Origin of the sequence: Clostridium sp. YIM B02555, assembly GCF_022320955.1 — a bacterium.
GTDB classification, from domain to species: Bacteria; Bacillota; Clostridia; order Clostridiales; family Clostridiaceae; genus Clostridium; species Clostridium saccharoperbutylacetonicum.
Genome location: NZ_JAKJJY010000008.1, coordinates 138,811 through 194,152, shown reverse-complemented (window position 1 = coordinate 194,152; position 55,342 = coordinate 138,811). Strand labels below are relative to the sequence as shown.

Annotated in this window: 69 protein-coding genes, 2 pseudogenes and 1 other annotated feature (1 of these 72 cut by a window edge); of the genes and pseudogenes, 54 read left to right on the top strand and 17 right to left on the bottom strand. The window is 30.0% G+C overall.

The genetic code is table 11. The features are described 5' to 3' along the window. The first annotated feature begins 232 nt into the window (after nucleotides 1–232). The 3 genes from L3B98_RS13705 to L3B98_RS13695 all read left to right on the top strand — a co-directional run bounded on the left by L3B98_RS13705 (nucleotide 233) and on the right by L3B98_RS13695 (nucleotide 2,112). On the top strand, nucleotides 233–601 hold the full coding sequence (locus L3B98_RS13705) for a helix-turn-helix domain-containing protein (RefSeq protein WP_238917116.1): 369 nt from the start codon (nucleotides 233–235) through the stop codon (nucleotides 599–601). Nucleotides 602–793: 192 nt separating this feature from the next. Further along, on the top strand, nucleotides 794–1,660 hold the full coding sequence (locus L3B98_RS13700; protein WP_238917115.1) for an NmrA family NAD(P)-binding protein: 867 nt from the start codon (nucleotides 794–796) through the stop codon (nucleotides 1,658–1,660). A gap of 86 nt (nucleotides 1,661–1,746) precedes the next feature. Continuing rightward, nucleotides 1,747–2,112, top strand: coding sequence for a VOC family protein (locus tag L3B98_RS13695; protein ID WP_238917114.1), 366 nt, complete (start codon nucleotides 1,747–1,749; stop codon nucleotides 2,110–2,112). A gap of 212 nt (nucleotides 2,113–2,324) precedes the next feature. On the opposite strand, the gene L3B98_RS13690 is transcribed toward L3B98_RS13695, so the two are convergent. Next, on the bottom strand, nucleotides 2,325–2,720 hold the full coding sequence (locus L3B98_RS13690) for a helix-turn-helix transcriptional regulator (protein ID WP_077361741.1): 396 nt from the start codon (nucleotides 2,718–2,720) through the stop codon (nucleotides 2,325–2,327). Between the two features lie 891 nt (nucleotides 2,721–3,611). Between L3B98_RS13690 and L3B98_RS13685 the strand changes: the two genes are divergently transcribed. The 6 genes from L3B98_RS13685 to L3B98_RS13660 all read left to right on the top strand — a co-directional run bounded on the left by L3B98_RS13685 (nucleotide 3,612) and on the right by L3B98_RS13660 (nucleotide 7,090). Continuing rightward, nucleotides 3,612–3,785, top strand: coding sequence for a hypothetical protein (locus L3B98_RS13685; RefSeq protein ID WP_173696277.1), 174 nt, complete (start codon nucleotides 3,612–3,614; stop codon nucleotides 3,783–3,785). A gap of 3 nt (nucleotides 3,786–3,788) precedes the next feature. Next, entirely contained in the window at nucleotides 3,789–4,040 is a 252-nt protein-coding gene (locus tag L3B98_RS13680) for an excisionase (protein WP_077361743.1), read from the top strand. A gap of 113 nt (nucleotides 4,041–4,153) precedes the next feature. Then, nucleotides 4,154–5,383, top strand: a complete 1,230-nt coding sequence (locus tag L3B98_RS13675; RefSeq protein ID WP_238917113.1) for a phage replisome organizer N-terminal domain-containing protein — start codon at nucleotides 4,154–4,156, stop codon at nucleotides 5,381–5,383. 82 nt (nucleotides 5,384–5,465) lie between these two features. Beyond that, complete coding sequence (locus tag L3B98_RS13670) at nucleotides 5,466–6,059, top strand: ATP-binding protein (RefSeq protein WP_343073687.1); 594 nt, start codon at nucleotides 5,466–5,468, stop codon at nucleotides 6,057–6,059. 167 nt (nucleotides 6,060–6,226) lie between these two features. Then, nucleotides 6,227–6,469 carry an AbrB/MazE/SpoVT family DNA-binding domain-containing protein gene (locus L3B98_RS13665; RefSeq protein WP_238917112.1) on the top strand — a complete coding sequence of 81 codons (243 nt, stop codon included), beginning with the start codon at nucleotides 6,227–6,229 and terminating at the stop codon, nucleotides 6,467–6,469. 69 nt (nucleotides 6,470–6,538) lie between these two features. Beyond that, entirely contained in the window at nucleotides 6,539–7,090 is a 552-nt protein-coding gene (locus L3B98_RS13660) for a GNAT family N-acetyltransferase (RefSeq protein ID WP_238917111.1), read from the top strand. A gap of 178 nt (nucleotides 7,091–7,268) precedes the next feature. Here L3B98_RS13660 and L3B98_RS13655 read toward each other — a convergent pair whose 3' ends face one another. Both L3B98_RS13655 and L3B98_RS13650 read right to left on the bottom strand, forming a co-directional pair. Next, nucleotides 7,269–8,042 carry an EFR1 family ferrodoxin gene (locus tag L3B98_RS13655; protein ID WP_238917110.1) on the bottom strand — a complete coding sequence of 258 codons (774 nt, stop codon included), beginning with the start codon at nucleotides 8,040–8,042 and terminating at the stop codon, nucleotides 7,269–7,271. A 348-nt stretch (nucleotides 8,043–8,390) separates the two neighbouring features. Beyond that, nucleotides 8,391–8,822 (bottom strand): Rrf2 family transcriptional regulator, encoded by a 432-nt coding sequence (locus tag L3B98_RS13650; RefSeq protein ID WP_077361755.1) that lies wholly within the window; start codon nucleotides 8,820–8,822, stop codon nucleotides 8,391–8,393. 380 nt (nucleotides 8,823–9,202) lie between these two features. Here L3B98_RS13650 and L3B98_RS13645 point away from each other — a divergent pair, with 380 nt between their 5' ends. Then, nucleotides 9,203–9,835 (top strand): DsbA family oxidoreductase, encoded by a 633-nt coding sequence (locus L3B98_RS13645; protein ID WP_238917109.1) that lies wholly within the window; start codon nucleotides 9,203–9,205, stop codon nucleotides 9,833–9,835. Nucleotides 9,836–9,901: 66 nt separating this feature from the next. Here L3B98_RS13645 and L3B98_RS13640 read toward each other — a convergent pair whose 3' ends face one another. From L3B98_RS13640 to L3B98_RS13630, 3 genes are all read right to left on the bottom strand, one after another. Next, nucleotides 9,902–10,120 carry a DUF2922 domain-containing protein gene (locus L3B98_RS13640; protein ID WP_015391902.1) on the bottom strand — a complete coding sequence of 73 codons (219 nt, stop codon included), beginning with the start codon at nucleotides 10,118–10,120 and terminating at the stop codon, nucleotides 9,902–9,904. A gap of 140 nt (nucleotides 10,121–10,260) precedes the next feature. Next, a complete protein-coding gene (locus L3B98_RS13635; protein WP_015391903.1) occupies nucleotides 10,261–10,485 on the bottom strand; it encodes a DUF1659 domain-containing protein in 225 nt (74 codons plus the stop codon). 81 nt (nucleotides 10,486–10,566) lie between these two features. Then, nucleotides 10,567–11,160, bottom strand: a complete 594-nt coding sequence (locus L3B98_RS13630; protein WP_238917108.1) for a TetR/AcrR family transcriptional regulator — start codon at nucleotides 11,158–11,160, stop codon at nucleotides 10,567–10,569. Nucleotides 11,161–11,356: 196 nt separating this feature from the next. Here L3B98_RS13630 and L3B98_RS13625 point away from each other — a divergent pair, with 196 nt between their 5' ends. The 5 genes from L3B98_RS13625 (at nucleotide 11,357) to L3B98_RS13605 (ending at nucleotide 14,897) form a co-directional block, all read left to right on the top strand. Beyond that, the gene (locus L3B98_RS13625) at nucleotides 11,357–11,836 is read left to right on the top strand and encodes an HXXEE domain-containing protein (protein ID WP_238917107.1); all 480 of its coding nucleotides are present in this window, start codon (nucleotides 11,357–11,359) and stop codon (nucleotides 11,834–11,836) included. Between the two features lie 176 nt (nucleotides 11,837–12,012). Next, entirely contained in the window at nucleotides 12,013–12,540 is a 528-nt protein-coding gene (locus tag L3B98_RS13620) for a PadR family transcriptional regulator (RefSeq protein WP_238917106.1), read from the top strand. Between the two features lie 125 nt (nucleotides 12,541–12,665). Continuing rightward, on the top strand, nucleotides 12,666–13,880 hold the full coding sequence (locus L3B98_RS13615) for a nucleotide disphospho-sugar-binding domain-containing protein (protein ID WP_238917105.1): 1,215 nt from the start codon (nucleotides 12,666–12,668) through the stop codon (nucleotides 13,878–13,880). A 144-nt stretch (nucleotides 13,881–14,024) separates the two neighbouring features. Then, nucleotides 14,025–14,426, top strand: a complete 402-nt coding sequence (locus L3B98_RS13610; protein ID WP_238917104.1) for a VOC family protein — start codon at nucleotides 14,025–14,027, stop codon at nucleotides 14,424–14,426. Nucleotides 14,427–14,477: 51 nt separating this feature from the next. Beyond that, entirely contained in the window at nucleotides 14,478–14,897 is a 420-nt protein-coding gene (locus L3B98_RS13605) for a GNAT family N-acetyltransferase (protein ID WP_238917103.1), read from the top strand. Between the two features lie 313 nt (nucleotides 14,898–15,210). On the opposite strand, the pseudogene L3B98_RS13600 reads toward L3B98_RS13605, so the two are convergent. Beyond that, nucleotides 15,211–15,386 (bottom strand): annotated as a pseudogene (locus tag L3B98_RS13600) (YvrJ family protein). A gap of 53 nt (nucleotides 15,387–15,439) precedes the next feature. On the opposite strand from L3B98_RS13600, the gene L3B98_RS13595 reads away from it, so the two are divergent. Continuing rightward, nucleotides 15,440–16,543 (top strand): diguanylate cyclase, encoded by a 1,104-nt coding sequence (locus tag L3B98_RS13595; RefSeq protein ID WP_077361765.1) that lies wholly within the window; start codon nucleotides 15,440–15,442, stop codon nucleotides 16,541–16,543. 56 nt (nucleotides 16,544–16,599) lie between these two features. Here the strand turns inward: L3B98_RS13595 and L3B98_RS13590 are convergent, their stop codons facing one another. Next, the gene (locus L3B98_RS13590; protein ID WP_015391911.1) at nucleotides 16,600–16,788 is read right to left on the bottom strand and encodes a YvrJ family protein; all 189 of its coding nucleotides are present in this window, start codon (nucleotides 16,786–16,788) and stop codon (nucleotides 16,600–16,602) included. A gap of 171 nt (nucleotides 16,789–16,959) precedes the next feature. On the opposite strand from L3B98_RS13590, the gene L3B98_RS13585 reads away from it, so the two are divergent. From L3B98_RS13585 to L3B98_RS13570, 4 genes are all read left to right on the top strand, one after another. Next, a complete protein-coding gene (locus L3B98_RS13585) occupies nucleotides 16,960–17,490 on the top strand; it encodes a CDP-alcohol phosphatidyltransferase family protein (protein WP_077361767.1) in 531 nt (176 codons plus the stop codon). Between the two features lie 551 nt (nucleotides 17,491–18,041). After that, nucleotides 18,042–18,362, top strand: a complete 321-nt coding sequence (locus tag L3B98_RS13580) for a hypothetical protein (RefSeq protein ID WP_238917102.1) — start codon at nucleotides 18,042–18,044, stop codon at nucleotides 18,360–18,362. Between the two features lie 233 nt (nucleotides 18,363–18,595). After that, entirely contained in the window at nucleotides 18,596–19,267 is a 672-nt protein-coding gene (locus L3B98_RS13575; protein WP_238917101.1) for a class I SAM-dependent methyltransferase, read from the top strand. 375 nt (nucleotides 19,268–19,642) lie between these two features. Then, nucleotides 19,643–20,611, top strand: coding sequence for a beta-ketoacyl-ACP synthase III (locus L3B98_RS13570; protein WP_238917100.1), 969 nt, complete (start codon nucleotides 19,643–19,645; stop codon nucleotides 20,609–20,611). A gap of 203 nt (nucleotides 20,612–20,814) precedes the next feature. Here L3B98_RS13570 and L3B98_RS13565 read toward each other — a convergent pair whose 3' ends face one another. Continuing rightward, nucleotides 20,815–21,369, bottom strand: a complete 555-nt coding sequence (locus L3B98_RS13565) for a TetR/AcrR family transcriptional regulator (RefSeq protein ID WP_238917098.1) — start codon at nucleotides 21,367–21,369, stop codon at nucleotides 20,815–20,817. A 182-nt stretch (nucleotides 21,370–21,551) separates the two neighbouring features. Between L3B98_RS13565 and L3B98_RS13560 the strand changes: the two genes are divergently transcribed. The 9 genes from L3B98_RS13560 to L3B98_RS13520 all read left to right on the top strand — a co-directional run bounded on the left by L3B98_RS13560 (nucleotide 21,552) and on the right by L3B98_RS13520 (nucleotide 30,140). Further along, nucleotides 21,552–22,316, top strand: a complete 765-nt coding sequence (locus L3B98_RS13560) for an EFR1 family ferrodoxin (protein ID WP_238917097.1) — start codon at nucleotides 21,552–21,554, stop codon at nucleotides 22,314–22,316. Between the two features lie 617 nt (nucleotides 22,317–22,933). Continuing rightward, entirely contained in the window at nucleotides 22,934–23,857 is a 924-nt protein-coding gene (locus L3B98_RS13555; RefSeq protein ID WP_077361775.1) for an ABC transporter ATP-binding protein, read from the top strand. Further along, nucleotides 23,854–24,552 carry an ABC transporter permease gene (locus tag L3B98_RS13550; RefSeq protein WP_077361777.1) on the top strand — a complete coding sequence of 233 codons (699 nt, stop codon included), beginning with the start codon at nucleotides 23,854–23,856 and terminating at the stop codon, nucleotides 24,550–24,552. Before L3B98_RS13555 ends, L3B98_RS13550 begins: the two co-directional genes overlap by 4 nt. 11 nt (nucleotides 24,553–24,563) lie before the next feature. After that, the gene (locus tag L3B98_RS13545) at nucleotides 24,564–25,157 is read left to right on the top strand and encodes a TetR/AcrR family transcriptional regulator (RefSeq protein WP_077361779.1); all 594 of its coding nucleotides are present in this window, start codon (nucleotides 24,564–24,566) and stop codon (nucleotides 25,155–25,157) included. 581 nt (nucleotides 25,158–25,738) lie between these two features. Further along, nucleotides 25,739–26,725, top strand: coding sequence for an efflux RND transporter periplasmic adaptor subunit (locus L3B98_RS13540; RefSeq protein WP_238917095.1), 987 nt, complete (start codon nucleotides 25,739–25,741; stop codon nucleotides 26,723–26,725). A gap of 15 nt (nucleotides 26,726–26,740) precedes the next feature. Continuing rightward, a complete protein-coding gene (locus L3B98_RS13535) occupies nucleotides 26,741–27,394 on the top strand; it encodes an HlyD family efflux transporter periplasmic adaptor subunit (RefSeq protein WP_238917148.1) in 654 nt (217 codons plus the stop codon). A gap of 8 nt (nucleotides 27,395–27,402) precedes the next feature. After that, complete coding sequence (locus tag L3B98_RS13530; protein ID WP_238917094.1) at nucleotides 27,403–28,950, top strand: DHA2 family efflux MFS transporter permease subunit; 1,548 nt, start codon at nucleotides 27,403–27,405, stop codon at nucleotides 28,948–28,950. Nucleotides 28,951–29,165: 215 nt separating this feature from the next. Next, nucleotides 29,166–29,318, top strand: coding sequence for a hypothetical protein (locus L3B98_RS13525; RefSeq protein WP_238917093.1), 153 nt, complete (start codon nucleotides 29,166–29,168; stop codon nucleotides 29,316–29,318). Nucleotides 29,319–29,600: 282 nt separating this feature from the next. Next, nucleotides 29,601–30,140, top strand: coding sequence for a flavin reductase family protein (locus L3B98_RS13520; RefSeq protein ID WP_015391926.1), 540 nt, complete (start codon nucleotides 29,601–29,603; stop codon nucleotides 30,138–30,140). A gap of 332 nt (nucleotides 30,141–30,472) precedes the next feature. Here L3B98_RS13520 and L3B98_RS13515 read toward each other — a convergent pair whose 3' ends face one another. Next, the gene (locus L3B98_RS13515; RefSeq protein ID WP_238917091.1) at nucleotides 30,473–31,462 is read right to left on the bottom strand and encodes a glycoside hydrolase family 18 protein; all 990 of its coding nucleotides are present in this window, start codon (nucleotides 31,460–31,462) and stop codon (nucleotides 30,473–30,475) included. Between the two features lie 490 nt (nucleotides 31,463–31,952). Here L3B98_RS13515 and L3B98_RS13510 point away from each other — a divergent pair, with 490 nt between their 5' ends. From L3B98_RS13510 to L3B98_RS13495, 4 genes are all read left to right on the top strand, one after another. Next, a complete protein-coding gene (locus L3B98_RS13510) occupies nucleotides 31,953–32,300 on the top strand; it encodes a hypothetical protein (RefSeq protein WP_238917090.1) in 348 nt (115 codons plus the stop codon). 5 nt (nucleotides 32,301–32,305) lie between these two features. Further along, entirely contained in the window at nucleotides 32,306–32,581 is a 276-nt protein-coding gene (locus L3B98_RS13505) for a hypothetical protein (RefSeq protein ID WP_238917088.1), read from the top strand. 144 nt (nucleotides 32,582–32,725) lie between these two features. Continuing rightward, the gene (locus tag L3B98_RS13500; protein WP_238917087.1) at nucleotides 32,726–33,031 is read left to right on the top strand and encodes a DUF960 family protein; all 306 of its coding nucleotides are present in this window, start codon (nucleotides 32,726–32,728) and stop codon (nucleotides 33,029–33,031) included. Nucleotides 33,032–33,098: 67 nt separating this feature from the next. Continuing rightward, nucleotides 33,099–33,353 (top strand): hypothetical protein, encoded by a 255-nt coding sequence (locus L3B98_RS13495; RefSeq protein WP_238917085.1) that lies wholly within the window; start codon nucleotides 33,099–33,101, stop codon nucleotides 33,351–33,353. Between the two features lie 36 nt (nucleotides 33,354–33,389). On the opposite strand, the gene L3B98_RS13490 is transcribed toward L3B98_RS13495, so the two are convergent. Then, entirely contained in the window at nucleotides 33,390–33,899 is a 510-nt protein-coding gene (locus tag L3B98_RS13490; RefSeq protein WP_238917084.1) for an HXXEE domain-containing protein, read from the bottom strand. Nucleotides 33,900–34,055: 156 nt separating this feature from the next. On the opposite strand from L3B98_RS13490, the gene L3B98_RS13485 reads away from it, so the two are divergent. Continuing rightward, entirely contained in the window at nucleotides 34,056–34,625 is a 570-nt protein-coding gene (locus L3B98_RS13485; RefSeq protein ID WP_238917083.1) for a TetR family transcriptional regulator, read from the top strand. A gap of 133 nt (nucleotides 34,626–34,758) precedes the next feature. Further along, nucleotides 34,759–35,021, top strand: a binding site (T-box leader). A 65-nt stretch (nucleotides 35,022–35,086) separates the two neighbouring features. Continuing rightward, entirely contained in the window at nucleotides 35,087–36,718 is a 1,632-nt protein-coding gene (metG, locus tag L3B98_RS13480) for a methionine--tRNA ligase (RefSeq protein WP_238917081.1), read from the top strand. A 131-nt stretch (nucleotides 36,719–36,849) separates the two neighbouring features. On the opposite strand, the gene L3B98_RS13475 is transcribed toward metG, so the two are convergent. Continuing rightward, nucleotides 36,850–37,701 carry a patatin-like phospholipase family protein gene (locus L3B98_RS13475; RefSeq protein WP_238917080.1) on the bottom strand — a complete coding sequence of 284 codons (852 nt, stop codon included), beginning with the start codon at nucleotides 37,699–37,701 and terminating at the stop codon, nucleotides 36,850–36,852. Nucleotides 37,702–37,805: 104 nt separating this feature from the next. Here L3B98_RS13475 and L3B98_RS13470 point away from each other — a divergent pair, with 104 nt between their 5' ends. Continuing rightward, entirely contained in the window at nucleotides 37,806–38,198 is a 393-nt protein-coding gene (locus tag L3B98_RS13470) for a MerR family transcriptional regulator (RefSeq protein ID WP_238917078.1), read from the top strand. Between the two features lie 464 nt (nucleotides 38,199–38,662). Here L3B98_RS13470 and L3B98_RS13465 read toward each other — a convergent pair whose 3' ends face one another. Further along, nucleotides 38,663–39,607, bottom strand: coding sequence for an NAD(P)-dependent oxidoreductase (locus tag L3B98_RS13465; protein ID WP_238917077.1), 945 nt, complete (start codon nucleotides 39,605–39,607; stop codon nucleotides 38,663–38,665). 211 nt (nucleotides 39,608–39,818) lie between these two features. Between L3B98_RS13465 and L3B98_RS13460 the strand changes: the two genes are divergently transcribed. From L3B98_RS13460 to L3B98_RS13440, 5 genes are all read left to right on the top strand, one after another. Next, nucleotides 39,819–39,989 carry a hypothetical protein gene (locus L3B98_RS13460; RefSeq protein WP_238917075.1) on the top strand — a complete coding sequence of 57 codons (171 nt, stop codon included), beginning with the start codon at nucleotides 39,819–39,821 and terminating at the stop codon, nucleotides 39,987–39,989. A gap of 201 nt (nucleotides 39,990–40,190) precedes the next feature. Beyond that, nucleotides 40,191–40,784, top strand: coding sequence for a TetR/AcrR family transcriptional regulator (locus L3B98_RS13455; RefSeq protein ID WP_077361805.1), 594 nt, complete (start codon nucleotides 40,191–40,193; stop codon nucleotides 40,782–40,784). Between the two features lie 170 nt (nucleotides 40,785–40,954). Next, nucleotides 40,955–41,902 (top strand): alpha-hydroxy-acid oxidizing protein, encoded by a 948-nt coding sequence (locus L3B98_RS13450; protein WP_238917074.1) that lies wholly within the window; start codon nucleotides 40,955–40,957, stop codon nucleotides 41,900–41,902. A gap of 124 nt (nucleotides 41,903–42,026) precedes the next feature. Then, the gene (locus tag L3B98_RS13445) at nucleotides 42,027–42,137 is read left to right on the top strand and encodes a thioredoxin domain-containing protein (RefSeq protein ID WP_238917072.1); all 111 of its coding nucleotides are present in this window, start codon (nucleotides 42,027–42,029) and stop codon (nucleotides 42,135–42,137) included. Nucleotides 42,138–42,224: 87 nt separating this feature from the next. After that, on the top strand, nucleotides 42,225–42,860 hold the full coding sequence (locus L3B98_RS13440; protein WP_238917070.1) for an MBL fold metallo-hydrolase: 636 nt from the start codon (nucleotides 42,225–42,227) through the stop codon (nucleotides 42,858–42,860). A gap of 185 nt (nucleotides 42,861–43,045) precedes the next feature. On the opposite strand, the gene L3B98_RS13435 is transcribed toward L3B98_RS13440, so the two are convergent. Next, nucleotides 43,046–43,381 (bottom strand): helix-turn-helix domain-containing protein, encoded by a 336-nt coding sequence (locus L3B98_RS13435; protein ID WP_238917068.1) that lies wholly within the window; start codon nucleotides 43,379–43,381, stop codon nucleotides 43,046–43,048. A 206-nt stretch (nucleotides 43,382–43,587) separates the two neighbouring features. On the opposite strand from L3B98_RS13435, the gene L3B98_RS13430 reads away from it, so the two are divergent. The 4 genes from L3B98_RS13430 (at nucleotide 43,588) to L3B98_RS13415 (ending at nucleotide 45,885) form a co-directional block, all read left to right on the top strand. Next, the gene (locus tag L3B98_RS13430) at nucleotides 43,588–44,406 is read left to right on the top strand and encodes a TIM barrel protein (protein WP_238917067.1); all 819 of its coding nucleotides are present in this window, start codon (nucleotides 43,588–43,590) and stop codon (nucleotides 44,404–44,406) included. 235 nt (nucleotides 44,407–44,641) lie between these two features. Then, nucleotides 44,642–44,857 (top strand): hypothetical protein, encoded by a 216-nt coding sequence (locus L3B98_RS13425; RefSeq protein ID WP_077361817.1) that lies wholly within the window; start codon nucleotides 44,642–44,644, stop codon nucleotides 44,855–44,857. 114 nt (nucleotides 44,858–44,971) lie between these two features. Further along, entirely contained in the window at nucleotides 44,972–45,304 is a 333-nt protein-coding gene (locus L3B98_RS13420) for a MazG-like protein (RefSeq protein WP_238917065.1), read from the top strand. 140 nt (nucleotides 45,305–45,444) lie between these two features. Next, nucleotides 45,445–45,885: a cupin domain-containing protein gene (locus L3B98_RS13415; RefSeq protein WP_077361819.1), complete on the top strand. Its 441-nt coding sequence runs from the start codon at nucleotides 45,445–45,447 to the stop codon at nucleotides 45,883–45,885. Between the two features lie 73 nt (nucleotides 45,886–45,958). Here L3B98_RS13415 and L3B98_RS13410 read toward each other — a convergent pair whose 3' ends face one another. Continuing rightward, nucleotides 45,959–46,288 (bottom strand): helix-turn-helix domain-containing protein, encoded by a 330-nt coding sequence (locus L3B98_RS13410; protein ID WP_077361821.1) that lies wholly within the window; start codon nucleotides 46,286–46,288, stop codon nucleotides 45,959–45,961. Nucleotides 46,289–46,674: 386 nt separating this feature from the next. Here L3B98_RS13410 and L3B98_RS13405 point away from each other — a divergent pair, with 386 nt between their 5' ends. Further along, on the top strand, nucleotides 46,675–46,917 hold the full coding sequence (locus L3B98_RS13405) for a hypothetical protein (protein ID WP_238917063.1): 243 nt from the start codon (nucleotides 46,675–46,677) through the stop codon (nucleotides 46,915–46,917). Between the two features lie 265 nt (nucleotides 46,918–47,182). Here L3B98_RS13405 and L3B98_RS13400 read toward each other — a convergent pair whose 3' ends face one another. Further along, entirely contained in the window at nucleotides 47,183–47,770 is a 588-nt protein-coding gene (locus tag L3B98_RS13400; RefSeq protein WP_238917062.1) for a TetR/AcrR family transcriptional regulator, read from the bottom strand. Nucleotides 47,771–47,929: 159 nt separating this feature from the next. On the opposite strand from L3B98_RS13400, the gene L3B98_RS13395 reads away from it, so the two are divergent. Continuing rightward, nucleotides 47,930–48,814 carry a 2-dehydropantoate 2-reductase N-terminal domain-containing protein gene (locus L3B98_RS13395; protein ID WP_238917060.1) on the top strand — a complete coding sequence of 295 codons (885 nt, stop codon included), beginning with the start codon at nucleotides 47,930–47,932 and terminating at the stop codon, nucleotides 48,812–48,814. 171 nt (nucleotides 48,815–48,985) lie between these two features. On the opposite strand, the pseudogene L3B98_RS13390 reads toward L3B98_RS13395, so the two are convergent. Beyond that, nucleotides 48,986–49,756, bottom strand: a pseudogene (locus tag L3B98_RS13390) (alpha/beta hydrolase); the annotation flags it as partial. Between the two features lie 523 nt (nucleotides 49,757–50,279). Here L3B98_RS13390 and L3B98_RS13385 point away from each other — a divergent pair. From L3B98_RS13385 to L3B98_RS13355, 7 genes are all read left to right on the top strand, one after another. Next, nucleotides 50,280–50,717 carry a MarR family transcriptional regulator gene (locus L3B98_RS13385; RefSeq protein WP_238917058.1) on the top strand — a complete coding sequence of 146 codons (438 nt, stop codon included), beginning with the start codon at nucleotides 50,280–50,282 and terminating at the stop codon, nucleotides 50,715–50,717. 84 nt (nucleotides 50,718–50,801) lie between these two features. After that, nucleotides 50,802–52,163: an MATE family efflux transporter gene (locus L3B98_RS13380; protein WP_238917056.1), complete on the top strand. Its 1,362-nt coding sequence runs from the start codon at nucleotides 50,802–50,804 to the stop codon at nucleotides 52,161–52,163. A gap of 235 nt (nucleotides 52,164–52,398) precedes the next feature. Next, the gene (locus L3B98_RS13375) at nucleotides 52,399–52,752 is read left to right on the top strand and encodes a metalloregulator ArsR/SmtB family transcription factor (RefSeq protein ID WP_238917054.1); all 354 of its coding nucleotides are present in this window, start codon (nucleotides 52,399–52,401) and stop codon (nucleotides 52,750–52,752) included. A gap of 251 nt (nucleotides 52,753–53,003) precedes the next feature. Beyond that, complete coding sequence (locus L3B98_RS13370; RefSeq protein WP_238917053.1) at nucleotides 53,004–53,141, top strand: hypothetical protein; 138 nt, start codon at nucleotides 53,004–53,006, stop codon at nucleotides 53,139–53,141. 58 nt (nucleotides 53,142–53,199) lie between these two features. Next, nucleotides 53,200–54,102 carry a GNAT family N-acetyltransferase gene (locus L3B98_RS13365; protein ID WP_015391941.1) on the top strand — a complete coding sequence of 301 codons (903 nt, stop codon included), beginning with the start codon at nucleotides 53,200–53,202 and terminating at the stop codon, nucleotides 54,100–54,102. Between the two features lie 445 nt (nucleotides 54,103–54,547). Beyond that, a complete protein-coding gene (locus L3B98_RS13360) occupies nucleotides 54,548–54,697 on the top strand; it encodes a hypothetical protein (RefSeq protein WP_238917052.1) in 150 nt (49 codons plus the stop codon). 67 nt (nucleotides 54,698–54,764) lie between these two features. Beyond that, on the top strand, nucleotides 54,765–55,342 hold the 5' portion of the coding sequence (locus L3B98_RS13355) for an ABC transporter ATP-binding protein (protein WP_238917050.1). It continues 1,138 nt past the right edge of the window; only the first 578 of its 1,716 coding nucleotides appear in the window; the start codon lies at nucleotides 54,765–54,767; the stop codon falls past the right edge of the window.

Genomic DNA, 55,342 nt, shown 5'->3' with positions numbered 1-55,342 from the left:
GATATTAGTTTGCTTGCGGAACCAGTTAGTATTGAAAAATATGATTTTATCAGGCTTACTAATAAAGAAACTTGGGGAGTGCTTATTTAAAAACTAAATTATTTATGTCTAATCATATTTACTCATTATTTTAGATTATGTATACTTAGTATATTTAATATTAAAATTTAAGACAAGTACGCAGAAATTTGCTACCAGATACGAAATTGTGTACCAAAAGGAGGAAATAAAATTGGCAAATCAAAATAACTATGATACTTTTTTAGAATTAATAAAGAAATCTGATACGAAAAGTGATTGTCCTGTAAAATATTCAATTGAACAAATTGGGGGAAAATGGAAGCCTAGAATAATTCTTCAGTTATTTAAAAATGATACAATAAGATTTAATGAACTTAAAAGAGAAATGAAAGGAATAACTAATACAATGTTATCAAATTCGTTAAAAGAACTTGAAAATGATCAAATTATTGAGAGAGTACAATACAATGAAATGCCCTTAAGAGTAGAATATAATTTGACGGATAAAGGAAAAAGTTTATTACCATTAATTTATGAATTATCAGTTTGGGGTATAGAGCAAATGAAATCTGGTGATTAGACTTTTATATATTAAAGTTTTTTGTCGTATATTAAGTATATTTTTTCATACCATGTATATAAAAAAAGAGTATTGTATAAGTTTCATAATAATAATAGGATTATATTAATCTATTTTATGCAAAAATGCATGTAAAAACTAACTAGGGTAAACAAAAAATTTACTTTAATTTTAAGAAAGGTGAGATTTATTATGATACTTATAACTGGAGCAAATGGCCAAACTGGTCGTGCAATAATTAAGGCTTTATTATCGAAAGGTGAGGAAATAAGAGCGTTCGTTTATAGAACTGAACAAATTGAGAAAATTAAATCTTTAGGTGATATGGAAGTAATTGCAGGAGATATGATGGACCCTAAAGTTGTAGATAAAGCATTTAAAGGAGTTGATGCTGTATACCACATCTGCTCTGCTTTAAATCCACTTGAGGTTGAGATTGGAGAAATGATGATAAAAGCTGCTCAAGCAGCTAAAATAAAGCACTTTGTATTCCATTCAGTATTACATTCTGTGCTCCAAGATATGCCACATCATCAGAAAAAGCTAATGGTTGAAGCAAAGGTGGTGGATTCGGGAATTCCATATACTATCATTCAGCCAGCAGTAATAATGCAGAATATATTTGAATCTTGGAAATCACTTACTGAAAAAGGGATATTTCAACAAAAGTTCTTTACAAAAGAAACTCGCATGAATATGGTTGACTTAGATGATGTAGCTGAAGCAGCAGCTATAATTCTTACAACCTCAGGTCATACAGGTGCTACATATGAACTTTGCGGACCTGAAAACTTATCTTTATCTGGTATGGTAGCAGCTATGGAGCAGAATTTTGGAAGTGAAATTAAAGTTGAAACTACTGAAGATAAAGTGTTTGAAGCACAATTAAAAAAAATTGGTGTGGGAGAGTATAGATTAAATGGACTATTAAAAATGTTTAAACATTATAATGATCATGGGTTTGTTGGTAATTCCAATGTTTTAACATGGATATTAGGTAGAAAGCCAAATGATTTTTCATCATTCATTTCAAGTGCAGTAAATATTGAAAAACACTAATAGTGTAAATTAAGGTATGAAAAATATAAGTGGAAATTAATGTATATTATTAAGTTAAAATGCTTAAAACAAGGAGGATATAAATTATGAATTTTTGTTGGATAACATTAAATGTGAGCAATATGGAGAAGTCTCTTAAATTTTACCATGAGATAATTGGATTAGAAATTGCAGAACAATTTAAGGTTGGAGAAGATACTGAAATTGTAATGCTTGGAGAAAAAGATGGAACGAAAGTAGAATTGATATATAATAAAAAACAAAATATTCCGGCTCGAACTGAAAGACTTTCTATTGGCTTTGAAGTTAAATCACTTGATGAGGCTATGGAACTTTTAAAAAATAATAATATTCCTATAAAAAGAGGGCCAATTTCACCAGCACCATCATCTACATTTTTCTTTGTAGATGATCCAGATGGAATGGAAGTACAAATAGTTCAAAATAATTAGGTAAAATAGTATTAGAGTTATTCAATATTGCGTATTATAATTTTGAGTAAATATAAAATAATATGAAAAAGATTATTAGGATAATTTAATAGTTAAGGATTAAATTATCCTTGTTTTTGTTATTTAATATATATTTTAGTGTGATTTGGAATTATGCTTTTTAAGCATAATTAAAATGAAATATAAGCATTACTCCTAGTAAAAATCAAATGTTATACTTTTTGTCTTTTTTCAAGCATATATTTCATATCTGCTTTTAAGGCTGCAATTAATAATTTGCCAAGTGAGTCTTTAGGCATGTTATCTTGATCAAATATTTCATCAATATCTTTAATTGAACCTAGATCAAGAATAGCATCTAGAGCTTTTTTTAGCGATTTAAAATCATCTCTAGTATTTGTATAGTCTTCTCTATTTATTCCATATATCCAGTATTCCTCAGGGGATTCGCTTATTAAAACTACCTTTTCGATAAAATTTTTTGAGGGATTTCTTTTTCCGCTTTCAATTAAGCTATAATAGCTTTCGCTAACCTCGAGTTTAGCTGCCATTTCTTTTCTTCTTAGATTTAGCTCTTTTCGAAATTTTTCTAAGCGTTCATTAAACATATGCTTATCTCCTTTAGATATCTAGTGTACTTGCTTGTATACTACTTGATTTTACTTATTTTATTCATAGACTACATATGTGCAATGTAGTCTATAATTTGCATATTTTGTTCTAAATATAAGAACATTTTATGTAAATCATATCTTTGATATAGTGTTGTAAGCAATTGTGTATTTTAAATTATAATTAAATTATAAAACAGCATTACAAATTTGTAAAATATATATTTCAAATAAATGGAAAAATATTTTTTGTAGATATATAGATATTCAAAGCGAGAATTAGACATATGCAACAATTACCGAAATCAGATACATTTATCTTCCACAGGACTAGTGAAATTTTCGCTGGAAGGTTCTAAGTGGAAGGTTGCACCCATTTCTGCATGTTCCTAAAGTAAATTTATGACAAGCAGAAAATGAAACAACCTTAGAGGAAACTCGACTCACATTCGTTCGTTGAGTAAGCGATTCACACCAAATCAGTTTTTTAAAGGAGGTTAACTCATGAATGAGTTAACTAAGTTCAAGAAACCAAATCATAGATTTAGACTTTCACTTATCTGCTTAATAACCATCATTAGCTTAATTTCACATGCCTGCTTCCAGAAAAATGTATCTAATTTATAGTGTAGTGTTACGATTATAATTTCTCGATAATGCATACACATTCCATTTATAAGTTTGAGTATTAATTCGGATATTTATAATTTTTCTGAAAAGGTATTTAAAAATAATACTTTTAAATCAGAAATTAGAGTGATATAATTTTAAAATTTCAATAACGAAAATAAATTTTAAAAAGTGAAAATTATTTTAAAAAAGTGCTTTACATTTAAAAGTAAAATATTTACAATTGAGTCGAGGAGGATTGAGAAGGGATTTTATAAAATGAGAATAGAAATGTGGATAAAGGCTTATAAGGTTGCAGAAAAACTTCATATCATTAGAATGCAGTTTAGTAATATTGAAAATGGTAAGTGTGAAGTTGAGATATTAGAAATAGAAAAGTTAAGAAAATTTATGAAAAGAGTATTGATGAAGTTAAATCAGCATGAGAGGTGACATATGGTGAATGAAGAAGAAATACTATTTAATAAACTTCATGATGTTATTAAAAATTCTTACTTGAATAAAAAGACACTTACGGTTTTAGAATGTGCAGAGTTTATAAATGTTAGTAAAGATAAAATAAGAGAATTAATAAATAAGCCTAATACTGACTTCCCTTATTTTAAAGTAGGAGCAAAAGTATTTATAAATAGAGATTTATTGTTAGAATGGCTTAAAAAAATATCATTAGAACATAGAAAGATATAAACTGAATTTAAAATTGTAGCATGAATTTAAGAAGAAAAATAAATATGATATTTTTAAAAATGAAGCAATTATATTCAAATTTGAAATATTTTATATGTGGGAGTGTGAAAGTTGTGGCAGATATTAAATGGATTAAATTAGCTACTGGCATGCCTGATGATGAAAGAATGAAGTTAATAGATGAAATGCCAGAGAGAGATACAATTCACTATTTATGGATAAGATTACTTATACAAGCAGCTAAGACTAATGCTGATGGGGCAGTTTTCTTATCAGAGGATATGCCATATACTGATACAATGCTTGCTGTAATATTTTCTAGGCCTTTAACATCTATAAAACTTGCATTAAAAACGTTATCACGTCTTGGGATGATTGAAATAGATTCTGATAAAATAATCAGAATTGTAAACTGGGACAAGCATCAAAACATAGAGGGAATGGAAAGAGTTCGTGAACAAAATAGAAAAAGAGCTGAAGCTCATAGAGAAAAGAAAAAATCAGAAAAGAATGCAACTAAAAGCAATAAGGAAGAAACTTACAAAGATGAAGCATTAGAAGAAGATATAGATTTAGGAGAAAATAAAGACTTAGATGAAAATGAGGCATTAGAAAATTTAGAAACTAGTGAAGAAGCTTATGAAAATGCTGCTATTGATGGTAAAACTAATACTGATACTAATGAATCAGTTAGTAATATCAGTGCTGAAACTGCTAATAATAATTGTACTGTTACTAAAAATACTAGTAACGTTACACAAAATAAAAGTAACGTTATAGTAACGAAACAGAATAAGAAAGAGATAGAGAATAAGAATAAGAATGAGAAAAGAGAGATAGATAAAGATAAAAACATAGAGAGTAATAAAAATAATGCTTGTGATTTAAATAATAAAACCTCAGCTTGCGATGAAGCAATAGGTCAGTCTAGTCCTTTTGAGAAGCATAACAATACCAAAAATGAAGTTGTAGAAGAAGAGGATATAAATCTTAAAGCTTTAGAGCTTATGCAGTATCATGAAAAAATAACAGGGAAAGTTGGAGGTTGTGACTATGTTGCACTAAGATCAGCTATTGGTATTCATGGAGAAAAGTGGGTTAAGATGGCTATGGATGTTAGCTTTGAGAAAAATTGTCCAGATATAAAGTATGCTATTGGTATATTAAAAAATTGGAGACGGGAAGGGTATCCAGAGGATAAGGTGGAGGTAAAGAAAAATGGGTTTAGAAGCGCTGGAAAGAATAGCACAGCGGATAAAAATGAATTTACAGGATTCAAACCAAAAGAACCAAAAAAACTTACAGAAGCCAAACGAAAGTGGGCAGAGGCGAACCTTATATAAATGCGAGAAATGTTCAGATACTGGCTGGATTTTAGTACCACAGAAGAATAGACAGACTCTTGCAATAAGTTGCGAATGCAGGATGATAGAGAAGTTAAAAAGTGAGTGGACTTATTCTGGAATCAATGTAGAACATGGTAAAAATACCTTTTCTAATTTTGAAGTTTGGAATAAAGAAGCTGAAAGATTAAAGGAAACTGCAGCATCATATTGTAGTGACTTTGATGAAATTAAGGATAGAAGAAGAAATAGTATTTTATTATGTGGTCAAGTTGGAAGTGGGAAAACACATATTAGTATTGCTATTGCATTAAATTTCCTAAAGCAAAAAATAAAAGTTGTGTACATGCCTTATAGAGACATAATCACAAAGGTAAAACAAAATATGCTTGATCAAGAATACTATAGAAAAATGATATCAAAATATCAATTGTGTGAAGTATTACTTATTGATGATCTTTTTAAAGGGAAAATCAATGAAAGTGATATTAACATAATGTTTGAAATTATAAATTATAGATATCTAAACTTCCTGCCAATTATAGTTAGCAGTGAATTTTCTATTGATAGATTATTAGCTTTTGATGAAGGGGTAGGGTCAAGGATATATGAAATGTGCAAGGATTATTTAGTTGAAATTGAGAAGGATATTGGGAATAATTATAGGCTTAGATGAGCAATTCTCAATGCTAAATTGTCAATGGTCAGTGATTAATTTCGGAGCTGTAAGGCTCAATTGATAATGGATAATTGAGAATAGAATTTGAATATGCTTGAATATTTTTGAATGTGTTGTCAATTTAATTGACAATTGTAATATATTATGAAAAGGAGCTTTTGAATATGAGAGAATCAGGAATGGTTAGAAACCTTGACAATGTGGGGAGACTTGTAATACCAAAGGAAATTAGAAAGATATTAGGAATCAAGGAAGGAGACCCATTGGAAATATTAAAGGTTAATAATGAAATTGTTGTTAAAAAATATAGTAGGGGCTGCATTTTTTGTGGAAGTGAAAAAGGTATTTTGAGATATAAAGCTGTGATTGTTTGTGGAGAGTGTAAAAGGAATTTGGGACAAGAATAATATTAAATATAGCAATGTTTACAAAATATGTTATAATCTAATGATAAATTTGAATTTGGAGGGACTTACATGAAATTTAATGAAAAAGAAATGAAATTAAAAGATGGGACAAGATGTATATTAAGAAGTCCTAATGAGCTCGATGCTGAAAAAATGCTTGAATATTTGAAAATGACATCAGAAGAAACACATTTTATGGTTAGATATCCAGAAGAAATTAAAATTACAACTGATAAAGAAATTGAATTTATTAAGGAAAGTTTAAACAGTAAGCAAGACCTTATGATTGCAGCATTTATTGATGATGAACTTGCAGGTAATGTAGGGCTTAATTGTATAAGAGATCATATCAAACTTAGGCATAGAGCAGCCTTTGGAATTTCAATAAAGGAAAAGTATTGGAATAAGGGACTTGGGAATATACTTATTAAAGAAGTAATTGAGCAGGCAAAGCAAATTGGTTATGAGCAAATAGAACTAGGAGTATTTTCAGATAATGAAAAAGCCATTGCTTTATATAAAAAGTATGGTTTTGAGACTTGGGGGATTATGAAAAATGCCTTTAAACTTAAAGATGGAAACTATCATGATGAAATTAACATGGGAAGAATGCTAAAATAGTTATTTAAATTCAAAAGGGAAGTATACTTATAAATTATTTGTAGTATGCTTCCTTTTTTGTGAAATTTCTTTATATATGTTACAAAATAATTATTTTAAGCTTAAATATTTTAGTAGGAAATCAGCCTTCATTAATTATTAAATATTCACGACTTTACCATACATATCTAGAGTTTTGTTATTTCTGAATTAACTCAGTTACCTTTATGTCTGGATTATGATAGCGGTCTCTGCTTATAGTTACTTTTTTATATTGTATAGATTTTTGTGGACACCATTGCATACAGGCAAGACAAGATTCACAGTGATGCTCCCATTTTGGCTTTCCTTCATCCATAACTATATTGTTTGCAGGACAGACCTTGGAACATATACCACAACTTATACATTTTTCATCAGTCCAAAAGTTCTTATCAATATTTTGGGGTTTAAAAGTTTTATATATCAATTTACCCAAGGTATTTATAATGGGATTAGTCTTATATTCAACCTGTAGATTATCCTTTATGTTTGAAGCTATTGTAGAAATTTGATTTTGCTGATTTTTAAAAAGTTTATCTTGTTTTTCTTTTGAGGCAGGAGAATATAATAGCTGATCGTTACCTGGTAATAAAATACCAAAGGATGCAGATAATTTAATATCTTTCTTATTCAGTAAGGTTTTTATTTGATTAAGAGATGTACCGACTGTTCCTCCAAAAGTTGATATAGCAAAAACATAGGTGTTTTTATTGATGTGCAAATTTTCTATAAAGTTTTTCACCATTACAGGTATTCCTGAAAAATAAACAGGAAATACAAAGCCTATTTTATCTGATTGAGTGTCTTCTGAAGTGGACATATTATTTTTAGATATTTGTATAATTTTAGAGTCTTCTAATTGCTCACTTAGATCTTTTGCAACCTTTAAACAATTTCCAGTACCAGAAAAATAATAAATTGTTGTAGACATATTAATATCACTCCTTAATTTTAATATAGATATCCGATTTAAAAGTTTTACTTATAAATGGAATATACAAACATTATTTAGAAATTATAATTACAAGATTACATCAGAAATCCGATACATTTTTCTGGAAGCAGGCATGTGAAATTGAGCTGATGAAGGTTGTTAATGGGAGCATGTTCCATTTTCAGCTTGTCCAGATTTTACATCTGGAGCATGCTGAAATGGTTGCAAGCTCCTATTTACAACCTTCCAGCGAAAATTTCACTAGTCCTGTGGAAGACAAATGTATTGGCTTTCGGTAATTGTTGCATAAGTCTAATTCTCGCTTTGGATATCCTTAATACATTATTATATATTTATTTTATTATTTAAATCTTCAATTAAGTCATTCATTGTAAAAGAAGAAAGAATATTTTCCATAGCATCTTGAGCTTTAAGTAATACTAATTCAAGAATGCTTTGAATATTTTTTCCGATTGGACAATCTGGATTAGGATTTTCATTGAATTGAAAAAGTCCACCTTCCTCCACAACATTAACTGCTTTATAAATTTCAAGTAAAGTTATATCCTTTAAAGGCTTATTAATAGATGCTCCTCCAGTTCCAGAAGTTACACTTATTAAACCTGCCTTTTTTAACATACTAATTATTCTTCTAATAACTACAGGGTTTGTATTTACACTGCCTGCAATAAATTCAGAAGTGCAAAGCACATCTTTTTGAATAGCTAAAACTGATAATATGTGAATAGCTACAGTAAATCTACTACTAATTTTCAACTTTATCACCTCGTTGTAACTATTGTAGTTGCATTGGTAAAAACAGTCAAGTATATTTTGGAATTCTCAAAATCACTTGTTAAATTTCAAGCTGAAGGAAAACATATTTTTTAAAATTACAAATGCTCAATTAGTCGCAAATGTTCAAAGGAGAAGGTTCATATTTTTGGTTATTGACAAAAATATGAGTTGTAACTATAATGATTACAACAGGATGTAACTGATACTGTTGCATCTAGAGTTAATGTTATAAGACGTTTTGTTTTGAAAGGTTTATATTTTCAAGATTGTGTAAAAAGTATATGTTAAAGAAGACAATTCTTATAGATATAACTAAAGACTTAATTGAAAAAATAGATATGAAAAGGAGAGAATAAACTATGAAAGTAGAAATTTGGTTTGATTTTGTATGTCCATTCTGCTATATGGGTGAAAGGAAGTTTGAAAAGGCATTAGCAGCTTTTGAACATAAGGATGAAGTTGAAATAATATTTAAAAGCTTCCAATTAAATATGTCACAGAAAAATGTTAAAGGAAAAGATATTCATCAAGTTATAGCTGATAAGTACAATATTACTTATGAACAAGCTAAGGATAATAATGATAGAATCACAAAGGCTGCTGCTGAAGTTGGTCTTAATTATAGATTCGACATATTGAAGTTGAATAACACTCAATTAGCTCATGAAATTTCCAAATATGCTGAAAGTGTTGGAAAGGGAAAAGAGCTAGTAGACCTTTATTTTAAAGGATATTTTGAAGAAGGCTTAGATATAGGTAATGAAGAAAAACTACTTGAACTAGCAGAGAAGGCTGGCTTAGATATAAGTGATTTGAAAAATCAGTTAGCTGGGGAAAGTTTAAAAGCTAAAGTAAAAGAAGATGAAGCTTTAGCAAGGAAATTAGGAATAAGTAGTGTTCCATACTTTGTTTTTGATGACAAATATGCTGTGTCAGGAGCTCAAGAGCCTGAACAATTTTTAAAAGCTTTAAAGCAAGCCTATAATAATTAAGATAGAGAAACCTAAAATAGACGGTAGTGTCGCAATTAACACTACCGTCTATTTTTAAGCTCTAAATTAAGCTACATCAAATTTTGTAACTTGTCTTTGAGTAATTTGGGCACCAGATTTCTTAGCAAAAGTGCCAGAATTAGTTTCAAAAACATTCTTAGCAACTATTGTGTCCATAAGGCCATTGATTTGGTCCTTAGTAAGATCTGGTTTAACACCAGCAACACTTAAAGTGCTTTTCTCACCAGATGTTGTTAAAAAAGTCATAGCTAAAGTATATTCCATTTAATCACCCCCCCTTTTGAAGTTTACAATTTACAGTTTACAGTTGGTATTAGCAGGTTACAGTTTTCAGTTGGAGTTTACAGTTATTGAGATTACGAAGTAATCTCATCCTCAACTGTAAACTGTGCACTGTTAACTGTCTAAGCGTTTGCTAAACTAGAAGATTCATTTATAAAGTAATCTCTAGTCTTAGCTTGCATAGCACCTTTAATTGCATCTGCAACAGCATATACATTTTCAGGTGCAGCATCTTTCTTGATGTTTGAAAAAGTCTTTTTAGTATAGATTGGATCACCTGCCTTATCAGTACCTTTTTGAACTTCGATACTAAGGGAAACAGAATCAATGTTTTTTGTTACTGCCATTTGTTTTTACCTCCTTCATTGTCTTTTCATAAAGGATATATGGATAAAATTCGGTTGTAACATAAATAATTGAAAAAAGTTTTATTGAATAACATTTTTAATAAGCAGTTCAATATAAGCATTCCTCTTTTTAGGATCATTTAATTTAATTCCAAAAATCTCTGTAGCACGATCTCCCAACAAAACAGGAAATAGTAAACAACTTAATAATTGCGTAACTAGTATCTGCAAAGTAACATCATCCTTATCTGGTCGAATTTGTTTAATCGTAGCTTTAATTAGTTCTACGCCTTCCATCTCTAGATATTCTTGAAATTTATTTTTAGTGGAATTCTCATAAATGCTTTGATGTATTAAATTTTTTATCTGATCAGGATACTTGATCAAATTTTTCGTATACTTATCGATGAAAGTTCTTAATCGAAGTTCGGGAGCTTCATTAGTATTTTTTAAACATTTAAATATGCTTTTTGATTGAATCATTAAATATTCAAGTGCTTCATTGATGACATTATCTTTAGAACCGAAATGATAATTAACCGCAGCAACATTTACGTCAGCAACTACAGCTATTTTCCGAATTGTAACATTTTGAAATCCTTCTTCAGATATAATGCTCAATGTAGCTTCTAAAATCTTGTCTTTTGTGTTGAGATTGCTCATATCTTTTTTCATTATAATTTACTCCTATATAGAATTTGGTTTTAAACATAGTTTGATTATTATTTTATAAATGATGGTTGTTTTTGTCAAATGAAATCTAAATTCACCTTGCTTGTTTCAATTGACATAAAACGAATTTAAAAGTATAATTTAATCATAATTTAAAACAGTGTTTTAAATTATGATTAAATTATAGGGGGGTAATATTATGGTACATGAGTATTTTCTATGGATTGCAACTTTAGCATATGGTCTACACATTGTTGAAGAAATGGTACTGGATTGGAGGGGATGGGCAAGAGGTTTTCTAAAATTACCTGCAGAATGGAACGAGTTTTATGTTTTTAATGCAGTGGTTATTTTATATGGATGCATTTCAGCAATTATTGGATGGAAATGTCCAATGATCGCTCTTTCATATCCTGCATTAATGTTAATAAATACTGTTTTTTTTCATCTCTTGCCAGTCTTAAAAAGCGGTAGGTTTTCCCCAGGATTGTTTACAGCGCTAATACTTTTTGTCCCGATTGCTGCTTTGACATACTATGGTGCTAGTGTTGATGGTGTTATTTCCATCAAGTCAATTGTATTTTCAACCGTATTTGGTTTCATTTTTATGGCATATCCAATTACTTTGCAAATTCTTAAAACAAAACCATTTTTTTTACAAGAAAGTAGAAATGACTAAAAGTTATAGTAGGATACAGCTAACATACGCATAAACTTGACCACATATTGGATTTAATAACCGGTATGTGGCTTTTTCAGCTTTAATATATAGGAAATTTACATTAAGTTTTATATTGACAAATGTAAAATATACTACTATAGTTTATAGTAGTATAATAAATGGTGGTGATTAAATTGTCTTCAATAAATTTAATAATACTTGGCTATTTACAGAACAAAGAAAAAAGTGCTTATGAAATGGTTAAAGAATTTAATAGTTGGAATCTTAGTAATTGGTTAAAGATCAGTGATCCATCAATTTATAAAAATATAATTAAATTGTGTGATAATGGATATTTAGATTCAAGAACCGTTAAAGAAGGAGAAATGCCTGAAAAAACATTATATTCGATGAATGAAAAAGGAAATAAATATTTCAATGAACTAATGGAAGAAAGTTCATTGAATATAGGAAAAGTTTATTTTGAATTTAATGCATTTTTTAATAATATTGAGCATTTATCAGAAGAAAAAAGAAAAGAATATCTAATAAACTTCAAAAACAAGATAGAAGAACGTAGACTTACTGTAGAGTCAAGATATAATAATGAAAAGCAGCACAATGAAACAATTGGCTCTGGATTTTTTCTATTGGAACTATATAATGAATTTTATAATGTTTTAGAAAAATGGTCTGAAAAAGTTATTGATCATTATAATTAATTAATGAATGTCTCTAATAAATATTTATATTTGGAGACATTTTTTTACCCGAGTACTATATAATATAGTAATTTATTATACACTAATATATTTTTTATTATAATATTATTTAGGAGGTTTATCTTATGAAAAGAATATTATTTGCGCCTGGAATAGCTTCTATTGAAGCGTTAGGAAGTATAACCAGATTAATTGCCATAGCAGATGAAATAAAAAGATTACAGAAAGATTGTAGTATAATGTTTAGAACTGCAGGAAGAGAAGCAGACTATGCTGAGGCCTGTGGATATAAAGTAGTGCAAGGATATAAACCTGAATTTGATCTACAAAAGATGTTGCAGCAAGGTAACAATAATAGCAGAAATTCATCTAATAAATTCAATATCAGTAGTTTAGCTGATGTAATGAGACTTAAAGGTCTTATTTCTAAAGAATATGTTCAAAATACATTTAAAGAAGAAATGGAACTAGTAGAAAGTTTTAAGCCAGATCTGATATTAGGGGAATTTGAAACATTAATGCCTATAGTTGCAAAGAAAATGGACATACCTTACTTTTGTACAGGAGGTACTCCAAGCAAGAAAGATTTCTCCAAGTTTGGATATTCAAATAAAACTAAATATGGATATGAAGAAAGTTATAATGAGCTTTTAAAAACTTTAAATTTAGATACCATAGAAAACATATGTGAACTTAATCAAGACTATAACTGCAGCAAAGTTTTTATTCCAAGCATATCTGAATTGGAGGATTTAGAAGATAGTTCAAGATATATATTTTTAGGATCAGTTACACCCAAGAATTTTATAAAATCAGATTTTAACTTTGAAAAGAAACGTCCTTTAATCTATGTATATTTAAGTGCTGGTCAAATAACACCGGCGATATATGAAAAGGTAATTTTAGATGCCTTTTTAGGTTCAGAATTTGATGTTATTGTCACAGCAGGAGGAAAACCTAGCTTTAAAAGCAATGTGTTCTCTAATACTAGTAATGTTCACTTTATGAGTATGGTTCCATCAGATAAGGTAGTAGAAATGGCAGATATAGCTATTCATCACGGCGGCCAAAATACCACAGTACAGTGCATTGAAAATGAAGTACCTGCAATTATTTTCCCGGGAAATCATTTTGAACGTCATTTTAATGCTGAAAAAGCTTCTGAAATAGGATGTGCATTAAATCCTGGCATAAATAATTTTAATAGTGAATTCCTTTTAAAAACATGTAGAAAAATTATTAATGACAACGAATTTAAACAAAATCTCAAGATATATTCAGCCAAAATAAAAAGTGGTGGCGGTGCAGTTAAAGCTGCTGATTTTATATTGAATTATTAAATTTTGCAGAAGTTTATTATTGCGCAATTAAAAAATGATGTAGTAAATTATAAAAATGTCTTTGAAAATTGAATAATGAGACTTTTACAAAATATGCTATAATTAATGCAGATTAGTAAATTATTATGGAAGAGGAGGTGAGTTATGAGCGTTTGTAAAAATGAAAATTTAATGATTATTTTTTATGTAAAAGATCAAGGAAAAAGTAAAGTATTTTATAAAAAATTGCTTGGGTATGAACCAACTCTAGATGTTGTAGGAATGACTGAATTTCAAATGGTAAACAATGTTTTATTAGGATTAATGCCAGAAGAAGGGATTATGAGAATTCTTGAAAACAAAATACCAAATCCTAAAGATGCAAATGGAGTGCCAAGGAGTGAGCTATACATATTCGTTGATGATCCTGATGAATACTATCTCAGAGCAATAACTGCTGGTGGAACTGGCATAAGTAAAACAGAACTAAGAGATTGGGGAGATTATGTTGCGTATTGCTCTGATGTTGATGGACATATACTAGCGTTTGCAAAGAAAGCAAATTAGTGAGTTAGAAAATGCAATATACAAAAAATCTATGAAAATGGGGATTAATATATGGATGATATAAAAATTGTTAGAAGAGCAATAACAGCAGATGAATTTATTGAAATGAGACAATCGGTTGGTTGGGATTATCCTGAAAAAGAAGTGATTTCTATTGGACTTAAGAATACAATATTTTCAGTATGTTTAGAAAAAGATAAAGAAATAGTTGGCTATGGTAGAATTATTGGTGATGGTGCATTTACACTATATATTCAAGATATAATTGTTAAACCTGAGTATCAAAGGAGAAGCTTAGGTATTGGAATAATGAATGAAATTATGGAATATATAAAAAAGAATTATGCAAAAGGAACAATGGTATGCTTAATGGCGGCTAAAGGTAAAGAAGATTTTTATAAGAAGTTTGAATTTGTTATTAGACCAAATGAAGTGTATGGTGCGGGTATGATTCAGTATATTGATAAATAACCTTTAAAATAAAACCAAATAAAGATAAAAGTTCAATGATTTTCTGGATGATAGCATTAATAATAAGGGCGGCAATATTTTGTTTTTCTATAAGTAGTTATACTGATTATTGGAAAGACAGAGTTTGCAATAATATTTTTAAATTCAATTCAATTTAAAGTAAATACATTTTTAGAAACTAATAGAAGTTTTGAAATTTATAGTAGAAGAAGAATTTAAAGATAAAGTAGAATAGAAGGTTTTATTAATTTTTAAACTAGGGTAATGAATAAGGCGATAAACATTAAAAAAAATATATGTTTATCGCTTTTGCTTATGCTACTTTATCAGGATTATCATTATTAATAACAATTCCAAGCTTGGTTAAGATAGTGGTATTTAATTTGTTAATAGAATAATAATTTGTTTTTCCAAGCGAATTAGCAAATATGCTGCTACAGCAATAGCAAAACCATTATTTAAAAATTGAGTAATGTGTATTTTTAAAATGTGCTATAATCACTGTAGAATAAGTGTCAGTTTATGAGGAGAAGTGATAAATTATGATTCTTAGTTTCTTTCAAAATGCATGTATTTTAATAGCATCTATGAGTATTGTTCAACATTTTCTTAAAGATAAAAAAATTTCGCGGGATATATCCTTAAAAAGTAAGTTTCTATGGGGATTTTATAATGGTATATTAGGTATAATACTGATGATAAATAGTGTCCCTATTACATCAGAGACTTTTATTGATTTTCGGTACATACCAATTTTAATTTCTGCTCTCTATAGTGGATTTATAGCTTCATTTGTTTCTTCAATTTTGATAGGTATTTTTAGATTTTTAATTTTAGGAATATCTAATATATCACTAGTTGGATTAATAATAGCTTTGCTTATGGGGATTGGATTTGGAATTATTTCTTTATTAAAGTTATCAAAGATAAATCAATATATTTATTGTATGATCATCTTTGTTATAGTATCAGTTACTTCATCCTTTGTGGTACCAGTACCACAAAATTCAACAGGAGTTTTTCAAACCTTGATATTATATTATTCTGGATATTTAATAGTATCTTATCTTTCAATTAAATATGCAGATTACATACTGGAAGTAATTAAAATCTATCAAAGATTAAAAAATGAAGCAGCAAAAGATTATTTGACTGGTTTGAATAATGTAAGGCAATTTGATGATAGGTTCAATAGTATTTCTCAGATGGTAATACGAAAAGGAGAAGAGTTATCTCTGCTATTTATAGATATTGATTTTTTTAAGAGAATAAATGATACTTATGGTCATAATGCAGGAGATACTATTTTAAAAAGTTTAGCTCCAATCTTTATTAATACGTGTAGAACTTATGATGTTGTATCTAGAATGGGAGGAGAAGAGTTCTCTATAATATTACTGGATTGCTCAGAATCTAAGGCTGTTAAAATTGCAGAAAGATTAAGAAAGAATGTTGAAAAGAATGATTTTTACATTTCAGATAATGAAGCTATAAAAATTACAATTTCAATTGGAATAGCATCATATCCTAAACTGACAAGCCAAATTGATAACTTACTTGAAAATGCTGACATCGCATTATATCAAGCAAAAAACAGTGGAAGAAATAAAGTGGTTTTATTTAATGATAAAAATAGTGATTTTTAAACTAGGGTAATAAATAAGGCGATAAACATTAAAAAATAAATGTTTATCGCCTTTACTTATGCTACTTTGTCAGGATCGTCATTATTAATAACAATTCCAAGTTTGGTTGAGATTATGGTATTTAATTTGTTAATGGAATTAGACAGGTTAATAATTTGTTTTTCCAAACGAATTAGCAAATATGCTGCTACAGCAATAGCAAAACCATTATTAACGATCAAATTAATTAGTTGATTTACCTCCATGACTTGATCACCTCCTATAAAGGATATATGAGAAAAGCCGCTGCAATTTATGAAATTGAAAATAATTTAATCAAAAGAGTTTGGTTTGTTTTTGAATAAATTCAATAATTTGATATTTACAAAACATAGTATAATGATGATAGGATTATTTATTTTTATAGAGGTGAAGAGATGAAAGCAATACCGAATTTCATATCAGTTAGTAGAATATTTTTTTCCTTAGCTCTTATTTTAGTTAAGCCATTGAGCTCAGCTTTCTATATAATATATATTATTTGTGGATTTAGCGATATTATGGATGGATTCATTGCTAGAAAGACTGGTACAGCAAGCGCATTTGGTGCAAAACTTGATTCTGTTGCGGATATGATTATGATAGGTGTATTATTATTTTTGCTTTATCAGATTATAAATCCCAAAATTGAAATTATTATTTGTGTTATTTTAATTGGCACTATTAGATTAATCGCAATGATTGTGGCTTTAAAAAAATACAAAACATTCGCAAGTATTCATACTTATGGAAATAAAATTACTGGCATTATTTTATTCTTGTTTCCAATTTTAATTCCATATATTCAAACAACTATTTTAATGTATGTAATTTGCATTGTGGCAAGTATATCAGCAACTGAAGAATTAATTATTCAGCTGACATCACATGAATTACAATTAAATAAGCAAAGTATATTCATAAAATGAATTTGTGGTATTTTTATATGAAAATTAAATAAAGATATCCAAAGCGAGAATTAGACTTATGGAACAATTACCGAAATCAGATACATTTATCTTCCACAGGACTAGTGAAATTTTCGCTGGAAGGTTCTAAGTGGGAGGTTGCACCCATATCTGCATGTTCCTAAAGTAAATTTATGACAAGCAGAAAATGGAACAACCTTAGAGGAAACTCGACTCACGTTCGTTCGCTGAGTAAGCGATTCACACCAAATCATAGATTTGGGTTCACTGCTTAATAACCATCATCAGCTCAATTTCACATGCCTGCTTCCAGAAAAATGTATTTGATTTCTAGTGTAGTGTTACGATTATAATTTCTTAATAATACATATATATTACATTTATAAGTTGAATTATTAATTTGGATATCTATATGATGTTAATATTATAGTCAAGAATTAATTAAAGGTTTGTAAGCAATTTAAGGATACAATAACTATTAATAATTGAGAACCTAAAAGAATGCATAGTTCTATTAGTAAAGAAAATACTAATAGGAAGAGGTGAAGGATATGCAAATAAAGAAATTTTTAATAATGCTTTTAGTATTTTCATTTATGTTTGGGGAAGTTGCGCAAGCACAAACGATTCCTACTTCAACTACTTTAAAAGAAGGTATATATGATATTTCCCATGAACACCAGGGGTATTATCGCAATATTAAACTTACAACTCCAGATAAACCTGTTACTATTACATTACTTAACTCTAAAGGTGCTCAGATATTGTTTGCGGTACTTAGTAATGAAAATGACTATATAAAATTTGGCCCTATAGAAATTGGAGAAACATTAATTGTAACTGGTGAAGGAGAAATATCTGTAATTCATTAAGAGTAGATTCTTATTCTTTTATAAATTTCTATAACACTTTTTGTAAATTATTGATTTGCAATTAATCAAATAAAAAAGAAATAATAGGAATTGAATGTGCCATAATGTAATTATAAATTACGGCGCATTTTTCTTTCAGAATTATTTTTGAGGTTGTTGGTTACTAAATTAAAATAATATAATTTAAATGTAGTATATAATAACTTACAGAAATTTATTTGGGAGATGGTTAAATGGAACTAGAGGAAATGAGTAGTTTTTTTAATAGCAGAGCTAAAAACTATGAGCAACATATGATGAATAATATTGAGGGAGTAAATGAACTTTATAGTGAAATTGCAAAATTAATACCAAAAATAAATGAACTGAATTTGCTTGATTTAGGATGTGGGACAGGTTTAGAGTTAGATGAAATTTTTAAAATTAATTCAACAGTTAAAGTCACAGGGATTGATTTAGCTGAGAATATGATGGAAAAAATAAAACAAAAGCATAATGATAAATTAAACCAACTTAATCTCATTGTTGGTAACTACTTTGATTATGATATTGGAACATGTATGTTTGATTGTGCTTTATCTGTAGAAACTCTTCATCATTTTACACATGAAGAAAAGATTAATTTGTATAAGAAGATTTTCAAAAGTTTAAAGCAGAATGGTTTTTATATTGAAGCGGATTATATGGCGCCAAGTCAAGAATATGAGGATTACCACTTCAATGAAAATAGAAGAATTCGTTCAAAATTAGGGATAACTGAGGGCTTCTATCACTATGATACTCCGTGTACTGTAGAAAATCAGATACAAATGCTGCAGAAGGCTGGGTTTAAATCTGTAGAAAAAGTTTGGGAATATACTAACACTGTTATTTTGTTAGCAAAAAATAGTTTGGTTGTAATTTGAAGATTAATCTTCAAATATCTCTTTTTAGATTGATTACTTCTACTATAGCAAAAATATAGTAGAAGTTTTTTCTGTACTATACTTCATTTTTGCATCTTTGTGGGTGAGTAACTATATAGCCATAGGAGTTATGCTTGGATTCGGTATTGTTCATAATATTATTTCATATCAGAACTTGTTCTCCGATGACTAGTCACATTAATATAGTAAATTACAATAATGTTCTTTGTAAATGCATAAGGTTATACTTACAAAATATGCTATAATTGATTTGATGTAGTAATTTATTAGATAAAGTATTTGATTAAGATAAATTCAGAATAGCACTTTATAAAAATTATTATATTAATATTTGCATAATTAAGGAAGTATAATATGGGAATACAAATAATTTCAGCTGGTAGTTGTTTACCTGAATTAATAGTAACAAATGACGATTTATCAAAATTTCTAGATACTAGTGATGAATGGATAAGTACCCGCACTGGTATTAGACAACGTCATATTGCTACAAATGAAACTACTACAGATTTAGGAGTAAAGGCAGCTAAAATAGCTTTAGAGAATAGTGGATTATCATGTAATGATATTGATTTAGTTATATGTGCTACTGGAACACCAGATGTATGTGTACCAACAGTAGCAGCAAACATAAAAAAAGAATTAGGTATAGAAAGTGCTCCTGCATTTGACATGAATACTAATTGTTCTAGTTTTGTATATGCTATAACAGTTGCAGAGAGTTTAATGAAAAATTGCAACTATAAAAATGCAATTGTTATTGGTGCTGATGTAAATAGTCAAATTTTAGATTGGGAAGATAGAGGTACAGCAGTACTTTTTGGTGATGGAGCTGGTGCAGTAGTATTATCAAACACTGAAAGCAGAGGGATTCTTTCCACCTATTTAGATTGTGTTATAGACAAGGACAATTCCCTTGCATGTAATAATAAAATAGAATCAACTCCATTTTTTGAGGCAGATTCTGAAAGAAATACAAAGGTAGTGATGAGTGGAAAGAGCGTTATGAGGTTTGCAACTAAGGCATTTACTGAAGCAGTTAATGCAGTCGTAGAGAAAGCAGGCATTTCAGTAGAGGATATTAAATTAATAATTCCACATCAAGCAAATTTAAGGATTTTAAAAGCAGCTGCTAATAAGATGAATATAGATGAAAAAAATATATATGTAAATATAGATAAAGCATCAAATACCCAAGCAGCGACTATTCCAATTGCATTACATGAAATTTTAGGCAAGAATATAATAAACAGAGGTGATATTGTTCTATTTGTAGCTTTTGGAGCGGGACTTTCATCGGGAGCAGTATTACTAGAGTGGTAATGCATGAAATATTAAATTCCATGAGAATATGGAATGACTTGTGTAATTGAATAATTTGATATGTTATATAACTGGAAATTTAATTTCCAGTTATATTTTCTATATTTCTTATGAAATACTACAACCAGATGATATTATCTTTCTAGTTTATAACTAAAAATGATAATACACATAGTTTTATAGTAAGGAAAAATTTAATCATATCACTGGTGAGTCAATTGTTCTCGCTCTAGTAGCTGCAATACCTGCTCAGCCATATATTCTGCAGGATAAGGCATTGAGTTTACAATCCACCATTCCATTACACCAACAGCAGCTGAAGCAACATATTGCACCAGTATTTCCTTTCTTATATTTTGATTACTTCCAGTCATATCAAGGTGCTTTTCCATCTGCTTAATAGCGAGTGTTAAAAGACGCTCTCTAAAAATAGGCATGGATTTGTTAGTTAGCATATTGGAATAGAAAAAGGCATGCTGCTCAAGGTATCGAAATGTATTAAGTAGCGAAGCTTTTGGGTCAACATTGCTAGTTTCTCCATCTGACAAGCAACTTTCACATAATTCGTTTAAATGAGTATCTATACATTGATTCAGCAGATCAAATTTGTCCTCATAGTGCAAATATACAGTTCCACGGTTTACATTTGCTTCTTCTGCAATTTCGTTAATGGTTATCCTTTCAAAATCTTTTTCTGACATGAGCTTGATAAAGGCACCCATAATGGCCTGTTTTGACTTTATAATACGTCTATCCATAAAGATATCTCCTTGTCTTAAAAAATTTCGTGATATTCAACATTCAGTTGTATTTTGTTCATTAATAAACAAATCTGACTTTTTTAACTATTGAATTGCACTAGCATAGTTGATAAATTAATTATATTGAACAGATGTTGAAAAATCAACGAGAATTCAAATAAAGAAAGGCGGACGTTAACTTGAAGATATTTTATTTTACTGCTACAGGGAATAGTTTATATGTTGCAAAAAAGATTGGTGGAGAATTGTATTCAATACCTCAGATGATAAAGGCAGGAGAATATGAATTTGAGGATGAAGCTATAGGTTTTGTATTTCCTTGTCATGGATTCGGAATGGCAAAAATAGTTAGTAATTTTATCAAAAAGTCAAAATTTAAAGCTGATTACTTTTTTGCAATTATGACATATGGTGCTAAACCATTCTCAGGACTGAGGCATATTGAACTTGTAGCCGAAGAATCTGGTATCAAGTTCAACTATACAAATGAAATACTGATGGTTGATAATTTCCTTTCGGCATTTAAGATGGAGGAGGAAATAATAAATAAGAAACCAGAAGATATTGATGAAAGGCTTAATAAAATAATAGCTGATATTACAAATAGACGAAATTCTCTTGTAACAAAAGGAGCAACATCCAATATTCTATCTAAATGCGGCCGTGGGGTGGCTGATAAACTTAGTAATAATTTTGCAGCTAAGAGATTTATAGTTAATGATAATTGTACTAGCTGTAAAATATGCGAAAAAGTTTGTCCTGCAAATAATATTAAAGTTGAGAATAAACCTAAGTTTTTAAGTAGATGCGAAACATGCCTAGCCTGTATACATCATTGTCCACAAAATGCAATACATATGAAATCTGAGAAAAGCAAAGCTAGATTTATAAATCAAAATGTTAAGCTTAAAGAATTAATTGATTCTAATAATCAAGCTTATTAAAAAGCACAAAATAATAAGTCAGAAATATTAGGATGAGCAGATAAAGATATGCCCTATAATTATTAATTAAGTGAAGATACATTAATTCAAAAGAGCAGTAAATTGAAACCTAAACATGGATAAATACTATTATAGTATATATTTATGTTTAGGTTCATTTTATTATAGGAGTTATTTATTAACTATGTGTTTATAATAACAAGCCAGTTATAGCTAAATTCACGATAGTTCTTACGAAGTATTTAAGTCAGGATGTATGAATAGACAGCACATTCTAATATTCTGTACTATATTTATTCTTCAGAATATTGCCAGAAGAGAATATAAATTCTTCGATATATATTCTAAAGAATATGTGGCTAAAATGCGGGGGAGAGTGATTTTAGATATGGTTATGAAATTGGTAAGCTAATATAGTTTGGATTAAACAGAAGTGTTCTCCAGATTTAAGGCAGTGAGGAGAAAATAGCTTAATTAATCTGGGATATAAGAATAATGAGAATAATAAATAAAAAAATACAAATATTTAGTATTGCGTTTTATAATTTCCAGTGTTATACTTCATTTAAGGTACTGCAGTACCTTAAATGAAGTATAACACTGGAGGTGTTTGAGTTTTGCCAATAATACAAACGAAGAAGTTAACAAAGAGTTATGGCTCGAAAAATAGTGTGTATGACATTAATCTGACTGCTAATGAAGGTGAAATATATGGTTTTTTAGGCTTAAACGGTGCAGGAAAAACAACTACAATGAGGATGTTGCTTAAAATGATTAATCCTACATCTGGTGAAATTTATTACTCTGGACAATCAATTTCAAAGCTGTCTTCTGAATTTTGGAATCAGGTTGGGTACTTAATTGAAACACCACATGCTTATCCAAACTTTACTGTAGAAGAAAATCTTATATTGTATGCAAAGCAAAGACTAATACCCGATTCAGAAATTAAGAAACGAATTGGTGACATTTCACAGCAGTTATTGCTAGATAATTACCTACAGGTTAAGGTAAAAGAGCTTTCCTTAGGAAACAATCAGAAAATTGGATTAGCAAAGGCTCTTATTCATAAACCAAAGATTCTTTTGTTAGATGAACCAACAAATGGATTAGATCCGGAGGGGCTTGTAGTTGTTCGTAATTCTCTATTAGAAATGGCTAAAAATGGGACAACCATTTTTATATCAAGCCATCTATTAGATGAGATGGAAAAGCTGGTAAGTCGAATTGGTATATTAGCTCATGGGTGTCTGCTACGGGAATTAAACTTTTCAGAATTTGAAACCTGCAGAGAATCCAAGCTTTACATAAAAACGGAGGGTTCCAGCAAGAAGCTTGCAAATTACCTTGCTACAAAAAGCTTGGAATGCACATCAGTAAGTGAAGAGGAAGTACTTGTTTCGGATATATCTATTAACCAATATTCTGATTTATTACAGCAGTTAGAAAATCAGAAATTGAATCCAATGATTTTTCAACCTGTAAATGAAAGCTTAGAAGAATTCTTTCTTAGAACGATTAAGGAGGGCAAATCATTATGAAACAGATATGGTCAATGACTAAAATTGAGTTTTATAAAATAAGACGAGGTCATATACCAATTTACATTTTAGCTTTTTATAGCTTTTTGTTACTTATCCATATGCAAGATAGGACGTGGGGAGAATTTTTGAAAAATACTTTTTTTATGTATTCTACTGTTATTGGATTAATGGGTTTTGGTATTTTAAGCAGTTGGGTATTTGGTAGAGAGTATCAGGATCAAACTTTTAAAGATCTATTATCATTGCCAATTTCTCGTACAAGTTTAGTATGTGCAAAGTTTTTTGCTTTAGGATTATGTTTTTTAGGTATAACGGTATTAGCAATTGGTGCGACATTTGCTATAGGTTCTTGCTTAGATTTGAAAAATTTTGATGTGCTATTGACTGGAAATCTTTTAAAAAGGTTAGGGATAGCAACACTCTATAATTCTGGTCTTAGTTTTCTATTTCCTCTTATCGCCAGCATGACAAGAGGAATATTGGCTCCTGTTAGTACTTCTTTTGGAGCTGTAATTGTAGCTGCTATTTTTGGAGCACAGCCTCTAGGGCGTTATATCCCGTGGACAATTTCTGGAATATATTTAAACAATCCTGAGCTTATTAATTGGATCAGTAAATTGACGATTTTTGTTATTTTATTTATTGGTGTTTATGGTACTATATTATGGTGGAATTATGTAGACCAAAAATAGGAGGTTGTATCATGAACGACAATGTTAGTAGACGCCGAGGCGCTATACTTGAAAATGCGATTTTAGATGAGGCTTGGTTATTGCTTAATCAAATAGGATATAACAAATTGACTATGGATGATGTAGCTCGTGCTGCAAAGACCAATAAAAACGCTATTTATCGCCGATGGCCACAAAAATGTCATCTTATTCTTGCTGCTGTAGAGCGAAAAGCACCACCAATAGAATTAGAAATCGGTGATTATGGTTCATTAAGAGAAGATTTAATTGCTCTATTTAAGGTTTTAGATCCAATTTTTGAAATTATCAGACCTGAGGATCTACGAGAGGTGATTTCAGATAAGTTTTCCGATACTACATCTTACGATCTATTTAGTATTGTTAATCACGATAATGGTATCCGTAAATTAATGGAAATCATTATAACGCGGGCTAATCAGCGCAAGGAAATTTCACTTTCAATAGATGATATTTCTGAAAAGGCTTTAAATTTGCCTACTTTACTAATTATCAATGAAATTGTATTATATGGAAGGCCTAATGAGGCGAGTAGTGAGGATATTATTGATAATATTTTGCTTCCAATATACAAAGTACATAAATAATTCAATCAGTAAGAATAACATGGAGCTTATAATTAAGCTTCCCTTGTTACTTCTTATTAGAAGTTGGATTCATAGAATAAATACAATTATATCAGAAAACCTATAATAATTTTAGGAAATTTGGTACTGGAACCAGCTTGGAATATAGCGTCATGGACTGAAAAATCTTTGGATTTTTGAAATAAACAGTACAAGTAAACTAACAGGAATAAAGATATTGAGGACTATTTTAACCTTTTATATTTACATTATTATGAATATATTCAAAATATTAGATGAAAATATTGTGAACAAATTCAGTGAAAGTGTTTTTATGGCAATAGACTATAGTTACAAAGTATAAATAAATTTTTTGATTGGAAAACAAGCCATTTTTACGTTGAAAACAGAAGAGAAACGACTTCGAGGCATAATTATAGTCATTGGAAAACCAACAGAAATAACAAAAGGAAAAGCCAATGAAGCCAGATTCAATAAAATGGAATCTTAACTAATTATATAAATTCGGTGATAAAAATTTAAAAGCTTAATGAGAACGATAGTTCTTATCAATAAATAATTTGTTAAAGGAGTAAGTGATTATGAAAAAATATATTATGTTAATTTTATTGCCAGCGCTTATAGGAACATCTTTATTTTCAGGATGCACTGCAAAGGATAATAGAAATGAAAATGCTGTTCAAGCAGAAGAGATTAATGAACAAAAATCCGTATATCTCATGGCTGGAAAGCTTGCGACAGATAATCAAGTCAATGTAGCTTCAAAAATTTCTGCGAGAGTTTCAGATATATCAGTTAATGTAGGGTCAGTTGTAAATCAAGGTGATACTGTTATTAAATTAGATACTCAGGATTTGCAAGCTCAGGTAGACCAAGCCCAAGCAGCTGTAAATACTGCAAATGCAAATTTAGCTAATGCTATGAACAGTACACGTCCTGAACAAATGGCCCAAGCTCAAGCAACTTTGGACAGTGCTAAAGCAACTTATGATGTTGCTAAAAAGAATTATGATCGTACAAAAGCGTTAACTGGTGTAGGAGCAGCTACAGAGGCGCAGCTTGAAACTGCACAGCAGCAACTTACTTCAGCAGAGTCAGGACAAAAATCAGCTGAAGAACAATTAGAAATGCTAAAAAAAGGCTCTACAGAAACAAGTATAGATGTCTACAAGGCACAAGTAAAGCAAGCGGAAGAAGCATTAAAAACAGCGCAAATAGTATTAAATAATGGAAACATTACAGCGCCTATTTCAGGGAAAGTAACCGTTAAAAATATAAATAAAGGTGAAATAGCATCACCTGGCAGCACTCTTATTTTAATATCTAATCCTGATGCTTTATGTGTGAATGCATATGCACCCTTAAGCATTGTAAAAGATCTGAAAGAAGGACAAGCTGTAACTGTTAAAGTGTCAGGAATAAAGGATTCAGAATTTGATGGAACCATATCAGTAATAAATTCAGAATTAAATTCTCAGAGCAATAATGTTTTAGTAAAAATAACTTTAGTAAATTCAAATTCGCAATTAAAGCCTGGTATGTTTGCCGAAATTGGCGTGAGAAGTTAGGAGAGGATGATAAGAATGCAAGGAAAACGTAAAATAATAATTATTTGTATAGTTATAGCTATGTTAATAACTCTTGGTGGAGTTGGAGTATATTATTGGTATGAAAATGAATATTTTGTCTCAACTGAAGATGCACAGGTAGCTGGAGATTTTATAGATATAACTCCAAAAATTTCAGGAAGTCTTCTTGAATTTAGTGTAAAAGAGGGAGAAACTTTAGTTAAAGATCAAATAGTAGGGCACATGGATGAAAATGGAATAGCTGATGAAAATGTTAATTCTTCCTTACTTAGAGCGCCAATTAATGGGTTAATTATTAAAAAGGAAGCTGAGGAGGGACAATATATTGCAGCTGGAGCTACACTTGCAGTAATGGTTGATCAAGAAAAAATATATATAACTGCAAATATAGAAGAAACCAAGGTGGAAAAATTAAAAGAAGGGCAAAATGTAGATATAAAAATTGATCAATTTGAGGGGAAAGTATTTCAAGGGAAAGTTGAATGTATAGGAAAAGCTTCAAATTCAGCATTTTCACTTCTCCCATCCTCTTCAGGTGGAACTTTCACTAAGGTTGTTCAAAAGGTACCTGTGAAAATTAAGCTTGAGGAGAATAATGAAAATCTTCTACCTGGTACAAATGCAGATATAAAGATACATGTAAAGTAGGTGGGGGCATGGAAAATAAAAAAGAATCTTCAGCTAAATGGCTTATTATGAGCGTTGTAATTATGGCAATTTTTATGGTGAATCTAGATACCAGCATTATTAATATCTCTGTTACTAAAATGATGCAGACCTTTAACGCATCCATAGATCAAATACAATGGGTTGTTAGCGCATATACTCTAACCTTAGGAGTTGTAATTCCATCAACAAGTTATTTTGGAGATAAATTTGGAACTAAAAACGTATTTATTACTGCGTTAATTTTATTTACCTTAGGTTCACTATTGTGCGGGATTTCATGGAATGAAAGTATAATGATAGTTGCAAGAGTAATTCAAGGTATTGGAGGGTCTTGCATAATATCTCTTGGTATGGCAATATTAATGACTACTTTTGATAAAAGTGAACTTGGAATGGCAATAGGGGTAATGGGAATATTCGTAATGGCAGCCCCAGCTTTAGGACCAAGTTTAGGTGGATATATTATTCAAAATTTTAATTGGAGATTTCTTTTCTTTATAAATCTTCCAGTTGGAATAGTTGCTACAATGATGGCAATACTTATATTCAAAAAATCAGAGCATAAATCCTCAAAGAAATTTGACATTATTGGATTTATAACTTCAAGTATCGGAATGTCCTGTGTTCTCTATGTACTTGGGAAAAGTGATTTAGACTGGAACGATATAAAAAATATCGTGCTTATGATTGTTGGATGTTATAGTCTTGTAATCTTTGTTGTGAATGAATTACTCATTGAAGAACCTATGCTTGATTTAAAACTATTAAAGAATTATACCTTTTGCATGAGTAATATTATTATGAACATTGCAATGCTAGCTCTTTATGGTGGTGTGTTTTTGATGCCGATATTTCTTCAACAAATAAGAGGACTTGACTCAATGAATACAGGCTTAATTTTATTTCCAGAAGCAATAGCGACAGCCATATCTATGATTTTATATGGGAAAATTGGCAACAAATTTGACGTTAGATTATTTGCAGTATTTGCATTAATTTTAATAGGCATTAATAGCTATAGTATGTCAAGAATTACGTTGGATACACCTAATATGGAGATAACGATTCTATTATTGATTAGAGGTTTTGGTGTCGGATTTCTCATGGCACCTGTTCAAACAATAGGTTTTAGTGGATTACCAAAGGAAGCAATGTCAAACGCATCTGCTTTAACTAATACAGTAAAACAAGTAGGGACTTCCATAGGTGTTACAATTATAACAAGCGTTATGCAGCATAGAAATGTGATTGATTACTTTAACTTAGCTTCACAAGTGACATCTTTTAATAAAAATAGTATGAAGCTGTATGAAATGCTTCAAGGGATGTTTATTAAAAACGGGATGTCAGCAGACAATGCGCAAGGAATTGCTTTAAGCAAGATGTTTGGAGAAGTTGCACTTCAAGCACAGCTTCAGGCTCTTAATGATACCATGTTTGTAATTTCGATAATTACTGTTATTGTAATTATTCCAACACTATTATTAAAACAAGGTAAACAAGAAGAAACGAAGGTGGTAGTGGTAGAAGGATAAGATATATAATGGTCAGAAATTATGAATGGTGCATTCTAATATTCTGTACCATATTTATTCTTCAGAATATTGCTATAGTAGAATATACATTATAAACCATATTACAATATATATTCTTAATAATATGCACCTAAAATGCCGGCTGAGAGTGATTTTGTATTAGCAATTTGTTAGTTAATAATATAGTAAAAGCATTATTTATTGGAGGAAGTTCTATGGAAAAGTTAAATGAAGAAAATAGTTTATATGAGCAGTTTTTAAAATATTCATATACAGATTTTATGGAACTATTTAATAAAGCAAAAACAAAAGAGGAATGGGATTTTTATGTTGCTTTATCTGAGTTAGTGCTGAGGAGAGAAGAATAAAGAACTGTAGGTAAAAATTAATAGCTGTTTTTAGTATTTTTGATTGGGTAAATAATGCAGGGTATCTCTATATATGAGTCTATTTATTATGAAAGAAATAAATATGAAAAGAGAATAAAGATGTGATGAAACTATTTGATATTGTGATGCTAAGATTATTTATTTATGGGCGTAATCTATCTATATAATAACTCATAGAAAAGAAACAGTCTATATTTTTTTTAATTTATCCATATAATTATTATTGTTGCAACAAATAAATAATTGGATTGGAGAAAAAATATGATAAAGAAGAAAATAGCAAATATCCCTTTTGGACCATTTATTACAGTTTTAGCAGGAGCCATGGTTAATGGAAAACCAAACTATGCCACAATAGGTGCATATGGGGTTGTAAGTGAGAAGCCTGTATTGTATATTTCATTGAAAAATTCACACTATACAACTTCGGGTGTAGTGGAAAATGGATTCTTCAGTGTAAACATACCATCCTCCGAATCTATTTATAAGACTGATCTTTGTGGGTGCGTCTCTGGTAATAAAGAAGATAAATCGAATGTATTTGATTCTTTTTATGATGATGGAGGAAATGCACCAATGATAAAAGAATGTCCTGTAAATTATCTTTGTAAAGTAATACAGACAATTCCTATATTTGATTTTACTATGTTTATTGGGGAAATTGTTGCAGTATATGCGAATGAAGACTGTCTAGAAAATGGAACACCAAATGCCCTTGAGGTTAAACCAACAATTATGATGTATCCAGGGTACTATAATTTAAAGGATAAAGTTGGTACAATATTTAAAACATATAGATAAATAAATTTAAAATTTATGAAAAGAAATCAAGGTAGATATAAGGAATGTAATAAAATATTGTAGTATAGTAAGGATAAGCTATTTTGAAGATTAAGGTAGTTTATCCTTATACTATTTTGGGAAGAGGTAGAAAGAAGAACACAAAAGATATTATGTCTATAATGTGAACTTCATGAGACTAGATAAAAAATACTTAAATTTCAAATAGGGTTTAGGATGATGAAGGGTGAACCGTATCATAAATAAATGATAAACTTACTGAATTTGAATGCTAAATATATTTATTTTTAAGTATTATTTATAACGGTCTTAATATAACGCTAAGTAAATTTTTAAAGATTAATTATTTCTCTATTTAAGCCTGTCCAAAGTCTATTCAAAAGAATACCGTTGTAATCTTGATTATATTCCCAAAACATTGCTCCACCAAGTCCTTTTAAGTTTATATATTCAGTTTTATAGCTTATTGATAGTTCATCCTCATAAGTTATAAATGAGCTATTATTTTTCAAGTAAGCGGCTTTAGCCTGATTGTCCCAATATCTAGTCCAACCATTTTTATTTATATAGTCATTAACAAGGTCTCCATATGAAAGATATTTGGTATCATAACGTCCAAAGAACGGAATGCCTAGGTTAATTTGAGCGCTAGGAACGCCTGCGTTTATGAGTATGTTTACGGATTTATCACAACTTAGTCCTGACCCATAAGCAGAAGATGTAGGACAAAGATTAGCATTGTAAGTATTATGACCAAAATCATAGGTCATTAAATTTATATAATCACATATGTTTACTATTTTATTCAATTCTGTGTTATCAACATAGAATTGGCCCGCTCCAGCGGCTATACTAAGTATTTTACTGTTGCCTATCTTATCACGGATTGTTTGAAGTAAAAGGGTAAAATTTTGTTTATCCTGTGGACGGCATTTAATTAAGTTACAAGCACCACTCACAGGATATTCCCAATCAATGTCTATTCCATCTAATTGATATGTTTTGACCATATCCAAACAGCTATTTGCAAAGATATTTCGCGAGAATTCTGAATAGGCTGCATCGGAGAAGCCTTCAGCACCCCATCCACCAACTGAAAGAATAACCTTTAAATTAGGATTGCTAGATTTAAATGATACTAGCCTTAATAAATCTTGATTATTTGAAACTGAAACCTCACCATTTATAATGTCTCCAAAAGCATAATTAACATGGGTTAACTCCGATACATTCATAGTGCTTGGAGTTCCATACGTATATCCTACTACTTTATATTTAGTGAAACTTTGAAAATACATTGAAGATATTTTTTTTATATTCATGACTCTCTCCTAATTTTAATAAAATGATTTGATTAATAAGTTATATTTGTAAAGTATTAAATTATAATCTGATTCAACTTACTTCAAATATATGCATTTAAGTTTCCACACTTTCCAATTAAGTCTAAATATATTAGCTCTTAACTAATTTAAGCATTTGCAAAATTAGAAGATTCATTAATTACAATGTTTACTTTTCTTTAATCCTGAGATAATATTTAAATAAATTTTTTTATTGCTGGATTATTATCTGTTTTCCTCCAAGCTGCAATTACATCAAATGAATAATTACTTCCTTTATAATAATGATATTAAAAATAAAGAATTATAAGTTGTTAGAACTTAAATAAAATAGGTACTACATTAATGCATAGTAAACAAATTGTATTAAAATTATAATTTAGATATATATTATAATAATGAATAAAAGGAATACTTAGAGCAATAAGAGCTTTGAGTATTCCCTTTTCTATTTTGAGGAGGTAATAAAATGATAAATTTGTATAAAAAAGAACAACTAGAAACACTAAAAACGAAATACTCAAAAGAAATGTTAAAAGAGGCAGAAGAAATAATTATACTATTAGATGAAAGCTATTCCCAAAATAGAGAACTAGAAGACATGGGAGGGTATATTGCAATATTGGAATCAAAAGAAGATGTTGCAGAAATAAAAGTTAATAGTATAAAAGGACTACTTCCAGAATATACAGATATTATAAAGAGTGATGATGGTATTGATTACTATTCATCACTTTTTCTATTATCCGACGACTATTCCATTGTAGTATTTTCAACTAAGGAGCTTCACGAAATTCTAATAGAAAAGGAGTTGTAATTGAAATGGCAAAGCAAACTGAAACTAAAATAATAAAGGAAACAAGCTATTGTAAAATCTACAATAAAGTAAGCATAGAAGATGATGAATATAATAGTTGTATTGAAAGAATATGTGTAAAAAGCAAAAATAGAGAAGAGATAAGGTTTGCACTATACAGAAGTAACGACAGATATATTCCTAGGAGTCTTGACCTTAGTGAGATACAGCTATTGGAGCTTATTAATCCTGCAATAAAAGAGAAAGTATTCTCAGATGAATTCATTGATATGTTGAAATAAGAATTTAGTAATAACCAAAAATCCTAATTGCTAAATTAATAGTGATTAGGATTTTCTTATAGATTTGGGTGAAATCTATAAGAGTATTTTACTATAAAAATAGGCTTAGATGTAATAAAAATTTCAAAGATAGGATGATTAAAAATGTTTAATAAAGAAAATAGGCATGTAAGCAGAGGAGTAAATTCAGTAATTGACATAAGATTGCAATTAATCATGTGGAATTTAATTGATGAGTTAAAGCAGAAAATAGAAGTAGACTATTTGCGAATCTTTAGAATATCAAAAGAGGATAATAAGAAAATAATAATCGAGCATGAGCAGGAAGTACTAAAATATAAAGAAAAGTATTCTATAGAACTTTCAGATATTGAAATTACTGGTGTTATAAAGATATATGTAATTGACAGCATAGATTATGCAACTATTATTTTGGCAGAAGGATATTAATATAAATGGATAAGGATTTAGTAAATGGAATAACATTTGAAATTTACGAGAAAAAAGAATTGGAACAATGAGAGTAGATTGGAATGTTAGCAATGACAGCATATGCAATCAATGGAATCCAACAAAGCTTCTATTGGAGATTAAAACAGCCTCGAAAATTGACCTAGGGAAACTACAGAAGGAGCTAAACTTTGTTGAATTTGACCTTCTTTCGAGCTTTCAGAGAGTAGAAAAATACTGTAGTGGTACAGGCTATGACAAAGAGAAACTTTTAAGTATTTCATCAGATTCTTATAATTACGGAATTACTAAGGGGATGTAACGTTGTAAGTTATTCCCCTATTTTATTAACATATAATCATTCCACCAATTTAGACAATTTATTAATGTGTTTATGCAATATCTTCATATTTACGAAAGCAAATACAATCCCTATCGTTACCCAAATAGTAATTTCAATAACAGAGTACCCCAAGATATTTTGGGCAAGTTTTAAAATATACCAGCATGGAATAACTGTCAGCCATGCTGTTATTTCACCGGGAACATAATGACGGTAGGACAATGGTAATAATATAATATGGAATAAAATTAGATGCACGATATTTGCCACGAGCAAACCGTACCACAAACCATAAAATTCAGTAATATTGCCAATCATAGTAGCTATAAGCCATAAAATCAATTCTTCAAATACACCTATTGCGAATCCAGCTGTATTTTTTGTGCCTCCAAAGGGTGTTATAGGCAGGCGGACATATTGTTTTAAATTCTTTTTGCACCAGTGCTTTGCCATAATAATTTCTTCCATATCGTGTACAATAAATAATAACGGAAACAACCATATAAACCATTTTAATTCATTCATTTTTCATTCCTCCTTGTATACTATTTATTTTAATCATCTACTTCAATGTTTCAAACATCAGTATTTAAATGTTTATATAATTAAACTACGAAAATCGTATAAAGTGTTGTTTATCTATATAAACTGCTTTAAAATAATGGTATGGGGGAATTACAGATGAATCAAAATGATTTGCGTGTTATAAAGACAAAAAAATATATCGAAGAATCTTTTATTTATTTACTAGGACAAAAGGATTTTAACAAAATAACAGTGCAAGATATATTGGACAGGGCTTTGATTAACCGCTCTACATTCTATAAGCATTACACAGATAAATATCAGCTGGCAGAAACTCTTTGCAATAGGATTTTTAACTTACTAATAACTGGTGTAAAAAATCGATTTGAATGTACTAATTTAGAAGATGCTCTCATACTTATAAAGCCTTTATATAATATATTATCTGTTAAACGTGAAGAAATTTTAGCTCTTTATACCATTAATACAGATACGATTCATTTATATGATGATATGTCTGGTTTTTTAAAAAGAAGTTTTTATGACCAGTATAAAGCAAAGAATACAAAGTCTTCTGACATATTAGATTATTTGTCAGAGTTATATGCATCACTTGTGATGACTTCAATTAAGTGGTGCCTGCAAAATGATGGATATGAAGAATTGACTAGTAATACTCAGATTTTTTTTAAATTGGCAGAAGTGTTTGACTATCCATGCCAATAATAATATCGTAATTGTGCTTATTAAATAGTTATCACTTGCTACTGATACGGTGAACCATATCATAAATGACGTAGACTTTTACTAAATTTGTATGAAATATATTGACAAGGTAATTAAGAAGAGTATAATGATTACAAATGCAATGAAGAGGAAAGTAACTTTAAGAATACTTATACAGAGAGTTTCCATTGGTGAGAGGAAGCAAAGGATATTAAAGTGAAAATGGCCTTGGAGCGGTGTACCGAGATTTTTATTATAAAAATTAAGGCTGCAACGGATTCACCCGTTATAGTGATAGAGTATAATCATATGATATATGACGTACTTGATGAGGTGCATATTGTAAGGTATGCATGAAATAGGATGGTAACACGAAGTTTAGCTCTCGTTCCTAAGATTAATTTCTTAGGACGGGAGCTTTTTTATATTTAAGTTTTATTATAAATAGGAGGATTTAGAAGATGAATATTTTTATTGGAGGGGCTTGGCCATACGCTAATGGTTCATTACATATTGGCCATATAGCTGCATTATTACCAGGAGATGTATTAGCAAGATATTATAGGGTGAAGGGAGATAATGTATTATATGTTTCAGGGAGTGATTGTCATGGAACTCCTATATCAATAAGAGCAAAGAAAGAAGGTATATCGCCAAAGGATATAGCCGATAAATATCATGCAGAATTTAAAAAGTGTTTTGAAAGGTTAAATTTTTCATATGATTATTATGGTAGAACAGATGATGAATTTCATAAGAAGGATGTACAAGAAGCTATAGTCTTACTATACAATAAAGGATTAATTTATGAAAAGGAAGTAGAGCAAATATACTGTCAACATTGTAATCAGTTTTTACCAGATAGATATGTTGAAGGAGTGTGTCCAAAATGTAATTCAATTGCAAGAGGAGACCAATGTGATAATTGTGGCACTTTACTAGAGCCATTAGAACTTTCAGAAAGAAAATGTAAGTTGTGCAACAATACACCAATAGTAAAGAATACAAAACAGTTATACTTCGCTTTATCTAAGTTTCAAAACACTATTAAAGAAAACCTAGATAAAACTCAAAGTAATTGGAGAGTTAATGCAGTAAATAATACAGAAAGATACCTAAATGAAGGGTTATGTGATAGGGCTATATCAAGAGACTTATCATTAGGAATAGATATACCCATACAACAATTTAGAGATAAAAAGGTTTATGTATGGATAGATGCTGTATTAGGATATTTTACAATGAGTAAAAAATGGGCATTAGAAAATAAAAAATCCTATAAAGAGTTTTGGGAAGAAAATGCTACTTCATATTATGTACATGGTAAAGATAATATACCATTTCACTCCATAATTTTACCAGCATTAATAAAGGGCATAGGATATAATAAGTTACCAGATAGGATAATATCCAGTGAATATTTAACATTGGAGGGTAAAAAAATATCAACAAGTAATAGCTGGGCCGTATGGGTGCCAGATATAATAGAATGTTACAACCCAGATGCGTTAAGATATTTTTTCTTAATTAATGCACCAGAAAAAAGAGATACCGATTTTTCTTGGAGAGAATTTGTGAATAGCAATAATGGTGAATTATTGGGGGCATATGGCAATTTAGTTAATAGAACTTTAGTTTTTGCTAAAAAATATTTTAATAGTAAAATTCCTAATGGAGAAGTAGCTATTAATATAAAAGAAGAAATAAGTAGTTTATATAATGTTATAGGAAATCATATTGAACAAGGAAACTTAAAAGTTGCACTTGAGAAAGTTTTTGAATTTATAAGAAGTATCAATAAATATTTTGATGAAAATGCACCATGGATTACAGTAAAAGATAATTTGGAGGTTTGTGGTAATACAATATATAATTGTATTTATTCAATAGCAAATTTAGCAAACTTATTATCACCTTTTTTGCCAGAATCTTCAGGGAAGATAAAAGCATGGTTAGGTATTAGTGGGGATAGATGGGAAACTGTTGAGCCGAGGTATGGTGTTTCAATAGAGGAAGTTACAATATTATTTGAAAGACTTGATAAGAAGATAATAGAAGAAGAGAAAAATAGGTTGGTGAACTGTAAAAATTAAATATATATTATAATAAGGATATATATATAATCTTTAAATTTACAAAAAATGACTCTTACCATAGTAGTAAGAGTCATTTTTAATTGTATTGTGAATACCACCTTCATTTTACGGGTGGTCCTGATTCTTTATTATGCCCATATTTCATAAATAGCTTCTGCTTCTTTTATTCCTTGATTAAATCCAGCCTTTGCAGATGCTGGAGTATGAGTTGGGTCATAAGGATTTTTTCCTATTGCTAAAATACTATCTTTATTAGGTACAATAAGGGAAACAGATGAGCTTTTTTGCATTTCAGCAACATCTTCTTCAACGCTTGGAACTAGACCATGCTTTTGGGGCATAGGCGATAAAACTACAACTTTATCATAAGAAGCTGCTAAATGTGCATTTGTAGTTGAAACCATTCCTCCATCAATCCAATCTATTCCATTAAAGTTCACTAATGGCCAGAGTCCTGGAACTGCACCACTTGCAGTTACTGCATTTATTAGAGCTGTTCCTGAATCTTTATCAAGTACATGGAGATTTCCAGTTTCTGAATTTATTGCAGTGACCTTTAACTTTGAAGGCCAGATACTTGTGGTAAGTCTTGATTTAACTGCTAATTTACGTTCTTCTACTGATGTCTTTGGAGGATATTTTTTTGCAATATCTCCAAATATCCTTCCTATTTCTTTTTTATTATCTTTACCATCTTGAAACGCTTGAAGCCATAACATCATAAGCTCAGAGCTAACAGATGCATTCACTTCAGATGTATTTGGGATGAGTTGAGACTCATAAAATTTTTTCATATCGTAGTCACTTCCTAATGCGGATCCAACAAACGAACCAGCAGAAGTTCCAATTATAACATCTGCGTCTGCTAAAGCAATTCCTTCTTGTAGTAAGGCTGCAATTATACCAGTCTCCCAAGCAATTCCAGTTACTCCGCCGCCACCTAATACTACAGCTCGTGTTTTTTTATTAATGTTTTGCATGATAATACTCTCCATTTCTTTATTGTATTAACTAGTAAAGGGTTTAGATATAGTATAAACTATGAAGTAAGGTTTAGAGTCAAGAGGAATTAGTGAGGTGTTTTATGAAAATAAATGAAGTGTCAAAAAAAACCGGGTTGTCTATATCTACTATTAGATTTTATGAAAAGGAAGGCTTGATTCCCGAAAAATATATTAGTAGGGAAACAAATAATTATAGGAATTATTCTGTAGATATAATTGAGTATCTATTAATGATAAAAACAGTTCATTCTGTGGGCTTTTCTTTAAGAGAGATCAAAGAGATAGAAAAAAGTAATGAAAATACATTTTCAATTGATACAAAGATTGAACTCTTACAAAAGAAGATAAAGGAAGTAGAAGAACAAAAAGAAAATTTAAATAAAACGGAAATTAGATTAAAAAAGATGTTGAAAAACAAATTGAATTTAAAATTCAGATTAACTGAAGGGTTTATCAATAAAGATAAAAATTAGTTTTGATAGTTTCTCGAAAAGCTGATAACGCTGTAGATTTGCTACGTTCTATTTCTATTTTATTAAACAGTTAACAGTATTATGATAAGAAGTATTTCTTAGGTACGTTTTTTATTTTAAATAAAATATTTTGTTATATTAAGTGAGAAAAAAGAGTATCACTTGTTACTGATATGGTGAACCGTATCATAAGTGAGTGATAAATTGACTGAAATCAGATAATACGGGTACAGCCGAGATATATGTAAAGACAGGCCAAATTATGGATACAAATTCCAAAATGTAGACTGTTATTATTTCATAGTAGTTGGTGAACATTATACGAATTTCACATTTAAAAGCTATAAAGCATCAATGCCTTATAGCTTTTATAACTATCACTCTATATAATTCCATCTACTTTTCAATATATAACACTCATATACAAAGTAGAATAGGGATCTCTCATTTTTATTGCAGCAAAACTATAACTGATTGAGCTTGCTTTCAGGCTCTTCACCATTCTCTACACGCTTTATATTATTCACAAAGAAATCATATCTTTTTTTATGGAATTTGAGACCATCAGGCAAGCCGGCTGTATGAGGAGTAAGTATCACATTGCTCAGATTTCGGAGTTCACTGTCAATTGGTAACGGTTCAGATTCAAACACATCAAGGCATGCGCCTGAAATGCCCCTGTTTTTTAATGTATCTATCAAGTCTCTTTCATTGACAATACTACCGCGGGCTGTATTGATAAAAAGGGCAGTATTCTTCATTTTCTTGAATACCTCTTTGTTGATCAGTTGTTTGGTTTGCTGATTCAAGGATAGATGTACACTTACTATGTCCGATGCGCCTACAAGAGTATCGAAATCCGTCATTTTTACAAAAGCGTCAGATTGTACAACGGGATTTCTAGCATAAACCAGAACATTCATATCAAAAACCCTGCAAAACTCAGTTACTTTTTTACCGACGGAGCCAAAGCCTATAATCCCGATGGTTTTGCCTTTTAATTCACTACCTGTATACTGCAATTCATTTTCATCTATCTTGTTTTTCATGAAAGCATCAAGAAACGGTATGTTTTTATAATAAGACAATATCATCGCCATTACATGTTCGGCAACTGCCTGTGCATTCACTCCCGCAGCATTGGCCGCCCAAACGCCGTACTGCGTGCAGGCATCTATATCTACATTATCAAATCCTGCACCCGTCTGTACCAACTTTAATTTTTTTGCTATAGAAAGCAGACTGCGGTCCACTTTAATATGTTCAGGTATGAGTACCTGACAATCTTCAATATGATGCAACATTTCTTTTCCGGGCTGGACAATTACAATGTCCCAGTCTTCCGGAAAATGCCCTACAATATTTGATTTTGAGGTCTCAGTAAAATATCCGACTATAAGAATTTTCATTTTTAAACCACCTTTCATGCTCTATACCTATTTCGAAGAAAATCCATTTGATGTTTGCAATTTTCTTTAATGATGTAAAATCTAGTTTATATTTTTTTGACATAAATATAATACCCCTTTTTTGATGGCATTTGTTTTGTTATATTAAAAAAATATCTATTTTGACTATATCATATTTGGATTTATTTTTATTAAAAGACATATAATTGTAATGATTCTTGAAAAAGCAGGTATTGATGCTATTGAAGTAAGTGGAGGAAATGGATCATCTTCTGAGCCAGACTTAATCAAAAGATGGGAAAATGGAAATAGAGAAAAACCACGATGTATTTCTTGTAATAAATGTTTTAATCCTAATGGGATAAGGTGTATATACAAATAAATAAAATTATATTTCATTTATATTGAATAAATTCAGTAAATGACTAATTACAAAATGGATGAACTGAGGAAGAATAATTCATTAACAAGATATATAAAGAAGAAATTGTATTAAGATGACCAACTAATTTAAACTTGACAGTACTACATTAGTAATATAATATTAAATTGTACCAACTGGTAGGTAAAAGGAGGAGATAATTTGTCTGATAAACGTAAGGAAATCGTAGAAGCATCATCAGCATTAATGAGATCTAAAGGATATGAAAATACAGCACTTAGTGATATTTTAGAGGCAGGCCAAATTGGAAAAGGGCAGTTCTATCACTATTTTTCTTCTAAACATGAATTGGGCTTAGCTGTGATAGATTATTTTTTTGAATCCTTCAATGAAGAATTGTTTGAAAATATATTAAGCTCTAAAAAGAGCCCAGAAGTAAGATTTAATGAAATGTTAGAGTGGGTTATTCAACGCCATCGAGCTAGAGAGACCAAATGTGGCTGCATATTTGGTAACTTTGCTGCTGAAATGAGTGAACATGATGAGGAATTTCGTCAAAGAATACAGAAAGTATTTGACATTTGGATAGAAAAACTAAAATTAGTTTTAGAGGAAATGATAAAATCAGCTAAATCAATAGAATCTTTTGAAGCTCAAAAGTTAGCGCAAGGAATTGTAGCAATGCTTGAAGGAGGAATTCTGATTATGAAAAATAAACAGGATATTAAAGTTTTAGAAAATATGGCTGATTTAGCTAAAGATATGGTTAATAATTTTATAAAGGTTCATCGTTAGATTCCACTACATTTTAAAGATAAAAGGGAAGCTCGTTTTAATGCATATAAAATAGGAAGAATATTAGAATCTACCTTGAAAAAGCGTAAAGAGAATGACTTGAACTAAATTATTAAAGAGCATGCTGCAATATGCAAATAGCAAAATTATATTATGATGGAGGTATAAAGATGATTGGAAAGTTATTAATAGAAGGAAATAACAAATTAAAGGAAAAAGGTATAGATATAGAAGTCTCAGCGGAAACAGGTAAGGTTTCAGAGCTTACAAGGAATTATTTAGATTCAATTATGATTGAATCTCGTGTCATAGATTCTAAAGAAGCTTCAACAGAAATGAAACTTTTTGGAGAAACTTTTAATACACCTATTATGGTAGCTCCATTATCAGGATTAGGAGGAATATGTTCTAATCCTATGGTAGAGGTGGCAAAAGGAGCTGCAGCAGCTGGAACTGCAATGTGGGTAGGCATTGGAAAAGAAGAGGAGCTTAAGGATATTATTGAAACTGGTGCAAAAACTATAAAGATAATTAAACCATATAAGGATAGCGAGCTTATATTCGAAAAAATATCTCAAGCTGAAAAAGCTGGAGCATTTGCAGTGGGCATGGATATTATCTTTTCCTTTGGAGGTAAAAGAAAAGATAGTTTAATTAGGCCAGAGCTTATGGGGCCTAAAACTTTAGAAGAGATCAAAAGTTATATTCAGTCGACAAAATTACCATTTATTTTAAAAGGAATTTTAAGTGAAAGAGATGCAGAAAAAGCTTTAGAAGCTGGAGCGGCGGCTATAGTAGTATCTCATCATGGAGGAAATCTTTTAGATTATGCAGTACCACCGCTAAAAATTCTCCCACGCATCGCAAAGGTAATTGGAGGAAGAATTCCTATAATAGTTGATAGTGGAATAATTAGAGGAACCGATGTATTTAAGGCTCTAGCTTTAGGAGCAAATGGTGTATTACTAGGACGTACAGTAATGGCAGGTTTAGCAGCTGAAGGAGCAGAAGGGGTTGCAAAAATTATAAATGGGACAAGCACAGAATTGCAAAGAGCTATGAGTTTAACTGGGTCTGTGGATGTAAATAATATTGATCCAGAAGTTCTATGGTTTTAAGAGGATAATTCATGTTATATCAAGTGAAAAATTCAGTAAGTTAGAAATGGATTGGATGTATTATGAAAATACAAAGATCAAGACAATAGTATTGCAGTAAAATTTAAAAACAGGAGGAAATAGCATGAATTTAAAATTAGAATTATCAAAAGTTGATGTAGATCAAACTTTAGATTTAGCAAATGAATATCAAATATCAAGTTTACCTACTATTGTCATGTTTAAAGATGATTAAAGAAGTCTATCCTAATAAATGGAACATGAACTAGAATGTGTTCTAAAAATATTCAAGTTCAAGTTATTAATAGGAGGATGTAAACAAATGTCAAGCATTTATGAAGATTTACAACAGTTTAGTTCTTATGCAGCGCCTATTGATCTTACATTTCATCAGTATCTTTTATTAGCTGATGAATCTATATTGATTCATACAGGCAGTGCACAGGAAGCTAAAGCTTTGATTCCTAAGATGAAAGAGGTTCTTGCTGGAAGAACACTAAAATATATTTTTATTTCACACTTTGAATCAGATGAATGTGGAGGTTTATCACTAATACTGAAGTATTTTCCTGAAGCTAAGCCAATCTGTTCAGAAGTTACGGCAAGACAGCTAAGCGGTTTCGGTATTACAAACGATATAATAATTAAAAAACCGGGAGAAAAGCTGGTTTGTAATGATTATGAGCTTGAATTCATCAATTACCCATCTGAAATGCATCTTTGGGGAGGATTATTGCTCATGGAAAACAAGCATGAAATATTCTTCAGCAGTGATTTAGTGTTCAGATTTGGAAACGCACATGGTATAGTAATAGAAGGTAATTGGCAAACAGAAATAGATAATATTACACCACAGCAAATATCAGACCCTCAGCAAAGAGTACAACTTCAGCAGGATTTAGTAAAATTTAATCCTAAATTTGTGGCTACTGGTCATGGCCCATGTGTTAAAATTTAACTGGCTGGAACGCCACTAGGAAAAGCGAATTATTATGTTTAAGTACCTGGCAATAAGTACGGTGTTAGAGATAAATGTTGCATCTGCAAAGTAATTGTGATTGTAGTTAATAACAGAGAAATAATATATATTAGAATATAATAAATCTTTACATAAAAAAAGTGAAGTAGTCAAAACAATTTTGATTACTTCACTTCTTTATAACTATCACTTTGAATATAATTTGTACCCCACATATGCAAAGCGTCAAAGATAGGCTTTAAACTGAGGCCAAATTCCGTAAGCGAGTATTCTACTCTAGGAGGAACTTCAGCATATACTTTTCTAAAAATCAACCCATCAGTTTCTAGCTTGCGTAACTGTTGTGTAAGCATCTTTTGACTTATGCCATTAATACCTTTATCAAGCTCAGCGAACCTTTGTGTACCTAGCGGCAGTAAATTTCTCATGATGAGAACCTTCCATTTATCACCTATAAGATTTACAGTGACTTCTATTGGACATGGAAACGACATGTCCATCTAAATTACCTCCTATACTAAAAATCTAATACTTACTTTTGGGTAAGTATAAAACCTAAAAGTTCCGTCTTGCGAAAAATTAGCAATGAAATTATTATAATAGATATAGAGTTGTGCGGCAAGATTACAAAATTGGATATTTAGGAGAAGAGCTAATAAACCAAATTTGATAATTATTATTTGAAAGTAAAATGGAGATAATTTTAATGAATAAGCTATTATTTGGAATATCAGGTTTGCCAATAGGCAGTGGAATAAAAAATATTAACTATGCCTCTGGAATAGATTATGTAAAATCAATAGGTCTGGATGCAATGGAACTTCTTTTTGTGAGAAATGTTAATGTTACAGACAAGAACAAAGATATAATATTGAAAACTAAGTTAGAAAATAATGTTTATTTATCCGCCCATGGATCACATTATATAAATCTAAATGCTGATGAATTAGAAAAGCAAGAACAGTCAATAGAAAGAATTACAAAAGCAGTGGACGGATTATTGAAAGTTAAGGGGAGAAGTTTAATATTTCACCCAGGATTTTATTTGAAAGACTCAAGGGAACAAACATACAATACCATAAAAGAAAACTTGTTAAAACTTCCTAATGAAGGAGTAGATTATAGACTTGAGACCACAGGAAAAAGAACTCAATTTGGGACACTTGAGGAATTAGTTTCTCTTTGTAAGGAAATTAGTTCTTGTAAATTGTGTATTGACTTTTCTCATATACATGCAAGAAGAAATGGCAGCTTAAAATGTTACGATGATTTTGCTGAAATATTGCAGTATGTATTAAATGAGCTTGGGAGAAGTGCATTAGATGATCTCCATATACATATGGGTGGAATAAATTATGGAGAAAAGGGAGAAAAGAACCATCTTCCACTGTTAGAAAGTGATTTTAATTATATAGATTGTTTGAGAGCTTTAAAAGATTATAATGTAAAAGGATGCGTAATTTTAGAAGGTCCTATGGTTGAGAAAGATGCTCTTTTACTCAAAAATACCTATGAAAAATTTTAGTTCGTGTTTGTGACGTCCTAAAACATCTTGTTGTTAAATTAATTGTATAATAATCAAAAAGTGATTATCCTATACTAAGTAGAACGGAATAAAAAAGTATCGTAGATTTATATTAACTTAATATAAATCTGTGATACTTTTTTATTTATTTTCTTTAATATGGCGGGAATAAAACAACTAAAGATATAAACATTAATTTGAGCAGATTAAGGAAGTGTTGAAAAATAATACAATTATGATAATTGTAGGAAGTACTAACGGTTATGTTGGTGAGGAATTGTTATTAGCAATTGACCAAATTGAAAATTTCTCTAGAAATACATTCCATCGAGGAGTTATCATCGGACCAGGCAGAAAAATAAATGCTAATGGTACGTATTTTAATACAGATATAGTAATTGAAAAAATACAACATGACAGCCTCTTTCGGTGGAAAAGGCTATCCTTATGATAATGCGTGCATTGAACCCTTGCATTCTAAGTTTATTTTGAATATGACAAACTGTTGTCAAATTCAAAATGTTAGAATGAAAATGTATTAAACACGAATTTTTATAGGAAGAAGATGAATAAAGTGAAAGATATGAATTTTGGTGATGTGGTTGAAAGCTCTACTAAAATAAGGAGACTCTATCATAAATTGGAAAAACAGTACCATGGGAAGGAATGGACAGTAGAAGAGGATGCATTAGCTTTTTTAACAGATGCTGGTTTGGTAGGACGTTTAACTATGTCTCAGCAAGAGCACTGGCCTAAGGGTGGAGATACAATTTCCGAACTTGAACATAAGCTTGCTGAATGTATATGGTGGTTGGTTGTTTTAGCTGACCGTATGAATATTAATATAAGTGAAGCACTTAAGATGTTTTTGTCCAAAACAGAAAAGCAGCTTGAATAATTTTCGGATTATAAAGATAATAGTTACCTTTAGGTGCCTATACCACTTTGAAGTGCTTACTTTACAGACTGTTTAGATAACAGTATTATAAAAACACAGATAGATAATATCCAATTTATAACATTAAGGAGGCTTTCTCTATGAAAGAACTTACAATTAAAAACTTAAATACCATTGAAGCAATTCAAAGAAAACAAAATGATAATGAATTCTACATTAAACCGGTAGTCGCTGGTTCTGATGCTAATCAGTGTACAGTATCATTTATTGAAGTACCACCTGGAAACCAAGCATTCGGTTACCACTATCATGAAAAAAATGAGGAGGTATTTTATATAATTAGCGGGGTTGGCTCAGTTAGAACACCTAACGGGATAAAATCAGTTAAGGCAGGAGATATTATAACTTTTCCAGCAGGTAAAGAAGGTGCACATGTAATTAGTAATGCTTCCGATACGGAAAAGCTTGTTTATGTTGATTTTGACACACGCAACGTACCTGAACTTGTCAGCTTACCAGATAGTAATCAAATAATGGTTGTCGGAAATCATATACAAGGTACATTTAACATGGAAAAATAGGATTATTAGCAAAAATAGTACTAAGCTTTTGAAAGCTAAGGTACTATTTTTATTGTATATTCTGTTTATTGAATTATAGATTATCATTGATCTTCTGTTTATATTGATTTCCCCATGCCAACATGGAATTAAGTACAGGCTTTAGGCTCATGCCATCTTCGGTAAGTGAATATTCAACTCTCGGCGGTACTTCAGCATATACAGTTCTTTCTACAAGTCCATCTTCTTCCATCTCTCTTAGCTGCTGTGTAAGCACCTTTTGGCTTATAGAATGTATTGATTTCTTCAACTCTCCAAATCTTTTAGTTCCATTAATGAGGTCTCTTAATATTAACACTTTCCACTTCCCACCTATAAGGAATAGTGTTGTTTCAATGGAACAAGCGGGTAATTCTCTTTTCATAAATTGCACATTCTTTCTTTTTATATTTTAAGATAAAGAGTAAATATTTGGTGATTTGCACTTTAGCATCCATGTATTAAACCGCTAAAAAGCTATTAGTTACTTTTTGGCAGTTATAGTATTTTGGATACTTGCTTATAACAGTATACTATTGAAGTTATTATATAGCAACGTTCTTATTGTTAACAGTGTTCTAATGGTATAAACTACTAACACTAGAATTTAAGAATTTAGGAATATAAGAATTTGCTTATAAAATGCGGGATTAGGAGATAATTATATAAATTTGGCTGATATTTTAATGTGATTTTTAAAGTTAATACATACATCCATAGTAGCAGTTTAAAAAATGATATCTGCATAAAAATTTGTGGAGGCATATAAAAATGATTAGTGATAAAATTATGATTGGATCAGAAGATAAACAGGTGTTTGATAAAAAGCAGATAGCTTTGGCTATTAGAAATTCAACCTTTGATGATGAGCTGTCTTGTTCTTTATTAGAAGAGGAGATACTAAATAAGTGTGAGGGCTGTTCTTTAAAATATATTTGTGATGGAATTGATAAGGTGGCTGAAGATTATATTAATAAGACAACACAGGTGGTAAATAGTTTTAGTTTTGATTAAAAGAATATGCACAATAATATGTAACACAAAAAACCAAGGTTCATGTGACCTTGGTTTTTAGGCGTGATTATAATGTATATAATGGGCAGTTGAAGCGAATATATAAGAAAGGACTTAGATTAATAGAAAAAGTTTAGGATGATGAAGGGTGAACTATATCATAAATAAATGCGGACTTTACTGGAATTTAATGGTTAAAGTAAGAAAGGGTGGATTTATGTCCAATATATTTACATAAATCCAAATTGATAAAGAAATGGAATCGTTATACATCACAATTACGATATAGCTCCAGACCGTTCATTATATAGGGACGGACAATATCTACAAGTAAATCGGTCCGATCATTTTCCTCCGCCTTAAACCAAGAATACGTAGCACTGTAGATAGCTGAGCATGTCATGGCTGAAATAATTTTTGTATTAAGGTTGTCTTTCATGCAGAAGGTATTTCCTTTCAAAAATATGCCTTCTATCATTTCTTGTAGCATCTTTTTTATCTTTTCGTCAACAAGCTTAGCAATAGATTTGGAATCCCATTTGCATATCTTATAAAAAGTCACTATGTAATTGTGTGTCAATAAGATCAACTGATTACATATTTCATCTGTAAATTCCTGAGCATGTATCACTTGTTCAGGAGTCATCTTATAAAAGGCCTGTTCTGTAATTTCTTCTAACAAAGTATATTTATCTTCATAATGGGCATAAAAGGTAGCACGGTTAATAACAGCTCTTTGTGCGATATCTTTTATAGTAATTGCATCGAATCCTTTTTTATGTAATAAAAAACTAAACGATTCCCTTATTAATTGTCGTGTGCGCAAGACTCTTGGATCTTCTTTGTTTACCATATATATCTTCCTTTCAAAAACATCAAGTATCGAAATCTGTTGTTTAAGCAACTTTTCATTTAATCTGCTGGTTGTAATCATAAAAATATCGTACTAGTATAATATCATGCAGATGTTGCTTAAACAACATAAATATAATTAGCTGAAAGGAAGGATAATATGAACATAAAACAAAAAAGAATTTTGATATTTGGCGCCGGTGTGGTTGGCAGTATATATGCGCTCAGATTTGCACAGTCTGGACTGGATGTCACATTATTGGCTAGAGGAACGAGGCTAGAGGCACTAAAAAAGGATGGACTACAATATAACGACAATGGAACGATAAAGCAGATGTCTATCAAGACAATCGAAAAACTGGAAGATGACGATATCTACGATTTCATCTTTGTTCCAGTACGTTATGATCAGGCTGAATCTGCGCTATACGAAATTAAGAATAATCATAGCAAAACTATTATCACCTTGACTAACACCATGGGATATGACAGTTGGCTTGAAATTGTAGGAGAGCGGTTGCTTCCAGGATTCCCAGGCGCAGGTGGTGACATGAAAGATGGTGTTCTGTATGCCCAATTTGGTTCCGAAAAGCATCAAGGAACAATTTTTGGTGAAATAGATGGACAAATTACTGAAAGAGTGAAAGAACTTGCTCAAATATTTGAAGCATCAAATTTGCATTATGAAATACAAGAAAACATAACGGCATTCCATATTTCCCATACCGCGACCGCTATAGTTATCAAACATTTTTATACGAATACTGGTATGATGGATATAGAGACAGCAAAAAGTGAAAGAACTTTACTAAAGATTGCCACAGAATTAAAACAAAATATACGCATGGTAGCTCAAGCAGGAATTGCAGTAATCCCACCAGAAACGAAGTTAATGGGAGAAGTGCCAGAAAAGGATATTATTGCTATGTACCGCAAGATGCTGAGCAATGATTTTACGATTGATGTTTTGCTTGGAAACCATGCTGTAAGTGCAAAAGCAGAAATAATGTTGTTGGATGAGATATTTAATAAAAAGATGCTATAATTAATTTACAATGGTAAATAATGCGAAGTAGAGAATTTTTATATAAGTGATATAAAAAACAAGCTACAGAGAAAAATGTATGCTCAATGTAGCTTGACATTTCTTTTTTTTATTCTGTTTAACAATTGTGTTATATCTGTAACTTTATAAAAGTAAAGCTATTATTGTTTATTATTCTTTAGATCTATAAGGTGTGAAGAATGCTCGAATTTCCTTAGCGAGAGGTTCAGGATCTTCCATAGAAGTAAAATGTCCACCTTTGAGCATTGTAGTCCATCGAGTGACATTTAAATTGCTCATAGCCCATTTTTTAGGTGGCAGCAATACATCAGCTGGGAAAAGGGCTATGCCTGTTGGTACGTTTATATGTCCCATTGGTGGCAATGAATGTACATTTTCATAATATGCATTTGCTGATGAGCCTATGGTATTTGTAATCCAATAGATCATTATATTAGTGAGAAGTTCATCTTTACTAAAGTTCTTATTTAAATCACCATTACAATCACTCCAGCTGCGAAATTTTTCTATAATCCATGCGGCCAAGCCTACAAGTGAGTCAGAAAGTCCATAGGCAATGGTTTGAGGTTTTGTAGATTGAATAGACATATAACCTCCCTCATTTGAAATCCATTCAGAGGCATTTTTCTTATATTGTAGTTCTTCTTCTGAAAGTTCTGCTTCATTTTGAGAAAACATAAGATTTCTAATAATGCCGATATCTGTTAGATGGATTCCTATTAGAAGTTCTGGATGGTTTAATGCCAAGTATCTTGTAACCCCTGAACCCATATCACCACCAGCAGCAGCAAATTTACTATAACCAAGCTTTTCAGTCATTAGTTTTGCCCAAAGCTCGGAAACACGACAATTATCCATGCCACTATGTTTTGAAGTACTAGAAAAACCAAATCCAGGTAGTGAAGGGGCAATTACATCAAAGAATGTGATATTTGCAAAATATATAATAATAAAGGTTTAACTAGTATATAATATCAATTAAAATTTGATGATCATGTTATTATGCTAAAATTAGCAGGTTATCTTCATATATGAGGACAGTAGAATTCATGGAATCACAAAGATGGAAAGAGAAAGCAATTCTATTACAGGTTATATTCGAGGAGGATTCAGAAACTATAGAGGTATTTTTTCCAATCAAGGTTAAATTTAATAATTCAAAATTGAAAGTAGAATTGAACAATTTAGCATTAAAATATTGAACAGAGATAGTTAGTATAGTTTCTATAATACCATTAGTAGTGAGTGATAAATTCTACAATGAAAAGTTGAGTTATCACTTACTACCGATACGGAGAACCGTATCATAAGTAAAAGATAGCATGTAAAAAAAGAAATATTATAGATATAGAAATAATTATAAGAAATAAATATTGACACTTGAAAGTCTAATTGTTAAACTATAAATAGTTAGAGTTCTAAGTAAAGTTTAGGAGGAATTTGAATGACTAATTCTGGATACTCTGTAGAAACAATATATTCACAATTAATTAGAAGTATTGCGATAAAAATGAAACTCAGTTCTGATGAAAAAGTAAAAAAGTTAGGATTGAATTCTCAACAAGGACGTATGATTGGTTATATTTATGAACATCAAGACAGTGGTATTATTCAAAAAGATTTGGCAAAAGTCTTTCAACGTACAGAAGCAAGTATTACAAGTATGCTGCAAGGATTAGAGAAAAAAGGGTATATTGAAAGAAGAATTCCTAAAGAAAATGAGAGACAAAAATATATATATGTATTGCCTAAAGGTGCTGAACTTATAGAAGATTTTAATAAATTGGTAGTTGAGTCAGAGAAAAATATTATTGCAAACTTGACGGAACAAGAAAAGGAAACTTTGTTAGCTTTGTTATTGAAAGTAGATAGAAATATATAAGTTATTAATATAATAACTTATAACTAAAAACTTAGAATTCTAAGAATATGAATTCTAATAATACTTATTATGGAGGATGAAATTATGAAACAAAAATTTTCAAACGAATATTATTTAGAAAGTGCACCGATTACTAAGGCAATTGCACATTTATCTATTCCTATGATGATCGGTATGTCAGTAGGTACAATATATAACGTTATTAATGCTTTTTTTATTGGACTATTAAACAATACAGATATGTTAACTGCCATTACTTTAGGATTACCAATCTTCACTATACTAATGGCTTTTGGAAATATGTTAGGAGCTGGAGGTGGAACATTTATAACTCGTCTTATTGCTAAACAAGACGTAGACAAAGCTAAGAAGATAGCTGGATATTCTTTTTATAGTAGTATTATCATAGGAATTTTGCTTGGAATGATTGCTATGATAGCACTTAATCCTATTGTTAAGATTTTGGGGGCAGATACTTCTGCTATTATTAATTATACAAAAAGTTATTCTTTAACTATGTTTATTGGTGGTTTTGCAATTATAATGAACTTCGCATTGGAGCAAGTTGTGCGAGCAGAAGGAGCATCAAAAGAATCAATGTTCGGAATGGTTGTAAGTACAATTTTTGGTCTTATATTTGACCCGTTATTTATACTAGTATTTAGATTTAATGTTGTAGGGGTAGCATTGTCAATGATTTTAGCTAATATAGCTTCATCAATTTATTATATTTACTACTTGGAAACAAAAAGTGAGAATTTAAAAGGATTTATTAAGAATATTAATATTTCCCTTAAAGATAAAATAGAGATATATAAAATTGGGGTTTCTGAATTGTTCCTAGCTGGTTTTCTAATTATTACAACGCTTCTTTTGAATAATTATTCAATCAGATATGGAGAAAGTGTAGTAGCTAGTTTTGGTATTGCCTTGAGACTTGTACAAGTACCAGAATTTCTTGCAATGGGGCTCGCATTAGGAATTATTCCTTTAATTGCATATAATTTTTCTAATGAAAACTTTAAGAGATTAAGAGACAGTATAAAACAATCAGCTTTATGGATTTTAGGATTATCAGGTGGATTTGTTACTTTAGTTTTTATTTTTAGAAATGTAATTATTCATCTGTTTTCTAATGATTCAGCAGTATTAACTGTTGGAGTTTATATCATGGCGGCCATGCTTATTTCTGCATTTTTCAATGGATTTACTACATTATTTACAGGAATTTTTCAAGCATCAGGTCAAGGAATACCATCAACAATTATGGGAATTACACAAGGAATTCTTTTTATTCCTGTCATAATAGTATTGAATGATTTCTATGGATTGCATGGTGTTATATGGTCTATGACAATTACAGAAATAATTACCTTTTTAACTGGAGCAATACTATATATTATTTTTAATAATAAAATAAAAAAGAATCAAGTAGTAGCAAACTAGTATTAATAAATATTGTGTCTGTATAACCACCTAGATTTAATAAAGTAAGGCACATGAAAATAAATATAACTTTAATTATGGATAATATATATAGGAACAAAATGAAAAAGTATAGCTTAGTAGTATTTATTCATCTAGAATTTCTTTACCAATAAACTATTTCAAAAAGTTCTATGATATAATGACTTAAACAAATGAACTATTAATACAATTCTTCTACAGAAGGAGTTTAAAAATGAATGAATTTGATGAGCTTTTAGAGTTATTAAAAGAATTTAAAGAGTCCCAAAAAGCATTAATAGCTATAGGGGATGAAACAAGACAATTAATAATAAGTACGTTACTCTTGAGTGATTGCAGGGGAATAAGAGTAGGTGATATTGCAGAGAAGGCTAAGATTTCAAGACCATCTGTGTCTCATCATTTACAAATATTAAAGAATGCAAATATGATAAGTGTTCGAAAAGAAGGAACAAGGAATTATTACTATTTGGATGCAAAGGAAAATGAACTAAACAAGATAATAAAACTTTTTGATCATGTAAATTCAATTATGAAGTTGGTACCTGATAGAAGAGATAATTTTTAGGGCTGCGGTATAACTGTTACGGAGAACTGTATTATAAATAGAGGATAATATGTGAAATTTAAGAATTATACTATAGGTATCAAGTTAGGTTTCAAGGGAGCAACAAAAGAAACTGTTGCATATGTTGATTTCAAAAATAACAATAAACAAAACTAGAGATATAGAATCAATAGAGCTTAAGTAGAGAACTCAAATCTATGATTTGATGTGAATCACTTAGCGAACGAATGTGAGTCGAGTTTCCTTTATTAATGAGTTACTTAAGTAATGGAGGAGAACCTAATCCAGATGGAATTGGAGGCGGTTCTCCTTCTTATTTTGCGTCAAGAAGAAAGTTGATGATAAATAGTAATTTCTCGTCATATACCTATTTTAGAAAGTCGCCTTGACAAAAAACTAAGAACGAGATAATATGGTTGATAATATCAATTAATTTGGGGGCGCGGTATGAATAAAGAGAAAGTAATTAGAAAAGAGATAAGATTAATTGTGAGAGAATTAGGTTTATTAAACCACAATTGCTTTAATTCAGGCTTGACACTTGCACAAGCGCACATATTAAACTACCTAAAGCAAAACGGAAATACTCCTTTTAATGAATTATTAATAAACCTGGGTATTGATAAGGCTTCACTTAGTAGAATAGTTAGTAATATGGAAGCAAAAAATTATTTAGAATTGAAAAAGTCTGAAGATGATAAGAGAATGAAGGATATTTGCCTTTTACCATTAGGTTTAGCAACTATTAATGATGGGGATTATAAAGCAAATACATTTATGAATGAAATTTTAGATTTAGGAGATAGCGAGGACATAGACAATATTGTTAGGGCATTTAGAGTATTTCGTATTCTTGCATTAAAAAACAATCTTAGAAAGAATGATTCTAGAATTTTGATTGAAAAAATTTCAGAAAATTATATGGATGATGCAATAAAATTAGCAACAGAAGTATTTGCTCATGAGCAGGGTATTCCAGCAGAATCAATTGTAATTGATGCTGATTTAAAACCAATCTGGTGGTGTGCAAGAGTAGGAGAAGATATTATTGGAGTTGTTGCAACATGGAAAGAAAAAGATAAATGGAAATGGGGAAGATTTGCTATTGATAAGAGACTACGAGGTCTAGGTATTGGTCAGAGAATGGCTATTTATTCATTAAAAGAAATTTTTAGACAATATACGGACGAGTTATATATTGAAGCAAGAGAAGTAACTGTAAATATGTTAATAAAATTTGGATGTAAAGTTATTGGAGAAGCAGAAGATTTTTATGGTGAACCCATAACACCAATATTATTAAATAAAGAATTGTTTGATGAACATTTGAAAAGTTACATCAATGTATGAAAGTAATGAAGAAAAAATGTAAAAATATTGCTTAAAAACATGGTGTAATTAATTCATAAAGGTAAAATAAAGTGACACAGCAGTAGAATAAAAGCAAAAACAGCGACAAGGCATAAAATGGTGAATTATGTCTTGGCGCTGTTTTTATATGCTGATATACCACATATTAGTTTTATAATATATAATTTCACTTACCTTGAACCTGTTGACAGGATGTTGTTATTACCCAAATGAGTAAGAAGAAAGAATTCTGTATATATTCAAATATGTTTAATGCTACTTAGAGTTATCTTGACTTATTAATGGTATCCTTATAACGAAGTCCATGGCTAACAATAGTGAAGAATTAAAAGAATTAAATACGCACAGGAGTAGAAGGATTAGTGAAAAAACTCAATACTATTAGTATTAAAAGTACATTTTAAGGCATGAAAGGAATATTTTAGTGAGTAAAAGGAATATTTTAGATAAAATAAAGCAAATACTGAAAGTATTTGCTTTTGATGCATTATTTTCTACCTTTGGAGCAATATGTATTTACATAGTTTTAATAGTGTGTAAATATGTAATTGTAGATAGTGGTAATGCAAAATAAATAGATATAGACGATTAGTTACCGAATGTATTATTATGTAATTCATCTTATAGAAGGAATTGAGTTTATGAGTAATAGAGAAATTATTAAAAAATTATTTTTATTATTTAAACCATATAGAAAAAATATTACTTTAATAATTATTGGATTAATAATTTCTTCATTGGTAAGTTTAGTAATACCTTTTCTTAGTAAAAGTATTATGGATGATGGATTTTTAAAATCAGACATAAAAAAGATTATGTTTATTTCTACGCTTTTACTTATAGCAATTACAGTTGATAACATAATATTATTGTTTAGAGAATATCTTAGAGTTAATCTACATTCTAAGATAAAATATACATTATTTGAAAAAGCTTTTAACCATTTATTAAATAGTAATTTAAGTTATTTTACCAATAAAAGTAGTACAGAAATATTAAGCAATATACAGTATAACTTAAATAATATAATTAAAATAACTGATCAAGACTTTTTTTCTCCAATAACACAAATATTTAATATGATTGGTGCCACAATTGGACTTCTCATAATAAATCCTAAACTCACAATTTTAATTTTATTCTCTATACCAATAAAATATCTAGTTGTTAGATTTTTTTCGAAAAAAAGAGAACGTTTAACAAAAACGTGTATAGAAGC

Excerpts from the sequence above, each read along its gene's own strand:
- L3B98_RS13700 (WP_238917115.1), top strand. The coding sequence starts at position 794 with ATGATACTTATAACTGGAGCAAATGGCCAAACTGGTCGTGCAATAATT.
- L3B98_RS13695 (WP_238917114.1), top strand. The coding sequence starts at position 1,747 with ATGAATTTTTGTTGGATAACATTAAATGTGAGCAATATGGAGAAGTCT.
- L3B98_RS13690 (WP_077361741.1), bottom strand. The coding sequence starts at position 2,720 with ATGTTTAATGAACGCTTAGAAAAATTTCGAAAAGAGCTAAATCTAAGA.
- L3B98_RS13685 (WP_173696277.1), top strand. The coding sequence starts at position 3,612 with ATGAGAATAGAAATGTGGATAAAGGCTTATAAGGTTGCAGAAAAACTT.
- L3B98_RS13680 (WP_077361743.1), top strand. The coding sequence starts at position 3,789 with ATGGTGAATGAAGAAGAAATACTATTTAATAAACTTCATGATGTTATT.
- L3B98_RS13670 (WP_343073687.1), top strand. The coding sequence starts at position 5,466 with ATGATAGAGAAGTTAAAAAGTGAGTGGACTTATTCTGGAATCAATGTA.
- L3B98_RS13665 (WP_238917112.1), top strand. The coding sequence starts at position 6,227 with ATGAGAGAATCAGGAATGGTTAGAAACCTTGACAATGTGGGGAGACTT.
- L3B98_RS13660 (WP_238917111.1), top strand. The coding sequence starts at position 6,539 with ATGAAATTTAATGAAAAAGAAATGAAATTAAAAGATGGGACAAGATGT.
- L3B98_RS13655 (WP_238917110.1), bottom strand. The coding sequence starts at position 8,042 with ATGTCTACAACAATTTATTATTTTTCTGGTACTGGAAATTGTTTAAAG.
- L3B98_RS13645 (WP_238917109.1), top strand. The coding sequence starts at position 9,203 with ATGAAAGTAGAAATTTGGTTTGATTTTGTATGTCCATTCTGCTATATG.
- L3B98_RS13640 (WP_015391902.1), bottom strand. The coding sequence starts at position 10,120 with ATGGAATATACTTTAGCTATGACTTTTTTAACAACATCTGGTGAGAAA.
- L3B98_RS13635 (WP_015391903.1), bottom strand. The coding sequence starts at position 10,485 with ATGGCAGTAACAAAAAACATTGATTCTGTTTCCCTTAGTATCGAAGTT.
- L3B98_RS13630 (WP_238917108.1), bottom strand. The coding sequence starts at position 11,160 with ATGAAAAAAGATATGAGCAATCTCAACACAAAAGACAAGATTTTAGAA.
- L3B98_RS13625 (WP_238917107.1), top strand. The coding sequence starts at position 11,357 with ATGGTACATGAGTATTTTCTATGGATTGCAACTTTAGCATATGGTCTA.
- L3B98_RS13615 (WP_238917105.1), top strand. The coding sequence starts at position 12,666 with ATGAAAAGAATATTATTTGCGCCTGGAATAGCTTCTATTGAAGCGTTA.
- L3B98_RS13610 (WP_238917104.1), top strand. The coding sequence starts at position 14,025 with ATGAGCGTTTGTAAAAATGAAAATTTAATGATTATTTTTTATGTAAAA.
- L3B98_RS13605 (WP_238917103.1), top strand. The coding sequence starts at position 14,478 with ATGGATGATATAAAAATTGTTAGAAGAGCAATAACAGCAGATGAATTT.
- L3B98_RS13595 (WP_077361765.1), top strand. The coding sequence starts at position 15,440 with ATGATTCTTAGTTTCTTTCAAAATGCATGTATTTTAATAGCATCTATG.
- L3B98_RS13590 (WP_015391911.1), bottom strand. The coding sequence starts at position 16,788 with ATGGAGGTAAATCAACTAATTAATTTGATCGTTAATAATGGTTTTGCT.
- L3B98_RS13585 (WP_077361767.1), top strand. The coding sequence starts at position 16,960 with ATGAAAGCAATACCGAATTTCATATCAGTTAGTAGAATATTTTTTTCC.
- L3B98_RS13580 (WP_238917102.1), top strand. The coding sequence starts at position 18,042 with ATGCAAATAAAGAAATTTTTAATAATGCTTTTAGTATTTTCATTTATG.
- L3B98_RS13575 (WP_238917101.1), top strand. The coding sequence starts at position 18,596 with ATGGAACTAGAGGAAATGAGTAGTTTTTTTAATAGCAGAGCTAAAAAC.
- L3B98_RS13570 (WP_238917100.1), top strand. The coding sequence starts at position 19,643 with ATGGGAATACAAATAATTTCAGCTGGTAGTTGTTTACCTGAATTAATA.
- L3B98_RS13565 (WP_238917098.1), bottom strand. The coding sequence starts at position 21,369 with ATGGATAGACGTATTATAAAGTCAAAACAGGCCATTATGGGTGCCTTT.
- L3B98_RS13550 (WP_077361777.1), top strand. The coding sequence starts at position 23,854 with ATGAAACAGATATGGTCAATGACTAAAATTGAGTTTTATAAAATAAGA.
- L3B98_RS13545 (WP_077361779.1), top strand. The coding sequence starts at position 24,564 with ATGAACGACAATGTTAGTAGACGCCGAGGCGCTATACTTGAAAATGCG.
- L3B98_RS13540 (WP_238917095.1), top strand. The coding sequence starts at position 25,739 with ATGAAAAAATATATTATGTTAATTTTATTGCCAGCGCTTATAGGAACA.
- L3B98_RS13535 (WP_238917148.1), top strand. The coding sequence starts at position 26,741 with ATGCAAGGAAAACGTAAAATAATAATTATTTGTATAGTTATAGCTATG.
- L3B98_RS13530 (WP_238917094.1), top strand. The coding sequence starts at position 27,403 with ATGGAAAATAAAAAAGAATCTTCAGCTAAATGGCTTATTATGAGCGTT.
- L3B98_RS13525 (WP_238917093.1), top strand. The coding sequence starts at position 29,166 with ATGGAAAAGTTAAATGAAGAAAATAGTTTATATGAGCAGTTTTTAAAA.
- L3B98_RS13520 (WP_015391926.1), top strand. The coding sequence starts at position 29,601 with ATGATAAAGAAGAAAATAGCAAATATCCCTTTTGGACCATTTATTACA.
- L3B98_RS13515 (WP_238917091.1), bottom strand. The coding sequence starts at position 31,462 with ATGAATATAAAAAAAATATCTTCAATGTATTTTCAAAGTTTCACTAAA.
- L3B98_RS13510 (WP_238917090.1), top strand. The coding sequence starts at position 31,953 with ATGATAAATTTGTATAAAAAAGAACAACTAGAAACACTAAAAACGAAA.
- L3B98_RS13505 (WP_238917088.1), top strand. The coding sequence starts at position 32,306 with ATGGCAAAGCAAACTGAAACTAAAATAATAAAGGAAACAAGCTATTGT.
- L3B98_RS13500 (WP_238917087.1), top strand. The coding sequence starts at position 32,726 with ATGTTTAATAAAGAAAATAGGCATGTAAGCAGAGGAGTAAATTCAGTA.
- L3B98_RS13495 (WP_238917085.1), top strand. The coding sequence starts at position 33,099 with ATGAGAGTAGATTGGAATGTTAGCAATGACAGCATATGCAATCAATGG.
- L3B98_RS13490 (WP_238917084.1), bottom strand. The coding sequence starts at position 33,899 with ATGAATGAATTAAAATGGTTTATATGGTTGTTTCCGTTATTATTTATT.
- L3B98_RS13485 (WP_238917083.1), top strand. The coding sequence starts at position 34,056 with ATGAATCAAAATGATTTGCGTGTTATAAAGACAAAAAAATATATCGAA.
- metG (WP_238917081.1), top strand. The coding sequence starts at position 35,087 with ATGAATATTTTTATTGGAGGGGCTTGGCCATACGCTAATGGTTCATTA.
- L3B98_RS13475 (WP_238917080.1), bottom strand. The coding sequence starts at position 37,701 with ATGCAAAACATTAATAAAAAAACACGAGCTGTAGTATTAGGTGGCGGC.
- L3B98_RS13470 (WP_238917078.1), top strand. The coding sequence starts at position 37,806 with ATGAAAATAAATGAAGTGTCAAAAAAAACCGGGTTGTCTATATCTACT.
- L3B98_RS13465 (WP_238917077.1), bottom strand. The coding sequence starts at position 39,607 with ATGAAAATTCTTATAGTCGGATATTTTACTGAGACCTCAAAATCAAAT.
- L3B98_RS13460 (WP_238917075.1), top strand. The coding sequence starts at position 39,819 with ATGATTCTTGAAAAAGCAGGTATTGATGCTATTGAAGTAAGTGGAGGA.
- L3B98_RS13450 (WP_238917074.1), top strand. The coding sequence starts at position 40,955 with ATGATTGGAAAGTTATTAATAGAAGGAAATAACAAATTAAAGGAAAAA.
- L3B98_RS13445 (WP_238917072.1), top strand. The coding sequence starts at position 42,027 with ATGAATTTAAAATTAGAATTATCAAAAGTTGATGTAGATCAAACTTTA.
- L3B98_RS13440 (WP_238917070.1), top strand. The coding sequence starts at position 42,225 with ATGTCAAGCATTTATGAAGATTTACAACAGTTTAGTTCTTATGCAGCG.
- L3B98_RS13435 (WP_238917068.1), bottom strand. The coding sequence starts at position 43,381 with ATGGACATGTCGTTTCCATGTCCAATAGAAGTCACTGTAAATCTTATA.
- L3B98_RS13430 (WP_238917067.1), top strand. The coding sequence starts at position 43,588 with ATGAATAAGCTATTATTTGGAATATCAGGTTTGCCAATAGGCAGTGGA.
- L3B98_RS13425 (WP_077361817.1), top strand. The coding sequence starts at position 44,642 with ATGATAATTGTAGGAAGTACTAACGGTTATGTTGGTGAGGAATTGTTA.
- L3B98_RS13420 (WP_238917065.1), top strand. The coding sequence starts at position 44,972 with ATGAATAAAGTGAAAGATATGAATTTTGGTGATGTGGTTGAAAGCTCT.
- L3B98_RS13415 (WP_077361819.1), top strand. The coding sequence starts at position 45,445 with ATGAAAGAACTTACAATTAAAAACTTAAATACCATTGAAGCAATTCAA.
- L3B98_RS13410 (WP_077361821.1), bottom strand. The coding sequence starts at position 46,288 with ATGAAAAGAGAATTACCCGCTTGTTCCATTGAAACAACACTATTCCTT.
- L3B98_RS13405 (WP_238917063.1), top strand. The coding sequence starts at position 46,675 with ATGATTAGTGATAAAATTATGATTGGATCAGAAGATAAACAGGTGTTT.
- L3B98_RS13400 (WP_238917062.1), bottom strand. The coding sequence starts at position 47,770 with ATGGTAAACAAAGAAGATCCAAGAGTCTTGCGCACACGACAATTAATA.
- L3B98_RS13395 (WP_238917060.1), top strand. The coding sequence starts at position 47,930 with ATGAACATAAAACAAAAAAGAATTTTGATATTTGGCGCCGGTGTGGTT.
- L3B98_RS13385 (WP_238917058.1), top strand. The coding sequence starts at position 50,280 with ATGACTAATTCTGGATACTCTGTAGAAACAATATATTCACAATTAATT.
- L3B98_RS13380 (WP_238917056.1), top strand. The coding sequence starts at position 50,802 with ATGAAACAAAAATTTTCAAACGAATATTATTTAGAAAGTGCACCGATT.
- L3B98_RS13375 (WP_238917054.1), top strand. The coding sequence starts at position 52,399 with ATGAATGAATTTGATGAGCTTTTAGAGTTATTAAAAGAATTTAAAGAG.
- L3B98_RS13370 (WP_238917053.1), top strand. The coding sequence starts at position 53,004 with ATGAGTTACTTAAGTAATGGAGGAGAACCTAATCCAGATGGAATTGGA.
- L3B98_RS13365 (WP_015391941.1), top strand. The coding sequence starts at position 53,200 with ATGAATAAAGAGAAAGTAATTAGAAAAGAGATAAGATTAATTGTGAGA.